Source organism: Paenibacillus sp. J22R67 (assembly GCF_059692175.1).
Map to the genome: position 1 here is coordinate 806,992 of NZ_JCAUAX010000003.1, position 57,671 is coordinate 864,662.

47 protein-coding genes and 2 pseudogenes (1 of these 49 running past the window's edge) are annotated in these 57,671 nt (G+C 43.5%); 45 read left to right on the forward strand and 4 right to left on the reverse strand.

Features of this window, described 5'->3' with window-relative positions:
- Nucleotides 1-104: 104 nt before the first annotated feature.
- A complete protein-coding gene (locus AC58VC_RS15610) occupies nucleotides 105-1,313 on the reverse strand; it encodes an MFS transporter (protein ID WP_497369642.1) in 1,209 nt (402 codons plus the stop codon).
- Nucleotides 1,314-1,432: 119 nt separating this feature from the next.
- Nucleotides 1,433-2,194, reverse strand: a complete 762-nt coding sequence (locus AC58VC_RS15615; protein ID WP_497369643.1) for an SDR family oxidoreductase — start codon at nucleotides 2,192-2,194, stop codon at nucleotides 1,433-1,435.
- Nucleotides 2,195-2,419: 225 nt separating this feature from the next.
- Between AC58VC_RS15615 and AC58VC_RS15620 the strand changes: the two genes are divergently transcribed.
- The 8 genes from AC58VC_RS15620 (at nucleotide 2,420) to AC58VC_RS15655 (ending at nucleotide 8,702) form a co-directional block, all read left to right on the forward strand.
- Nucleotides 2,420-3,292, forward strand: coding sequence for a helix-turn-helix transcriptional regulator (locus AC58VC_RS15620; RefSeq protein WP_497369644.1), 873 nt, complete (start codon nucleotides 2,420-2,422; stop codon nucleotides 3,290-3,292).
- 640 nt (nucleotides 3,293-3,932) lie between these two features.
- The gene (locus tag AC58VC_RS15625; protein WP_497369645.1) at nucleotides 3,933-4,598 is read left to right on the forward strand and encodes a DUF4309 domain-containing protein; all 666 of its coding nucleotides are present in this window, start codon (nucleotides 3,933-3,935) and stop codon (nucleotides 4,596-4,598) included.
- A 412-nt stretch (nucleotides 4,599-5,010) separates the two neighbouring features.
- On the forward strand, nucleotides 5,011-5,808 hold the full coding sequence (locus AC58VC_RS15630) for a lipid II flippase Amj family protein (RefSeq protein WP_497369646.1): 798 nt from the start codon (nucleotides 5,011-5,013) through the stop codon (nucleotides 5,806-5,808).
- Between the two features lie 116 nt (nucleotides 5,809-5,924).
- The gene (locus AC58VC_RS15635; protein WP_497369647.1) at nucleotides 5,925-6,221 is read left to right on the forward strand and encodes a histidine phosphatase family protein; all 297 of its coding nucleotides are present in this window, start codon (nucleotides 5,925-5,927) and stop codon (nucleotides 6,219-6,221) included.
- A 134-nt stretch (nucleotides 6,222-6,355) separates the two neighbouring features.
- Nucleotides 6,356-6,727, forward strand: a complete 372-nt coding sequence (locus AC58VC_RS15640) for an HIT family protein (protein WP_497369817.1) — start codon at nucleotides 6,356-6,358, stop codon at nucleotides 6,725-6,727.
- Between the two features lie 82 nt (nucleotides 6,728-6,809).
- On the forward strand, nucleotides 6,810-7,439 hold the full coding sequence (locus AC58VC_RS15645) for a DEAD/DEAH box helicase family protein (RefSeq protein WP_497369648.1): 630 nt from the start codon (nucleotides 6,810-6,812) through the stop codon (nucleotides 7,437-7,439).
- Between the two features lie 205 nt (nucleotides 7,440-7,644).
- A complete protein-coding gene (locus AC58VC_RS15650; protein WP_497369649.1) occupies nucleotides 7,645-7,953 on the forward strand; it encodes a YobA family protein in 309 nt (102 codons plus the stop codon).
- 167 nt (nucleotides 7,954-8,120) lie between these two features.
- Nucleotides 8,121-8,702, forward strand: a complete 582-nt coding sequence (locus AC58VC_RS15655) for a DUF1444 domain-containing protein (protein WP_497369650.1) — start codon at nucleotides 8,121-8,123, stop codon at nucleotides 8,700-8,702.
- Nucleotides 8,703-8,963: 261 nt separating this feature from the next.
- Here the strand turns inward: AC58VC_RS15655 and AC58VC_RS15660 are convergent, their stop codons facing one another.
- Nucleotides 8,964-9,884 carry a LysR family transcriptional regulator gene (locus AC58VC_RS15660; RefSeq protein WP_497369651.1) on the reverse strand — a complete coding sequence of 307 codons (921 nt, stop codon included), beginning with the start codon at nucleotides 9,882-9,884 and terminating at the stop codon, nucleotides 8,964-8,966.
- Nucleotides 9,885-10,012: 128 nt separating this feature from the next.
- Here AC58VC_RS15660 and garD point away from each other — a divergent pair, with 128 nt between their 5' ends.
- The 8 genes from garD to AC58VC_RS15700 all read left to right on the forward strand — a co-directional run bounded on the left by garD (nucleotide 10,013) and on the right by AC58VC_RS15700 (nucleotide 21,162).
- Nucleotides 10,013-11,548: a galactarate dehydratase gene (gene garD / locus AC58VC_RS15665; RefSeq protein WP_497369652.1), complete on the forward strand. Its 1,536-nt coding sequence runs from the start codon at nucleotides 10,013-10,015 to the stop codon at nucleotides 11,546-11,548.
- Nucleotides 11,549-12,181: 633 nt separating this feature from the next.
- Entirely contained in the window at nucleotides 12,182-12,526 is a 345-nt protein-coding gene (locus AC58VC_RS15670; protein WP_497369653.1) for a hypothetical protein, read from the forward strand.
- A gap of 771 nt (nucleotides 12,527-13,297) precedes the next feature.
- Nucleotides 13,298-14,863 (forward strand): spore germination protein, encoded by a 1,566-nt coding sequence (locus tag AC58VC_RS15675; protein WP_497369654.1) that lies wholly within the window; start codon nucleotides 13,298-13,300, stop codon nucleotides 14,861-14,863.
- A 43-nt stretch (nucleotides 14,864-14,906) separates the two neighbouring features.
- The gene (locus AC58VC_RS15680) at nucleotides 14,907-16,100 is read left to right on the forward strand and encodes a Ger(x)C family spore germination protein (protein WP_497369655.1); all 1,194 of its coding nucleotides are present in this window, start codon (nucleotides 14,907-14,909) and stop codon (nucleotides 16,098-16,100) included.
- Nucleotides 16,101-16,106: 6 nt separating this feature from the next.
- A complete protein-coding gene (locus AC58VC_RS15685; protein WP_497369656.1) occupies nucleotides 16,107-16,343 on the forward strand; it encodes a hypothetical protein in 237 nt (78 codons plus the stop codon).
- An 18-nt stretch (nucleotides 16,344-16,361) separates the two neighbouring features.
- On the forward strand, nucleotides 16,362-17,483 hold the full coding sequence (locus tag AC58VC_RS15690; protein ID WP_497369657.1) for a GerAB/ArcD/ProY family transporter: 1,122 nt from the start codon (nucleotides 16,362-16,364) through the stop codon (nucleotides 17,481-17,483).
- Nucleotides 17,484-17,818: 335 nt separating this feature from the next.
- A complete protein-coding gene (locus tag AC58VC_RS15695) occupies nucleotides 17,819-20,110 on the forward strand; it encodes a glycoside hydrolase family 95 protein (RefSeq protein WP_497369658.1) in 2,292 nt (763 codons plus the stop codon).
- A 29-nt stretch (nucleotides 20,111-20,139) separates the two neighbouring features.
- On the forward strand, nucleotides 20,140-21,162 hold the full coding sequence (locus AC58VC_RS15700; RefSeq protein ID WP_497369659.1) for a glycoside hydrolase family protein: 1,023 nt from the start codon (nucleotides 20,140-20,142) through the stop codon (nucleotides 21,160-21,162).
- Nucleotides 21,163-21,812: 650 nt separating this feature from the next.
- Here AC58VC_RS15700 and AC58VC_RS15705 read toward each other — a convergent pair.
- Complete coding sequence (locus AC58VC_RS15705) at nucleotides 21,813-21,950, reverse strand: transposase (RefSeq protein WP_497369660.1); 138 nt, start codon at nucleotides 21,948-21,950, stop codon at nucleotides 21,813-21,815.
- Nucleotides 21,951-22,146: 196 nt separating this feature from the next.
- On the opposite strand from AC58VC_RS15705, the gene AC58VC_RS15710 reads away from it, so the two are divergent.
- From AC58VC_RS15710 to AC58VC_RS15850, 29 genes and pseudogenes are all read left to right on the forward strand, one after another.
- Nucleotides 22,147-23,106 carry an ABC transporter permease gene (locus AC58VC_RS15710; RefSeq protein WP_497369661.1) on the forward strand — a complete coding sequence of 320 codons (960 nt, stop codon included), beginning with the start codon at nucleotides 22,147-22,149 and terminating at the stop codon, nucleotides 23,104-23,106.
- Nucleotides 23,107-23,118: 12 nt separating this feature from the next.
- Nucleotides 23,119-23,985 (forward strand): carbohydrate ABC transporter permease, encoded by an 867-nt coding sequence (locus tag AC58VC_RS15715; RefSeq protein ID WP_497369662.1) that lies wholly within the window; start codon nucleotides 23,119-23,121, stop codon nucleotides 23,983-23,985.
- 124 nt (nucleotides 23,986-24,109) lie between these two features.
- A complete protein-coding gene (locus AC58VC_RS15720; protein ID WP_497369663.1) occupies nucleotides 24,110-25,687 on the forward strand; it encodes an extracellular solute-binding protein in 1,578 nt (525 codons plus the stop codon).
- Nucleotides 25,688-25,856: 169 nt separating this feature from the next.
- A complete protein-coding gene (locus tag AC58VC_RS15725; protein ID WP_497369664.1) occupies nucleotides 25,857-27,581 on the forward strand; it encodes a sensor histidine kinase in 1,725 nt (574 codons plus the stop codon).
- Nucleotides 27,578-29,161: a response regulator transcription factor gene (locus AC58VC_RS15730; protein WP_497369665.1), complete on the forward strand. Its 1,584-nt coding sequence runs from the start codon at nucleotides 27,578-27,580 to the stop codon at nucleotides 29,159-29,161. Before AC58VC_RS15725 ends, AC58VC_RS15730 begins: the two co-directional genes overlap by 4 nt.
- A 180-nt stretch (nucleotides 29,162-29,341) precedes the next feature.
- Complete coding sequence (locus AC58VC_RS15735) at nucleotides 29,342-29,593, forward strand: hypothetical protein (RefSeq protein ID WP_497369666.1); 252 nt, start codon at nucleotides 29,342-29,344, stop codon at nucleotides 29,591-29,593.
- A gap of 278 nt (nucleotides 29,594-29,871) precedes the next feature.
- Nucleotides 29,872-30,693, forward strand: a complete 822-nt coding sequence (locus AC58VC_RS15740) for a hypothetical protein (protein WP_497369667.1) — start codon at nucleotides 29,872-29,874, stop codon at nucleotides 30,691-30,693.
- Nucleotides 30,645-31,409: a sensor histidine kinase gene (locus AC58VC_RS15745; RefSeq protein WP_497369668.1), complete on the forward strand. Its 765-nt coding sequence runs from the start codon at nucleotides 30,645-30,647 to the stop codon at nucleotides 31,407-31,409. Before AC58VC_RS15740 ends, AC58VC_RS15745 begins: the two co-directional genes overlap by 49 nt.
- Nucleotides 31,406-32,824 (forward strand): response regulator transcription factor, encoded by a 1,419-nt coding sequence (locus tag AC58VC_RS15750; RefSeq protein WP_497369669.1) that lies wholly within the window; start codon nucleotides 31,406-31,408, stop codon nucleotides 32,822-32,824. Before AC58VC_RS15745 ends, AC58VC_RS15750 begins: the two co-directional genes overlap by 4 nt.
- Nucleotides 32,825-33,021: 197 nt before the next feature.
- Nucleotides 33,022-33,951 carry an ABC transporter permease gene (locus AC58VC_RS15755; protein WP_497369670.1) on the forward strand — a complete coding sequence of 310 codons (930 nt, stop codon included), beginning with the start codon at nucleotides 33,022-33,024 and terminating at the stop codon, nucleotides 33,949-33,951.
- Entirely contained in the window at nucleotides 33,945-34,805 is an 861-nt protein-coding gene (locus AC58VC_RS15760) for a carbohydrate ABC transporter permease (protein WP_497369671.1), read from the forward strand. Before AC58VC_RS15755 ends, AC58VC_RS15760 begins: the two co-directional genes overlap by 7 nt.
- Before the next feature lie 101 nt (nucleotides 34,806-34,906).
- On the forward strand, nucleotides 34,907-36,442 hold the full coding sequence (locus tag AC58VC_RS15765) for a type 2 periplasmic-binding domain-containing protein (protein ID WP_497369672.1): 1,536 nt from the start codon (nucleotides 34,907-34,909) through the stop codon (nucleotides 36,440-36,442).
- 212 nt (nucleotides 36,443-36,654) lie between these two features.
- On the forward strand, nucleotides 36,655-38,433 hold the full coding sequence (locus AC58VC_RS15770) for an alpha-galactosidase (RefSeq protein WP_497369673.1): 1,779 nt from the start codon (nucleotides 36,655-36,657) through the stop codon (nucleotides 38,431-38,433).
- Nucleotides 38,434-38,972: 539 nt separating this feature from the next.
- On the forward strand, nucleotides 38,973-42,830 hold the full coding sequence (locus tag AC58VC_RS15775; protein ID WP_497369674.1) for a golvesin C-terminal-like domain-containing protein: 3,858 nt from the start codon (nucleotides 38,973-38,975) through the stop codon (nucleotides 42,828-42,830).
- Nucleotides 42,831-43,258: 428 nt separating this feature from the next.
- Nucleotides 43,259-43,743: pseudogene (locus AC58VC_RS15780) on the forward strand (glycosyl hydrolase family 95 catalytic domain-containing protein).
- Nucleotides 43,744-43,786: 43 nt separating this feature from the next.
- On the forward strand, nucleotides 43,787-44,041 hold the full coding sequence (locus tag AC58VC_RS15785) for a hypothetical protein (protein WP_497369675.1): 255 nt from the start codon (nucleotides 43,787-43,789) through the stop codon (nucleotides 44,039-44,041).
- A gap of 213 nt (nucleotides 44,042-44,254) precedes the next feature.
- Nucleotides 44,255-45,238 (forward strand): glycoside hydrolase family protein, encoded by a 984-nt coding sequence (locus tag AC58VC_RS15790; protein ID WP_497369676.1) that lies wholly within the window; start codon nucleotides 44,255-44,257, stop codon nucleotides 45,236-45,238.
- A 347-nt stretch (nucleotides 45,239-45,585) separates the two neighbouring features.
- Nucleotides 45,586-45,969 (forward strand): Ger(x)C family spore germination protein, encoded by a 384-nt coding sequence (locus tag AC58VC_RS15795; RefSeq protein WP_497369677.1) that lies wholly within the window; start codon nucleotides 45,586-45,588, stop codon nucleotides 45,967-45,969.
- Nucleotides 45,970-46,054: 85 nt separating this feature from the next.
- Nucleotides 46,055-46,423: a Ger(x)C family spore germination C-terminal domain-containing protein gene (locus tag AC58VC_RS15800; RefSeq protein WP_497369678.1), complete on the forward strand. Its 369-nt coding sequence runs from the start codon at nucleotides 46,055-46,057 to the stop codon at nucleotides 46,421-46,423.
- 213 nt (nucleotides 46,424-46,636) lie between these two features.
- Nucleotides 46,637-48,097, forward strand: a complete 1,461-nt coding sequence (locus tag AC58VC_RS15805) for a sulfatase-like hydrolase/transferase (RefSeq protein ID WP_497369679.1) — start codon at nucleotides 46,637-46,639, stop codon at nucleotides 48,095-48,097.
- 229 nt (nucleotides 48,098-48,326) lie between these two features.
- Entirely contained in the window at nucleotides 48,327-48,449 is a 123-nt protein-coding gene (locus AC58VC_RS15810; RefSeq protein ID WP_497369680.1) for a hypothetical protein, read from the forward strand.
- Nucleotides 48,450-49,027: 578 nt separating this feature from the next.
- On the forward strand, nucleotides 49,028-49,345 hold the full coding sequence (locus AC58VC_RS15815) for a metallophosphoesterase (protein WP_497369818.1): 318 nt from the start codon (nucleotides 49,028-49,030) through the stop codon (nucleotides 49,343-49,345).
- Between the two features lie 138 nt (nucleotides 49,346-49,483).
- Nucleotides 49,484-49,972: an AAA family ATPase gene (locus AC58VC_RS15820; RefSeq protein WP_497369681.1), complete on the forward strand. Its 489-nt coding sequence runs from the start codon at nucleotides 49,484-49,486 to the stop codon at nucleotides 49,970-49,972.
- A gap of 317 nt (nucleotides 49,973-50,289) precedes the next feature.
- Nucleotides 50,290-50,457 (forward strand): annotated as a pseudogene (locus AC58VC_RS15825) (adenosylhomocysteinase); the annotation flags it as partial.
- 861 nt (nucleotides 50,458-51,318) lie between these two features.
- Nucleotides 51,319-52,383, forward strand: coding sequence for a Delta(5) desaturase DesA (gene desA / locus AC58VC_RS15830; RefSeq protein WP_497369682.1), 1,065 nt, complete (start codon nucleotides 51,319-51,321; stop codon nucleotides 52,381-52,383).
- 72 nt (nucleotides 52,384-52,455) lie between these two features.
- Nucleotides 52,456-53,592, forward strand: coding sequence for a histidine kinase (locus AC58VC_RS15835; RefSeq protein ID WP_497369683.1), 1,137 nt, complete (start codon nucleotides 52,456-52,458; stop codon nucleotides 53,590-53,592).
- The gene (locus AC58VC_RS15840) at nucleotides 53,589-54,188 is read left to right on the forward strand and encodes a response regulator (protein WP_497369684.1); all 600 of its coding nucleotides are present in this window, start codon (nucleotides 53,589-53,591) and stop codon (nucleotides 54,186-54,188) included. Before AC58VC_RS15835 ends, AC58VC_RS15840 begins: the two co-directional genes overlap by 4 nt.
- Nucleotides 54,189-54,753: 565 nt before the next feature.
- Nucleotides 54,754-56,529: a Rieske (2Fe-2S) protein gene (locus AC58VC_RS15845; protein ID WP_497369685.1), complete on the forward strand. Its 1,776-nt coding sequence runs from the start codon at nucleotides 54,754-54,756 to the stop codon at nucleotides 56,527-56,529.
- 309 nt (nucleotides 56,530-56,838) lie between these two features.
- Nucleotides 56,839-57,671, forward strand: the 5' portion of a protein-coding gene (locus AC58VC_RS15850) for an eCIS core domain-containing protein (protein WP_497369686.1). It continues 535 nt past the right edge of the window; 833 of the gene's 1,368 nt are visible here — the first part of the coding sequence; the start codon lies at nucleotides 56,839-56,841; its stop codon lies beyond the right edge, outside the window.

A 57,671-nucleotide genomic window follows, 5' to 3' on the forward strand; every position in this document is an offset into this window, starting at 1 on the left:
AATTCTTTGTGGAATTTCTCTGAGTATTGGGACTTACAAATACTTTTGTCACTCAATAGCTGCCGGGATGAGTTGGCTATTGAAATCATCCCGGCATGAAACGGTTAAGCTGAAATACGCGATGCTTCTTCTGCCTGCTGGTTATCGTGGTGCGATTGAGGTTGAGATCTTATTCTGCCGAACATGACGGCAGTGGTCACAGCGGCTACTGCAATAGAAGAAGCAGCGATCCATGTGATGGCGTTCAACGAAATATTGTCGATGACAACGCCTCCGATCCCAGCCCCCGCCGCCATCGCAAGTTGCAGCACGGAGGTGTTGAGGCCAAGCATGATACCGGATGCCTTTGGAGACAATGTAATTAGATAATATTGTTGGGTTGGAGCGGACGACCAGGAGAAGAACGACCAGAGCATCAGCAATGAGAAAACAAGGAAGGTTCCGGTGCCCGAGGCCGCCGATAACAAGATTAGCATCACCATATTTAATATCATCCCGCCGGTTAATGTCCTAGCTACACCCCAGCGATCAGTGCTGAATCCCCCTGCCTTTGAGCCGATGAGACTAGCGATACCATATGCGAACAGGGCTGCACTAACCCATCGCTCGTTCATCCCGACAACTTTAAGCAGATAAGGCGACAAGTACGTGAAGGCAATGGCATAACCCAGTATCCAGAAGAACGTGATTCCTAGAGCCAGAGCAATTCGAGGTCTTTTCACCATTGCCAGTTGCTTGGATAAGGGTACAGGTTCATCCCCTTCCATCCGCGGGATCGACCGAGCTACAACGGGTAGACCGATAATGGAAAGCAGAGCAATGCCGACGAAGATCAGCTTCCAGTCGTACGAAGCTGCGATTATGCGGCCAATTGGCACACCTAAAATTAGTGATGCGCTTATTCCCATGAGCACGATCGCTATTGCACCACCCTGTTTATTTGGAGCAGCCAACTTAGAGGCTACAGTAAGGGATGTCACCACAAAAACACCTGTTCCAAGTGCCATAATTACCCTTGCCAGAAGCATAAATCCGTAACCCGGTAAAATCACCATAAGTACATTACCGACAATAATAAGACCAAGCGAGTAAAGGAGCAAGTCGCGTCGGTTGAGCCGGGTTGTGATTGCCATCATAATGGGGGTACCTAAGGCGTAAGCCAGCGAGAAGGCCGTTATTAATTGGCCAGCTGCGGATAACGACACTCCAACATCTTCAGCAACTTTATCTAAAATGCCCGCGATCATGTATTCGGATGTACCGATCAGAAAACTAACCGCGGCAAGCATATATATTTTCCAGTATTGTCCCATGGTTGATCATATCCCTCAGTTTAATTTGTTTTTATTGAGAATTAAGCGACTGCCATCGGGATGGCAGTCACCTACTCTTATCAATTTCCATTAACAAAATAAAATTTAATCTTTGCAGCTTACCAAGGTAGTTCAGTATCCAAATGAATGAATTTACCTGTTGGGCCATCTGCAGGCAAAGTAGCGAGCCGCACGCTTGTCCTAGCGCCATCTGTCACATCTGTGTCAGCGTATTTGCCGCCTAGCTCTGTTTTAACCCAACCCGGGTGGGCAGAATTCACTTTAATTGGCGTCTCCCTCAGTTCATGCGCAAGTTGGATGGTAAAGGAATTCACTGCTGCCTTCGAAGCGTTGTAAGCTAGTAGTTTTAAATCGTAAATAGGTGAAACTGGATCTGCTTGGAGCGTAAGAGAACCAAGTATACTTGATAAATTTACAATTCTGGCGGCAGGCGCTTTGCGAAGCAACGGAAGAAGAAGCTGTGTAAGCTCAACCTGTGCGAAGAAGTTGGCGTCGAACGTTTGGCGCAGAACCTCCGAAGAAATAGCGGTTGTATTGTTCATTGGAGCAAGATGCTCGATCTCGAGCTGAACACCTGCGTTATTAATGAGCATGTCGAGTTTCCCATAGTGCTGATCAAAGTAAGCATAAGCTCCCCGGCGGTCCTCTGTACTCGTAATATCTAGCGTTAGAACATCTGCTTGAATCCCTTCGGAGATAAGCTCTCCCTTCACTTCTTCACCTTTTATCCGATTACGAGTTCCGATGACCACTATTGCGCCAAGTCTTCCCAGTTCGCGCGCTGTCTCTAGGCCAATCCCACGGTTACCTCCCGTGATAAAAGCCACTTTGCCTTCAAGATATTTATCGTTTGTTGTCATTATCATTCTCCTCCTTGTTGTTTCGTGCAAGAACATCATAATACGATTATTCATAATGAGGCAGTACCGCGTTTATGGTGCAATTACGGATGCTACAACTCCTGAACCTAGTACTAGTACTACCACTCTAATGATCAGGATTCTGAGTTGAATCAGTCAAAGGTTGCTTTTTGCCGCAGAAAGAGGAAAATAGTAAAAAGACAACGACTCAGGAGGAATCAAGTCATGAGTGAAGATATGCGCCGCAAGGAACTTGCTGATTTTCTAAAAAACCGCCGTCAAAGATTAGCTCCAGAAGCGGTCGGCTTACCCGCACCAAGCGGTGTCCGTCGCCGCTCCAGAGGGCTACGCCGTGAAGAGGTGGCTACGCTTGCCGGAATTTCACTGCATTGGTATACCGCGCTGGAGCAAGGCCGAGATATTCGGGTGTCTGACAGCGTCCTGGAAAGCTTGGCACGAACCCTTCAGTTGCAGCAGGATGAACGGGTACATTTATATATGCTGGCCAACCGTAACGTGCCGCTGGAGACTTCGACAGAAGCTTCCCCGTCTCTGCAATCAGACCCCGAATTGGATCTAATCGTAAACCAATTCGGTCAAATTCCCGTTTACGCGATAGATGGGCAATGGAATCTGATGACTTGGAATAAGGCGGCAGAAGAATTGTTTGGCGGATTTCGTCATTCCTGCAAAAAGAGTGGAAAGAAAAATTTTATTTGGCTGCTATTTACTGATCCAGAATTACGGGGCAGATTTGTGGACTGGGAGACATCGGCCGCCAAGCTAGTCGCTGCATTTCGAACAGCTTATGCCCGACGAATGGAAAATCCCTGCGTGAGCTCGATCGTCGAAGATTTGGGAAATGCCAGCGCGGAATTTACGGAGATGTGGAAACGTCACGATGTCAGGTGTCTGCGCGAAAATCTATTTCCTCTAACTCACCCGACCGTAAGCGAAATTAATTTGCTGTCTAACGCCTTTTATGCTGCTGAGAGAGAGGATGTCACACTGGTCGTTTACACACCCGCGACTGCGATTGACGCAGAACGGCTGAATAAGCTTCAGGAGAAGATTGAAGTCCATGGTACCGTGCAGTAGGGCACATATTTGTCATTGATAAGGTGAGTATTTGTATGAAGTTATTCGAAAACCACAAACTATACTCTTCATACCATGCTCTTTCTTGTATTCAATTTGCACTGTCAAATAAACTAGGTTAACTCCTTTAATCGTAAGTGGTACCTGATCCCTACCATAGCTTTTTTACTTTGTGAATTTTCATTTATATCCCATTGTTCACCATGGCGAATGAAGATAAAATTACGTCATTATAATCCATCCATATATCCATTTTTTGCGTAGTTTATACGCCACTTTACTCCGCACTGCCTTAAGCGTGGTAAGTGAGATGATCAATGCAATTGCTCTTATACCGAACGTACCGTCAAATAGAGTGATACAAAAATGCGGGTTTATTTATCAAGGTGTTATCGAATTAGATAACGAGTATTACAAGCTTGTTAAAGCGAGTGGGCTAAGGGGTAGCTCGTTAAGCTAAAGAGAACTATATAGCTTAATACAACACGACGGCAGCTGGCTTGATGGTCAGTTGCCGTTCTTCGTTGAAGTAGAGGGCAGATTAGTGAAGCCTGTTTGTAAAAAAATGTTATAAAATGGAAACCATTAACTTGTTCCCTTCGTCTTATTTTAAAGAACTAAATGTTGGGAGTGATGAGTTTTGAAAAAGTTTGTTTTAGGTCTAATTTGCGGAATTGGTTTAACAGCGACAACTGCTGTATATGCCTCAGACACAATTCAAGCGTACTTGTTTCCTGCAAAATTTGAATTTAATGGTGTGACCAAAGAAGTGGATAATAAGGAATATGTAGTATTGAATCACCAAGGTCATGCATATGTACCAATTCGTTTCGTAGCTGAAAATATGGGTGCTCTCGTTAAATACGAAGATGAAACGAAAACCATTTTAATCGAAGACACTAATTTAAGTGAAAAGTTGACGTTAGATAAAGAATTTCTTACATTTGCTTCCGAAGGTAAAATCAAAGGTATTGAGTTCGGAATAGGGGCAAATAAAAATGACGTTATTCAAAACTGGGGAGAACCACATCAAATTGGTTCCTGGCAAACCCAATTTTATAGATGGCATAGTTACTATTTCTTTTTTTGGAAACCTGATGAAAATGCTGGAGCAATTAGAGTTAGCGGAAATGTGATACCATATCGTTTAAATGAAGTTAGAGATATTATCGGGAAACCACTCTCAGAAGGTGAAGATGTTGACGGCGGATGGGGTTATGTGTATCAAGCTGGTGAATATCAGGTTTTCTTTATTGCTGATTCAAAAGAGGGGCAAATAAGTTATTTAACATTAAAGAAGAAATAGATGAATTGGATGGAATATAAGGGTTCGGAAGTACCATCACCAACACACCTTGATTGCGATCCAGCATTAAACTAACGAAGGAACTATAGTTCAATCCCGCATGACGGCAGCCGCACACTATTGGCTACCTTTGTCCGTTGTGATAACAAAAGAAGTTTGTTTAATAAGATTATCAATGAGCAGGTGCCACGGCATCCTGCTTTTTTTATCGAAGTTTAAGATCTAATAAAAAGATGTGGAGACCTCATAATACAAGAGCCTGGATAACATAGTTGGTATTAAGATTAAAATAAGAAAAAAATATTAAGCGAGTTTCTCTTTTTTGGAAAAAATAGCTAAGTTATTATATGTATGGAAGGTTAAAGTTGAGAGAGATTTATAAAAAAAGCAACAAACTGGGAGGCTATTCTCAATGACTGAACGTATCATTTTAATATCGTTGCTTACGTTGATTATCCATTCAGCTGAAACACTCTCATACGCTGTGAGAATGGCGGGAATTCGATCAGGAAAGTTAGCAATTGCACTTTCTTTAACGGGTATGATTGTTCTTATTTCGAGAACGTCAAATATTGCTCAGGGAACGATGACCGGCAAAGTCGTTGATTTTGCAAAGATGCATTTAGAGTTTAACCTAGTTGGGAATTTTAGGCTTATATTAACTGCTGCTTCCCTTGGTACTCTATTTGCAATTGCATTATTTCCTACTTTTGTAGCATTATCTGGACGTATGGTAGCACATCTGGTGAAAGCTGGATCAGTCCCGAAAATGATTCAAAACGCACTCCGAGTTGACGTCATTCAACATTCTTTCTATCACTTTCGATTGCCGAAGTGGGAGATGGTTCAGCGTCTCCGTGCAGGTGGTCTCCCAAAACGTTTAATGATTATCAATTGTTTTGTGACTGCTATTTATACCGTAGGTGTATTGGCAGCTTTATATGCAACATTTTTGCCTGGGCAATATAGCATTGGGGCCTCTCAAGCCTCGGGATTAATAAACGGAGTGGCTACTATTTTATTGACTTTACTGATTGATCCGCAAGTTGCATTACTGACAGATAAAGCTTTGAGTAAAAAAGCAAAGTTATCATCAATTAATAAAGTTTTTGGTGCTCTTATGTTCTCAAGATTTTGTGGTACGTTATTAGCACAAGTAATATTTATACCTGCAGCATATTGGATAAAAACTATTGTCCCGTACTTATAGAACTTGTAGTGAGGCTAATTGTTGGCCGAGCACTTAAATTTACATATTAATGTATTTGAAGATCTTAGAGAAGGTCATTTTTTTTTTCATCTAATATTATTGAAAATGCAGAGTTAATGTCTAGTATTAGAGAGAGCTTTAATGACCTTGATCATACCTTGCCGGGTGGAGAGTCTAATGCTGATTGTCAGAAAAGAGCAATCTCAGTTCTAAAACCCATAATAAAAGAGCACAGAGGGAAGAAAATAGCAATCGGGACTCATGGTCTTGTAATGACTTTGATGATGAATTATTTTGATCCAGCTATTGGTTTGGATTTTTTGAACCAATTAAAGAAACCAGATATCTATAAAATGCAATTCGAGGAATTCGGAATTACGCTAACGAAAAACTATATCTCAATCACTACATGACGGCAGCCGGCACATGAATCGGCTGCCGTTGTTCATTGAACGGGAGGATAATGCGAAAAGGGAAAATATAAAGATAAAGCGAATAAAGATCCTTGATTAGTATTGTAAGTAATCGAATCTGTGAGGTGTGGAGTTTGGTTAACTGTCCTTATTGCAAAATTTCCAATGATAACAGTCATGAAGTCATAATCAGCAATGACTCTTGCATTTATACTTTGCTCAAAGAACAAGAGATTAAAGGGGCTGGAATTATTGTCCCAAAAGTACATAGGGAAACAGTTTTTGACTTAACTCAAGATGAATGGAATGCGACATATCAATTATTGCACGAAGTTAAGTTGTATTTGGATCGAAATTACAAACCCGATGGCTATAATGTCGGATGGAATTGTGGTCACGTAGGGGGGCAACATGTTTTTCATTCTCATCTACATGTGATTCCTAGATATGCGAATGAGAAAATGGCGGGAAAAGGAATTCGGTACTTGTTTAAAAATAATCAATAAATAGACTAAGCTAAGAACGCTAGTTTAACGAAAATCGGGAGATATCGGCAAACTTTATATTTTGAATTTTGGAGGTAAAGCATTGATAAAGGGATTAATTATTGAGGGTTTACCTACAGTAGGAAAAACATCCCTATTAAAAGCTTTAAAGAGAATACATAGTGATTCAACTAATGTAGCAAGAACGATGATAGCTATTAGTGAACACTATTTGCAAATTTTGTATTCTGATCATGGCGTCCTTCGGACCTTGGAACAAAATGAACATATTAGACTCTTATCGTATCATGTTGATTATCTCGAGCATCTTAATAATTGGATAAGCCCTCTCGGCCATACGAAAGAAGCCCATGGCATATTTTTTATTTTCGAGCGATTCCATCTAGGACACCGTGCTGCATTTGCAGATCATAAAGAAATTGAGATATTAGAACAACGTTTATTAAACTTGAATGCACATTGTGTATTCTTAACTTTGTCTCCGGATATCGTTGAATCAAGGTATGTTGAAAGTCGCGGCGAAGAATGGAAATCATTTGTTATGCAATATCATTCCGCAACAAGCGAAGCAGAGGCATGTAACAGTTTTTTAGAGAGTCAAGAAAAGTTGCGTAATTGTGCAAGAAAGTCGCGGATCCCAACTTTGGAAATAAACACGGATCATGTAGACTGGGACTTTTATGCAAAGAGAATTTTAGAATCGTTAAGTTAGTAGGTAATGTTAAGATCATTCGGCAATGGGGATTAAACAAACGTAGGAAAATTAGCTTAATAAAAACACCAAGAAGGCAGTCGACATCAAGCGGCTGCCTTTTCACCGAGGGACGGGTTGATTTGTTAAACTCTGGAACATAAATATCACCGCGTACGTTCAGATTATGGAGGTGATTTGAATTTTAAATTTTATAAAAATTGTGATGATAGCAGCAGTCGTATTTACGTTGTTGGGATGTCAAGGGAAATTAAGTACGGAACCTACTGGGCAAGGGTATATCTTTGAAGTAAGTGACAGCGGAGTATTAGTTCTGGATAATATTCAAGACACCGATTTGGGTAAAAAATGGCGAGATATATCAGGGAGCTATTCAGGAAACGCTATTTGGCTAAACACTTCTACCTCAAAACATTCAGTAGGACAAAAAGTAAGATATTGGGTCGATGGTGGAATTAATGAATCTTTTCCAGCACAGGCGAGTGCCAAAAAGATAGAATTAATTAATGATTGAACTATTGGAAAACGATAGCAGAATAATAAAGTCGGGCTGCCGATATACTAGGAGACCTATTCAAGTAACGGGAGGATAGTTCAAGTACTTCAGAATAAATCAGGCATGGAGAATTTGCGAAGTTCGCAGATCGGACTTTAGCTAAAACATTCGAAAGGACGATATAGATGAGCATCTCGACAACTTATATAAACTCAATAGCATATATAAAAGCAATAATTCATAAAGAAGATAATAGTCCTATTGTTGAAGTATCAGATGAAGACTTCATTGCTAATGTTACTTTAATGGATAACTTACTAATAAGCTTCGTATGTGATTCCGATCAAGATGAACATTTTACTTATATTCAGAACAGAGCGGTGATAGATGAAGGCATTTCAATCGAAGATTTGAAGAGAATTGGTATTTCAAATTTGAACGAACGAATAAATAATCAAGAACTAAAATTATATGACCTTAATAATGGTTGTTTTTCATTAGTGCTTGATGGAAATTTTGAAGCAAGTTTAATATTAGTTGAAGACTTGTGGAATGACTTGCTGACTCAATATATTAATAACAAGTATATTGTTGCCATACCATCTAGAGATGTTCTTGTTTTTTGTGATTCACAAGATTTGAATGCGATTAATGAACTCTATAAAGTAATTGAAAGAGTCTGGGAGAGCGGTGATCATCTGATTATCAATAATTTAATAGAAAGAGTTAACAACACTTGGGAACGATTTGTAAGCAATTCAGAGTAGTGGGATGTATCAGCTATCAACATATTCACGCTTCGAGTTATTAGTCCCTCAGCCCACCCGAGGGATTTCGGGGAAGATGCCATTCCGCTAACGGATACTTTAGTTCAGCAATTTGGGAAATCGCGCTTTAAAGTTCCCATGTGGGCCATGCTCCTGCAATAGGAAGTCACTATTTTAGGTATGTGGAATGCTTGTGCTGGAAATAGTTACCCACAAGGTACATGAAAACGGCCTACACAATATAGTGTGTAGGCCGGTAATTTATCTAAGCCCGCTCATCTTTCTCTCCCAATATTCTTTACAAAGGGCGATCAATTCTTTCGCTGCTTGATTCAGATAGCTGTCTTTTTTATAGCTGGCGGCAATTTCCCACACCGGATGCTGACGTAGAGAGAAATAGGAGACATTCGACCAGGAGCTGGCATAACTGATTGGAAGGACTGAACAACAAATGCCCTCGGCGACCAGTTCGAACAAAGTTTGACAGCTTCGCGTTTCCAATAATATTGGAGGTGAAATATCATCTTCGGCCAAGAGATCGTCATAAATTTCCCGTAATGTGGAGCCTTTCCGCATGACGGCGAATGAATCCTCTACAAAGTGGTTAAGGCTGATTTCAGGAAGTGGTTCCCCGAGGCGGCCTCCTAAATGCGCGAGTGGGTGGGAGCTGGGAATACACAAGATCATCTCCTCAGAACAGATCGGAATATAGGCATCTTTCGTTTTCTGAGTCTGCTGAAGCGTGACAAAGCCGATATCCAGATTACCTTGAGATATGGCATATTGCTGCTCTTTGACGGTCATTTCAAGGGGCTCGATCTTGACTTTGGGATATTTATTATAAAAACCCGGATAAATGGCTGCAAACATGTCGGTACCTCTTTCAGGAGTTAAACCGATCTTTAGTGTTCCTTCTTTGATCTCAAGCAGGTCATTGATTTTGTTGTAGGTCTCTTTCTTGATCAGCAGGATACTTTTGGCGTTTTCAACATAGATGGCCCCTGCCTGAGTCAGATGCCAATTATTTCTGGAGCGAACGAAGAGCTGCGTACCCAGCTCATTCTCAAGCTTCAGGAGCTGCTGATTGAGAGCGGATTGCGTAATGAATAGTTTTTCCGCAGCCCTGGTAATGTTGTTGTCTTCGGCAATTTGAATGATGTATTCCAACTGCTTCAACTCCATATACAGTCGCTCCTCAACTCTTAAATTAATTTAGGGAAAACGTATTTTAATCACTTTTACTTTTCGATAATTCTAGATTACTATAAGTTCAATTCAGGAACAAGTGCTTATGAGAGGGGACTATCCATGTGACTGTTCAACGTGTTGAAAGTGAAAAGCCGCTGTATATTCAGGTAAATCCGAAGGATAATATGGCGATTGTTGCCAATGCTGGCGGACTGCCGGAAGGAACGGTATTTCCCTGCGGCCTTAAGCTCCTGCAAAATGTTCCACAGGGTCATAAGGTGGCACTTGCTGATTTAAATCCAGATGAGGCGATTATCCGTTATGGAGAGATAATCGGGTATGCGATGAGAGGGATAGCGAGGGGGAGCCAGATCGATGAATCATTGGTGAGAATGCCGACACCGCCTCAATTGTTAGAGCTCTCAATAGCAAGCAACTTACAACAAACCATTCCTCCGTTGGAAGGCTATACGTTCGAGGGGTACTTGAATGAGGACGGAAGTGTTGGAAGTAAAAATATTTTAGGCATTACGACCAGTGTGCAATGCGTAGCCGGCGTGTTGAACTTCGCAGTGAAGAAAATTAAAGAAGAGCTCCTTCCTCGATTTCCGAACGTCGAAGACGTGATCGCACTAACCCATACCTACGGCTGCGGGGTGGCGATTAACGCGCCTGACGCCATTATTCCGATACGCACAATTCAGAATCTCGCGCAAAATCCGAACTTCGGCGGGGAGCTCATGGTCGTCGGACTGGGGTGTGAAAAGCTGCTTCCCGAACGGATCGTCCCTGGAGGCGCCACCGATCAGATCGTAACCCTGCAGGAGAGCCACGGGTTTATGCCAATGGTCAGATCGATTATGGCGATGGCGGAGAAGCGCCTTGACAGATTGAACAGCCGGAAACGCATGACTTGTCCTGCATCGGCGCTAGTAGTTGGTTTGCAATGCGGGGGAAGCGATGCATTCTCGGGAGTTACAGCGAATCCGGCTGTCGGATACGCTGCTGATTTGCTGGTACGTGCCGGAGCTACGGTGTTGTTCTCCGAAGTTACGGAGGTCAGGGATGCCATTCACTTATTAACACCTCGTGCAGTGAATGAGGATGTTGGGCGAGCTTTAATCCGTGAGATGGATTGGTATGATGATTACCTGCATCGTGGCAGCGCGGATCGCAGCGCGAATACGACACCTGGGAATAAAAGAGGCGGCTTAGTCAACATCGTCGAGAAGTCGCTCGGATCTATCGTCAAATCGGGTACGAGTCCGATTGCCGGTGTCCTATCTCCTGGTGAAAGAGCAACCCAGAAGGGGCTGCTGTTCGCAGCGACGCCTGCCAGCGATTTTGTATGCGGTACGTTGCAACTAGCTTCCGGCATCAATGTACAGGTGTTTACAACTGGAAGAGGCACGCCTTACGGATTGGCTGCCGCTCCGGTCATCAAAGTATCGACGAGAAATGCGTTAGCAGAGCAATGGCATGATCTGATAGATCTAAACGCGGGAACCATTGCGACGGGGGATGCGACGATTGAAGAAGTGGGCTGGGAGCTGTTCCATCTCATTTTGGATGTTGCGAGCGGGAACAAGCGAACTTGGGCAGACCATTGGGGGCTGCACAATGACCTCGCTTTATTTAACCCTGCACCCGTCACCTGATCGAAATTTGAAAGAGGAGGAGTGAAGTCATGGATACAGGTTGGATTCGCCGGGTTATACCGCCAATCGTTACTCCGGGGATGCGGAAGAATGTGTTGAGGAGCAAGGCTTGCGCCGGGTTGTAGAGCGTTGTATATAATTTAAAGGCATCTTAGAAAAAATATTCAAAAAAACACGAGCCAAACTGGCATCGTGTTTTTTTGTGCAGAATCGATCATTTTGCGACAAATCATCTTACAATATCCACTAGAAACGACAAATCATAATACAGAAAGTGTCAAAACCTAAATACGAAAACATCATTCTTACTGCTCGGAAAACGACAAAACAAGGTACAATTCACAATTTATGCAATGTTTATAACCTTATGCTTGTAGATCAATGCCCACAGTGCGGACACTTGATTAGTATGGCAACTTTTATAAATCGAAGGTGCGAGATATGTTCGTTCAATTACAAGGACAGGGAGTCGGCTATTAACGACAACTTAATTCTTATGAAGTCTCAGCTGCAATTAATAAATTGTGTATGGGATAATGAACGTTATGTATACCGAATTGTAATTTTGGCCAGTATTTTAGACTAGCAAATAGTAGTTATCACTTACTTATTGATGGAATTGATTATACCGCGATGACGACTGAAAAATTATCGTTTTTTTATAATCGTTCCAAGGGTGAAAAGAGTGGAATAAAGCTAGCAAATGCACTAGCAAATGTTTATTGGATGTATTTAGATTTCCCAAGAAATTTTTATATTGTATTGGGGGATTTCTTAAATTGTAACGAAGGAAAGCAACGGTATGAACGTCTGAAGAACTTTGAAATGATTTTTGATGATCAAGAATTTACTTGGGTTCAGAAAGCCTATAATGCCTATTTTCTTGAACAAATTGATGAAGGATACGTACGGAAAGATTTCTCTGTGTTTAAAAAGAACCCGGATTTACTAGCGGATAGATGTAAAGTTCGAAGGTAGGAAGTAAGGCAAGTAACAGGTATTGCCTATGAAAAACTTCATGAATTAAGTGATTATAATGAGCTGCATATTGAAAAGAAATATTTACATTCTCGCGTACACTCTAATTTTAGGATAGCTTTCTTGATTCGTCTTGTTCCTTGGAGATGTGGAAGTGAATGGTGCCGTTACTCGAAGAAAGGATCAGGCTTAATAACTTGTCCCCATTCCATTGCGACATCAGTTGAGACTGCATATGAAAATTTATTATCATAAGTCGTTTTTTCGTAGGAACGTGAACTCGCGAATCGAGTTAAACAAACCTCTTCATTACGGTAACCTCTGTGAGGCTTACCCATATAAAATCCTTTAACGTGCAGGTCTGTGGGCCTTTCAACTATAATGAATTGCATTTCCAATTATGGGGATACTTAACTTTGATCAATTTACATCAACAGGGGTATTCATTATCTTGGAAGCCGGTACAACCACCGTTAGGTAACGAAAAATTTGCATAATTCCTTATGATAAATTGACGGCACGTGGGATACCGGCTATATTCTTTCTCTATTTTTTTGTACTGTCAGCTCAACTGCTATGCGATGTCGGAGATTTTACTGTTCGTTCAGGACTTGGGACGATTGCCCGGTCTGTTTTATTTTTACACGCCCGTTCGTATCCATTCTGACCTGCCATTCCACTAAAATTCGTAAAGATCTCCTTCGCCTATTTCATGCCAATTGGCTTTATCATTCCGCTGTTTCTATTGAGGATCGCAGAAGGGGGACCAACATGAACTTCTTTAGAAAAATACTTTCGGAGCAACTAGGAGGACAAGGCACTCAAGCTGCTGGTCAAACGGATAAACCACAAGCCAGGATGCCTGTATCAACTAACTTATCGCAGAATGTATCCAAAATGAAAGAGATGACCGGCCATAGTCCTGACCTTGTCATTAAAGAGTTCCTCATTGCAGACGGCTCAATCCGAATGGCTGTTGCGTTCACGGAAGGGTTGGTAGATAAGCAAGTATTAGATGAGTCCATACTGGGGCCTTTGATGACGGGAACACGACGTTCAGCTGAATTAGGTGTAGAGCTGTTGGGGCATCCTGACCCCATGTGCTTGTTAAAGGAGACCGTACTGACGGTTGAAAGAGTATCCGAAACGGCTGATTACGAAACGCTTCTGCTGGCAGTCCTATCAGGGGATAGTGTCATTTTCATGGAAAACACGAGTCGAGCTATCATCGCCTCTACGGGAGGTGGGGAACATCGTGGCGTTGAAGAACCGTCTGCGCAATCGCTGATCCGGGGTCCTCGCGAGGGTTTTACGGAATCACTTACAACGAACACGGCCATGATCCGGCGTAAAATCAAGGATTACAGACTATGGATGGAGTCCAGGGAGATCGGCAGCGTAACTCGCACACGGGTTACGGTCATGTATTTGAAAGGTGTAGCAGATGACAGTGTGGTTGCCGAATTGCGTAGGCGCCTAGATAGAATTGATATCAATGGGATCTTGGAGAGCGGCTACATTGAAGAATATATCCAGGATGAGACCTGGACGCCTTTTCCAACCGTTGCAAATTCCGAACGTCCGGATAGCATTGCTTCCGGTTTACTGGAGGGACGCGTAGCAATTCTGGTGGATGGCACGCCGTTTGTTCTCATGGTCCCTGCACTTTTCGTGCAATATTTCCAATCGGCCGAGGATTACTACCAACGTTGGGATATTAGCACGTTAATCAGGCTGATTCGGTACCTATGCTTCTTTATTGCATTAAGCGGGCCCTCACTCTATGTGGCGATTACCACATTTCATCAAGAAATGATTCCGACCAACTTGCTGATCAGTTTGGTGTCCCAGCGTGAGGGTGTGCCGTTTCCAGCCTTTTTCGAGGCAGTAATGATGGAGGTTACCTTTGAAATTTTAAGGGAGGCCGGCATTCGGATGCCGAGGGCAGTAGGTTCAGCTATTTCAATTGTTGGTACGTTAGTTATCGGGCAAGCTGCTGTGGAGGCGGGAATTGTTTCGGCAGCCATGGTAATTGTCGTATCGATCACGGCAATGGCCAGTTTTGTATTTCCAGCCTACAATATGTCCATCTCGATCCGGATTCTTCGCTTCCCTTTGATGGTACTAGGAGGGACGTTCGGATTATTCGGCATTATCGTTGGTTTCATTACAATCGTTCTTCATCTATGCCACTTGAAATCATTCGGTGTCCCTTATATGAGTTCTCTTGCACCGTTTCATCTACCTGAGCAGAAGGATACGCTCTTCAGACTACCACGATGGATGAAGGGTGCCCGCCCCTATCTGATCAGCCGCAACCAACGTACAAGCAGATAAGCTCAGTAAATTAGAAGAACCTTTTAATGAGGGAGGAGGTTTCGTGATAAGAAAATTAGCCGGCATCTTGCTGTCGACCTTGCTGTTGATGCTTGTAAGCGGCTGTTGGAATAGTAGGGAGCTGAACAGTATTGCTTTGGCAGTGGCGCTAGGGATTGATAAAGTTGGGGATCAGTATATGGTATCCGCACAAATTGTTGTACCGAGTAATGTAGCAAGCACTGGCAAATCGGAAGGCATGGCGGTAACCATGTTTAAATCGGAAGGGAAGTCGGTTTTCGAAGCATTGAGGCGAATGACGACAACAGCACCGCGGAAAATCTATCTAGCCCATTTGCGTGTAGTGGTTTTGGGAGAGGGTTTGGCTCGCGAAGGAATAGCCTCCTCATTGGATTTCCTAAGTCGCGATCACGAGCCAAGGTTCGATTACTTCATCGTCGTTGCCAAACACTTGTCCGCAGAGGATGTCCTTAAGGTGATAACACCGCTCGAAAAGGTTCCAGCCAGCCGAATGTTTTTGTCTTTACTTACCTCTGAGCGTGTATGGGCGCCAACTCGAGTGGTTACACTCGATGAGGTTATTCTGGACCTTGTCACAGAGGGGAGAAGTCCTGTATTGACCACGATTGAGGTGACGAAACCTGAGGAGATTGAAAGCAAAGCAAATACGGAGCAAATTGATCCGCCCACGAAATTAAAGTATTCGGGATTGGCTTATTTCAAAAAAGATAAACTGGCCGGTTGGTTGAACGAGAATGACAGCAAAGCGTATAACTATTTGATTGATAACGTGAATAATACAGTTGGAGTCGTAAGTTGTCCGGGAGGCGGACAGATGTCGCTAGAGATTATTCGTTCAAAAACCGAATTAAAGGGGAACATCGTGAGCGGAAAACCGTTGATTGAAGCGAGTATTCATAGCGAAGCGAATGTGGGCACTGTAGAGTGCCAAATTGATTTATTGGATGCAGGAACGATGGATAAGCTTGAGAAATCGATTAACGAGCAAGTGGAAGATTTAATTCAAACTTCTGTCCACAAGGTACAGAAGCAGATTAAGTATGATATCTACGGATTCGGTAGTCTGATTCATCGTGATGATCCGAAGGGGTGGAAAGTGATTAAAGATCATTGGGAAAATGCCTTTGTAGATCTTGAAGTGAATGTCAAGGTAGATTTGAAAATAAGACGTTTGGGGACAGTAGGAAACTCTTTCTTAAATGACATTAAGGAGTAAATCGATATGAAGTGGGCGATAGCAGCCGTGGCTGCCGTTTCGATCGTTTTTTTTGTGGTTGATTTCCTTCCGTTATGGCGAAAAAAGATGCTGAAGGAGGCATGGAGCTTCAGTTTATTGTTGGTTTGCGGAGCGGGTCTGAACATCGCGCATTTCCTATACCTCCCGATCCCGAATCCGCTTCAAGCAATGGTTTTCATCTTTAAACCCGTTAGTGAGGCCATGGAAAGTTTAATGAAATAAGTGCACAGGAGGACAACTATGCTGCAGTTGGACAAAGGATCGATAAGCATTCGCCAGATTACTGTCATCGTCATCCTGATGACACTTGGTGATTCCATCCTGATCTTGCCTTCGGGGGTAGCTGGTATCTCACACCAGGATGCCTGGTTATCAGGATGGATTGGATTGGCTTTTGGGCTGATGGTTGTCTGGTTTTTCTCTTATATGGCCGGACTCTTTCCTAACCTTTCCCTTATTCAATATACGACACTTCTTGCAGGGAAATGGCTTGGATTTATCATCAACCTTACCTTCCTGATCTATTTTAGCTTTACAGCGTTGTGTGTCACCTGGCAAATCGGCGACTTTATTACAACGGATATTATGCCGGAAACCCCCATTGAGTCTATCGAAATTATTTTGTTCGGGTTGATGATTTTTGCAGTTCGATTGGGAATCGAGTCCATTATTCGAGCGGCAGAAATCTTTTTTCCTTGGGTGATCCTGATGCTTATCGTATTGATAATACTATTAACCACTCAAATGGACATGAGCCGTATGCAACCCATGTTGGAGAATGGGATGAAGCAAGTGATCTGGGGGTCAGTGAATGCGGGGAGTTTTCCGTATATGGAAATCTTTTGTCTGCTCGTCATCATGCCTCATGTGAAAGAACATAAGAAAATGAAGAAAAATTTTGTAGTGAGTGCTTTGCTGGGGGGCGTAGCAATAAATATTATTCTGACTCAAAGCATTCTTGTTCTCGGCGAATATAAAACAGCTACTACGTACTATTCCAGTTTTGCATTAGCGCAACACATAAGTATCCGTAATTTTGTCGAAAGAATGGAAGCTATTATTGGCATTTCATGGATTATTACGACATACATCAAGTCCACGCTATACTTCTACGCTTTAAATATCGGGCTCGCCCAAATGTTGAAGCTGAAAGATTATAAAATGCTTACTTTGCCTACGGGGGTGATATGTTTTGCTTTAATTTTTATCGCGATACCGAGTGCACAGTATTTTTCGAACATAGCCATACACTACTGGGCTTTATACAACTTCACGATGAGTGTGGTCATCCCCTTATGTCTGTTAGGTATCTATGCTATACGAAAAAGGAAGTTACAGGCACAACGCAACCAATCGTCATAGGGAGAATGCTGGTAAAATATATATTGAGGTTAGCTCTTTTGGTGCATCCGCATCGAAAGAGCTTTTTTATTACTTTTGTCCAGATCCTCTCCGAAAATGATTTTGTATCTGTAACCGTTTTTCAGGCCATGGCTTGAAAAACGGTTTTTTGCCGGGATTTTCTCCAAAATCGTAAAATAGTGAAATGATTTGAAAAGATCTCAAACCATCTAAGCTTGGGAGAGGAATAAAATGAAGCTATAGGGCTTGGTTTAGACCGCTTGCCGTATGTTTCATGATCAGGCATCAATCTGTAATGGCATTATATCGAGTATCAAATTTAGGAGGAAAAGCAGATGAGTAACGCAAGAAAGCAATGGAATCTCTGGTACGACCGTCCAGCGGAGCAATGGACAGAAGCGCTTCCTGTCGGGAATGGCCAAATCGGAGGCATGATTTACGGAGGCATTAATGAGGAACGAATAGGCTTGAACGAGGAGACGGTCTGGTCTGGTAAGCCGCACTACGACGCCAGTCCAGGCGTTCTTCAAACAATCGGACAGGTGAGAAGCTTACTTTTCGATGGAAACTACCGTGCGGCCCATGAGCTGGCCGAGCAATACATGAAAACGCCGCTTAATCCGCATTATGGCAACTATCAGCCACTGGGAGACTTATATATTAAGCTGGACTTGCCCTCTGGGGAAGCAACCAATTATCGAAGAGAACTGGATCTCAATCAGGCAGTTTGTATGACCTCCTACTCCATAGGGGACACGCTGTATTCTCGTGAAGTTATTTGCAGCAACCCCGATCAAGTTATGGCTATTCGACTTAAGGCCGAAGGTACGCATGGTCTCAGCGGCTCTATTTGCCTTGAACGAGAAAGAGATGCAACCGCTCAACCGAATGGCCCGAGGGGATTGACGCTGCGCGGCGTTTGCGATCATGAAGGCGTAACCTTTGAAGCGATGGTGGAAGTTCGGACTGAGGGAGGAGAATGCTGCATATCGGGCGCTTCCGTCGCCTTCAGCGGGTGTAAGACAGTTACGTTGTTGGTAGCCGCCAATACGTCATATCGCCATCGGGAGCCGCACGAAGCGAATGAAACTGTGCTTCGCTCAGCAGTTTCAAAGTCGTGGGACGCCTTGCGGGAGGCGCATGTGAACGATCACCAATCCTTGTTTCAGCGCATGGATCTCGATTTGGGCGGGGATCGGCACAACAATCTCCCTACGGATGCGCGTCTTGCGCAAGTCAAAGCGGGTCAGGATGACCCTTATTTGGCTGCACTTTATTTGCAATACGGCCGTTATTTGTTAATCGCCAGTTCACGTAAGGGATACTTGCCCGCTAATTTGCAAGGGATTTGGAACGATAGTTTCACCCCCCCTTGGTTTTCAGATTTCACAATCAATATTAATACGCAAATGAACTATTGGCATGCGGAAACGTGCAACTTATCGGAATTGCACGAGCCTTTGTTTGACTTGATGGATGAGCTGATCGAACCTGGACGCAAGACGGCAGAAGAGCGCTATGGCTGCGGCGGCATGGTGCTGAGCACGCGGACGAACCCTTGGCTGAATACATCGCTGCGGGCAACGCCTTCCCTGTTGTGGCAGGAAGGAGCGGCATGGCTCGGCAGGCATTACTGGGATCATTATTTGTTTACAGGTGATATCAAGCTGCTAGAGCAAAGAGGTTATCCATTTATGAAGGAAGCGGCCTTGTTTTACCTTGATTTCATGGTAGAGCATCCGCAATACGGTTGGCTTGTCACTGGCCCGACGACATCACCTGAGAATACGTTCCAAGCAGCAGACGGGACAAAAACAGCGGTGGATATGAGTCCAACGATGGCCGTTCAAATCATTGACGATCTGTTTGAGAATTGTATCCGGGCAAGCGAGGAGCTTGGGATGGATCAAGCGTTCAGGGAATTGCTTAAACGCAAACGGGCTCAATTGCCGCCGATGAAGGTTGGTCGTTACGGTCAACTGCAGGAATGGATGGAAGATCATGAGGAGACAGAGCTGGGGCATCGACATATCTCACACCTGTTCGGCTTGTACCCTGGGCACAGCCTTAACCGCAACACGCCGGAGCTCTTGACCGCAGCACGAACAACACTGGAACGAAGACTTCAGCACGGAGGCGGACATACGGGCTGGAGCTGCGCCTGGATCATGAATTTGTGGGCGCATTTGGGAGACGGCGAACTGGCGCATCAATATCTCAACACGCTGTTTACTCACTCTACGCATAACAATCTCTTCGATAATCATCCGCCATTTCAAATTGATGGAAACTTCGGGGGCGCTGCAGGAATTGTAGAAATGCTTATACAGAGCGATGAAGATGAAATCAGACTGCTTCCCGCTCTGCCAACTGCTTGGTCGAACGGAAGCATCCGTGGCGTTTGTGCCAAAAACGGTTTTGAACTAGAACTGCACTGGCAAGGTGGATTGCTCAACGAGGCAGTCATTCTTTCCAAGTTAGGTCGGCGTTGCCGTCTTCAGTTTAATGCCAATGTGACAGAAGCCGAAGTTATAACCGGTAACACGCGAATACCAATCGTAACCGGCAGCGGGATGCTAGAGTTTGACACGCAGCCAGGCGAGCAATATCGAATTATATTCTCGTAAAGCGCTTAAGAATAAGGAGGAGATCTAAGATGGATTTGGATTTATTTTCGAAAGTTAAGCAAGTTCCGCTTGGAGCTAAAATGATGGATGAAGATTATTTTATTTGGTGCACCAGTGTTGTTGAAGGAGATGACGGGAAGTACCATATGCTGTATTCACGGTGGCCGAGGCACTTAGGACACTATGGATGGGTAACAGATTCAGAAGTTGCTTATGCTGTTGCCAATCATGCGCTGGGGCCTTATAAGTTCCAAAATATTGCCTTGCCGAGAAGAGGGGCAGGCTACTGGGATGGCAGCTGCACCCATAATCCGACGATAACGAAAATTGGGGATTTATACTATCTGTATTATACGGGGAATGCAGGAACGGCGGAAGTTCCGCGACCTGCCTCGATGTCCGATCCGGAATGGTGGGATTATCGCAACAAGCAAAGAATCGGTGTTGCCGTGGCTGAACATCCCGCCGGCCCTTGGAAACGTTTCGATGATCCGGCTATCGATATCAGTACAGAAGCTTCGGACTTTGATTCTTTAGCGGTAGCCAATCCTAGCGTAACGGCTCGTCCTGATGGAAGTGTTCTGTTAATTTATAAGGGCATTACTCGTAGTGATCGCTTACAGGGCGGCAGAGTGCTTTATGGAGCAGCTATTGCAGATAAACCTGAGGGCCCCTTCGTGAAACAAAATGGCAGAGTTTTCGAAAGTGATGGAACGGGAGATCACTGGATGGTTGCTGAGGATCCGTTTATTTGGTTTGACAATGACCGACATTATGCCGTAACAAGGGATGTTGTGGGGATCTTCACCGGTGAAGAAGGTGGAATAGCGTTATTTGAGTCGCAAGACGGAATTATGTGGCGTGCAGCTCCTAAATCGAAAGTTTTGGGAGGGGAATTCCAGTGGGAAGATGGCACTTTCAGCGGAACCAAGCTGGAGAGACCGCAGCTATTGCTCAAAGACGGTGTCCCTCAAGTATTATTCGGAGCCGTTGATGTGAACGAGCCGAAGCAACGGTCACATTCTTTCAGCGTGTTTATTCCCCTTGATTAAGTAAGAAGGATAACACGTTGGAAATTACGAAATGAGCGAGCATTTCAATGGCAAAGATCCAATGCGGTTCGAAGATATGCGAAAAACCCCGTTTGGCGCCAAGAGGATGGTACCGTTGCGGAGTGGTAGAAGGGCAATTTTCTATATGGAAATAAACAGAGTTCCTCAGATTGTCAAGTAAAGCGTTTTCATTGTACCTCAAACAACCTATGACCCGTTCAGATTGCATATTTATCTGTTAATAAAAAAGATGGCTCCTTAACTTGCATGCTTTGCAAGCTGACGGGCGATCTTTCTTATGTTTTGTGCTACTGCCTTCATAAGTGCTTTCTCCTGCACATTCGCCTTGTTTGGCAAGTTGTGCAGGTGAAAAGCAAGGACATTTGATGCACTATTTCGGATCAGATGTTTACTCGCGGTAACCTTGTCGGTTCGTGGTGCTATGGCCTAGTTCCTGATCTTTTGCGCAGATATACACATTATTCACGGTAAGAAAAACAAACCGTTCCTTCGACATTCCCTCGGAAGTCGAACTGGCTCTGCGTCCGCCGATTTTCCAAGTTGTTTCCGATCTTCGTCCACGGCTTTATCCAATTCCAATTTGTGTATTCGTAAGGCGTTTGCTCCACGGTTGTATCACGTATTTATTTTTATTGGCCTTTGCGTAAAATAGGATCAATCGACGGCCGCCTATGATTGTCACTGTAAAAAGGACGAACGATATCTAAAATAAACGAAAAATCAATATGATCAGCGATTTGGCAAAGTAAATGATTTTGCAGGACCATCAAATCAATGCATACAAGTTCATAGTCTCTCTACAGTCTGAGACCCTGCTATCCGATCATCGGTATGAACAATTGGAATCTGCAACCTTGGCCCAATTAACGTAAAATAGTGTAACGATTCGCAAAGATATTAAACAATCAACATGCAGAAAGGGAGTAAACTTAAGATACAAAATGATAGAAAGGTGGTAAGAAGATGAAAATGAATGCATCCGCAGAGCACAAAGCATATTCGGTATATGCTGCGAAAGGCATCTCCTCCCTCCTGCGCAGACTAGTAAGATATAAATACATTTATTTACTGCTGCTGCCAGGAATCGTGTATTTTACGATTTTTAAATATGTACCGATGCTCGGTATCGTCCTTGCTTTTAAAGAGTACAATCTGGTATTAGGATTTTGGGATAGTCCATGGGTTGGCTTGCAAAATTTCGAAAAATTCATCAATGGCGTTTACTTTTATGACATCATGGGCAATACGATTTTGATCTCGTTTTACAAGCTGATATTCGGTTTTTCGGCGCCAATCATTTTAGCGCTTCTGCTTAATGAAGTGAGTGTATCGTGGTTCAAGAACACCGTACAAACGCTTACCTATTTACCTCACTTTATCTCCTGGGTTATCGTTTACGGGCTTATGGTGGCCTTGTTATCGCCTGGAGAAGGATTAGTTAATTTGCTATTGAAGGGACAGGGGTTTACTCCAATCGCTTTTCTTGCAGAGCCCGGGTGGATAAGAACGCTTATTGTATCCTCCGATATTTGGAAAGAGATAGGTTGGGGAGCGATTTTGTACTTGGCCGCTCTAGCTGGAATCGACCCGAGTCTGTATGAGGCAGCCAAAATTGACGGCGCGTCCAAGTGGAGGCAGCTCTGGCATGTTACATTGCCGGGTATTCGAAACGTCATCATTTTATTACTAATTATTAAGCTGAGTCATATTCTGGATGCGGGTTTCGATCAAATCTTTATGTTGTCCAACACATTCAATCAGGAAAAAGCGGATATCATTGATACTTGGGTATACCGCGAGGGTGTTGAGCGCATGCAAGTCGGGCTGGCTACCGCTGTAGGTTTGTTCAAATCTGTGATAGGCTTTATTCTGGTCGTCTCCGCCAACCAATTGGCCAAAAAATTCGATGGACAAATATGGTAAGGGGGACTGGCGATGCGTAAATCGATTTCGGAACGATTTGGAATAGGAATTGTTTATTTGATGCTGGCGGTTGCAGCGCTGGTTTGTTTATTTCCTTTTATTTATGTGCTCAGCGTTTCCTTTACGCCTTCGGAAGAGGTCATGAGGAGGGGAATTGTCCTGATTCCCGAGACGTTCACATGGACCGCTTATAAGACCGTATTTCAATCCTTCGGCATTGGTCAAGCTTACAAGATTACTTTATTCCGGACGATCGTCGGGACAGCCTTAAATCTTTTCTTTACCGTCATAACGGCTTACGCACTTTCCAAAAAGTATTTGCCGGGGAGAAGCGGGTTTCTCATGTATGTGGTGTTTACGATGTTGTTTGGCGGAGGATTAATACCCACCTACATTTTGGTGAAATCGCTCGGATTAATCAATAACATTTGGGTGCTCATCGTTCCAGGATTAATCAGCGCTTTCAATTTGGTTATCGTGAAAGGCTTCTTCGAGCAAATGCCCGTGGAGATCGAAGAATCCGCCAAGGTTGACGGGGCCGGAGAGATGGTTCTTTTATGGAAAATTATTATCCCCCTCTCTCTTCCTATTATGGCTACAATTGGTTTGTATTATGCCGTGGGTCATTGGAACAGTTATTTTGACGCCGTCATGTACTTGAATAATAATCAATTAATGCCGCTTCAAGTCGTCTTGCGCAATATATTGCTTAGTATTGAAGCTATACAAAATGACCCGTTTTCTTCGGATCCGCCTGTCAGCACAGTTGCCGTCCAAATGGCTGCCGTAGTCGTATCCACGTTGCCTATACTCTGCGTATATCCGTTTATTCAAAGGCATTTCACCAAGGGAGTGCTGCTTGGTTCAATCAAAGGATAAACGGAGTTATCGTAAAATCGCAGAACAAGTGCATAATTTTTTGAACATTTGCAAGTAATAGAATCGTTAAGATGGGTATGTTCAGGTAAATTGCTTTAATAATATGATTTAGGGGGCAGTCGCTATGAAGCAAAAGAGAAATGCAATAAAGATGATATGCGGCACTATTGCTATTGGATTGTTGTTATCAGCTTGCAGTTCAGGGAAACCCGCAACATCTACACCAACACCTGATGGAGGTAAAGTGGCATCTGCGGATCGCTTTGCCAAGCAAATGAAGATTACGGTTTTCAATTCGGGGGCGTTCAACCCTGGAGCGGCTATGCCTGCACGTGAAGATGATCCGGTTCGTCAAATGATGGAGAAGGCCGTGAATATTGATTTGCAGTTGCAAATTGTTCCAGCCGATCAGAGAGCGGCGAAATTGAACGCGTTGATCTCCTCCGGAGACATTCCAGATCTCATGTTCATGCCCTCTCGAGCCGATGCCATTCAGTATTACAATCAAGGGATTGCTCTTGATTTGGACGAATCCTTGAAAGCGTATCCGGAATTACTGAAGCGATTCACATCTTCCCAATGGGATGCCGTGAAATATAAAGGAAAAACATTCGGCATTCCAAGTTACGATGGAGTTGCTGGTTTCCCAGCATGGATGATTCGCAATGATTGGCTCAAAAAGCTTGGTTTAAAGCAGCCAACAACTCCGGACGAACTGCTCGAAGTCATGAAGGCCTTTACATTCAAAGATCCGGACGGCAACGGAAAGGATGATACGTATGGTTTAATTGCAGGTGTAGGTAAAGACGGCAGCCTTGGATCCCAAGGTTGGGACTCCATCATGCTAATGTTTGGTTTAATGCCTGGTGATATTCAATATTCGGATGGCAAGCTTCGATTTAGCTACGATGATCCGAGAATGAAAGAAGCGTTAACTTTTATGAATAAAATAATTGAGGCTAAAGTTGTTGATCCGGACTGGGTAGCTGGAATCGATAGAGATACCAAAATGTACAAAGGCAAAGGTGGAATCTTAGTTACCGATCTGCGGCGCGTGGAACCCAATTACCAAGCCAAGATGAAGGAAGTAGGCGGCGAAGTGCCAGATTGGGGTTTGATGGTTCCGCCGAAAGGGCCTCGTGGAGATCAAGCCATCGGATATGAGGCATTCCAAACCAATTCGTGGCTCATTTCAAAAGCTGCTGCCAAAGATCCTGCCAAACTGACGCGTATTCTTGATTTTCTAAACTACTGGTATACAGATAAAGATTTGTATCCTTATGTTTCTTATGGTTTGAAAGGTGTGCAATGGGATATCGTAGATGGTAAAGTGAAAAGGCTTGTTGAGAGTTCGGATGATTCGAATAGAACGAAGTGGGTAACCAACTACTTCATGCCTCGGCGGGGGGATGATGCTTTATACTTCAACTTTCAGAATCCGCAAACAGCAGAGTTTCGAGCAACAAATTTGAAGTATATCAAACCTCAACCAGTCACACCATATGTAGTGCCGGATAAAACAGATACTCTTTATAATGACCGTCAGAAATATATTAACGAGACAGTACTGAAGTTTATGACGGGTAAAGAGCCTTTAAGCAATTGGGATGCCTATGTGAATACCCTGAACACCAAGTTCGATTATGCCAAATACAAAGAACTTACAACTAAGCAATTGCAAGATGAGGGAATTATCAAATAAAATAGATATGCCAGAACAAACGATTTAACGATTGGAAAAGAAGCTAAGCGGCTTGAATAGCTTAGCTTCATTTTTTATATAGTTCATACTGCTGAATTGAGATTTTAACTGGTATGATTGTAATAAATTATTGTGTGGGATGAGGATGCCGATGTTCCGGTTTAGCAGCATGACCGCAAAGTTGTTCTTCCTTTGTTTTATTTTTGTATTGTGCAGCGTCTTACTCATCAGCCAACTTGCCTATCAATTTATTAAGAGCGAAATCCGAAATAACGATTATTACTATATCAGTCAAATGTTGTCCAAAGTTGATCAGTACGTATCCCTTACTTCTACAGCACTCCATACAATTCTGTACTCCATAAACGCCCCCGGTCAAAATGAAACGGATGAGGAATCGCTCTCCTCACGGGTGAGTCAGCTTTATGAAATCAACAGTAACTATGTATCCGATGTTTACGTAATTAAAGAAGATTTGACTATTGTAGGGGGGAGTATCCCTTCCAAAGTGATGAGGGAAACACCTCCGGACAGGAATCACATCTATGAATTGGCTGCGGCATCCCCCTACAGTATGATTTTATCAGGTCCTTATCACTCCAAATTTTCAGGCTGGACGATTACGATGGCCAAGTATGTACCGAATAGTAAACCTGCTATCGTGACAGCGCTGGATATAGACTTGAGTGCGTTTGAACAAACGTTATTGAAAATAAATCGTGAAGAATCCATCAATATCGTCATTTTGGACGAAAATGGAAAGATTATTGCCGGCAAGCCAGGGTCAGAAGGCATCCTGAATTCAGAAACAAACACGTTTACAGTTGGGGGCGTCACTTCAGAGGAAATAGCCCAATCGAATGAAAGTACGATAGTAGTAAGCGGTTCATTGGAGCATCCGATTACATTCATCAAAAGACCGACCTCGCGGTTTAATTGGACGATCGTTTCAATGAATTCGGAACAGTTTCTGACACGCTCGTTAGGGAAAATTACCTTTTATCTATACTTATTGATCGGAATAGGACTTGTTCTAAGCCTGGTCATTTCTTTCGTCATCATGAGGTTTATCAGAAGGCCAATGAGCCAACTGCTAACCAAAATCAATTTGATCAAGCATGGAAATTTGCAGGAAAGAGTCCATATGGTCAGAAAAGATGAATTTGGCATCTTGTCCAGTTCCTTTGACGAAATGGTTGATCAGATTTCGACCTTGATTGAGAATTTGAAAGAGAATAAAGAGCTTCAGCGGTTGCTTGAAATTCAAATGCTTCAATCCCAAATTAATCCCCATTTTTTGTATAATACGTTAGGTTCGATTAGCAATGTAGTGAGATTGGGACGTTATGAGAAAGTAGATCCGGTCATTCGTTCTCTGATCAGTATTCTGGAATATGGCGTTGCTGACGCTACGGCTAAGGTTACGTTAAGAGATGAATTAACCAATATCCGTGACTATATTGAGATTCAGAATGTGCGTAACAATCAGTACTTTGAACTTATCGAGCAAGTCGAAGGACAGTTGATGGACCAACACGTTTTCCGTATGCTGTTGCAGCCGATCGTGGAGAATAGCCTTTTTCATGGTTATAGAGGAGGCCGAATCTCTGGCGAGGTCATCGTTCAAGCTTACAAAGAAGGAGACAATGCCGTAATTGAAGTAATTGACCATGGAGTGGGAATGACGGAGAAGCAGGTTAACAGCCTCTTGCTTCCAGGCGTAAGCCGCAGCGGTGATAAACGGAAACGAATCGGGCTGATTAACATCCACCAGCGAATCCAACTTCATTACGGATCAGCATATGGATTAACGATTTGCAGTAATCTTGATAAGGGAACATCTGTCAGAGCTGTTTTCCCATACTTGGTGAAAGAAGGAGAAGTTCATCCATGAGGAAGATTCGATGCATCATTGTGGAAGATGAAGAATTGATTGTGGAGCGGCTAAAGCTTTTCTTCTCCAAACTTGCAGGCCGTTTCGATCTGATCGGACATGCCTATTCGGGTGAAGAAGGAATCCAGCTCGCTTTGCAATTGCAGCCGGATGTTATTGTTACGGACATTGTCATGCCAGGCATGGATGGGATTATGATGATTCAATCGCTGAAAGAAAGACTGCCATCGACGTTCTATATTATACTTACGGCTTACGCTAAATTTGAATATGCGAAGAGCGCTCTGCGTCTTGACGTACAGGAGTATGTAAATAAGGTTCCGATGGATGAAGATGAGATCGTAAAGGCTCTGGAGAAGACGTCTTATCGTATTGTGGAGCTGGAGATAAAGCGGCGGTTGCAGCAGACTCAAAATGAGCATATGTACCGTATCAGAAAACAAATCTTGAAGGAAATCATTGGTGGCGAATTAAATCCATCGCGAATGGAGGTGCTGGCAGGTGACCTTCATTTTCATTTCACCCCGAGTTTCTATAACGGTTTTGTGATAGAACTGGATTCTCCGGATAATGATTCGCTTTTGAACGAAGTTGACAGGAGCTTGATCAAATATGCGATGATAAACATTGTCGAGGAAACCATCCATGGTCATTCATATGGCTTTTGCAGTGAGGTTATTGATGATCGGCTGTTTGGCATCGCCACATGGCCCCATATGTACAGCTCCAGCGAGAACAATCAGCGTTGTTTGACTTTGGGCAACGAACTTATTGTGAACATTCGGAATTATTTAAAACTCTCCGTCATCATCGGCTTTAGCGGTGTAGCTAAGGGGTGGGCGCAGCTGCGGGAAGCCTACAATGAAGCCGTGGAAGTTTTTGAAGATGCCTATTATAAAGAAAATAGTGCTGTGATTACGCCTGTTCAGCGGATTTCCTATTCCGTGAAGAACCAGGAAGAATTACAAGCTAAAATTCAGGGGTTTGTTTACCATCTGCAAACGGGGATGAAATATGCACAATTAGCGCTGATGTTGCAAGAGATGAAGGACTGGTTGGACCAAAACAGAATACCCAAAAAACAGATGGTCCCTCTTATCCTGAATCTGCTTGAAGCGATTCGGCAAAGATTACAGGAACAAAACTTGACAGCCTTAACCATTCCAATTCAGTCGTTAAGATCTCAGAGTTTCAATAAACAGTGGGAATTTTTGTTGAACTATTTGGAGAATGGTTTGGCAACAAGGAGAAGCTCAAGAAGAGCTGAAATTGTGAAGGCGAAGGAGTTCATTGAGCTTCATCTTACGGAACGTATATCATTGAACGAGGTCGCCGAGCATGTGAACTTGACCGCTGCGTATTTTAGCGGAATGTTCAAGAAAGAGGAGTCCGTCAGCTTAATCGACTATATCAATCAACGCAAAGTCGAACGTGCGGCAGAGATGCTGAAGAAGAAAGATTACTCCAATCAGGAGCTGGGAGACGCAGTCGGCATCTTCAATGAACGATATTTTATTACTTTGTTTAGACAGATTATGGGTGAAACCCCACAAAAGTATAGGAAAAAATGGAGTATGTAGTTGTGCAGCCCAAACTTTGAAATAAGGTATGGGCTGTTTGACATTACTTTACTATGAAATCGATTTTATTACCAAATTCGAAAAATATTAAAATAATACAATAAAATTTTGAACCATGAGAATTGCAATTATTAATAAAATGGAATCAGTGCATCTAGAATGGATGGAGGGGGATATCGTTTGAAGTTTTGCTTATACGATACAATAGATAGACAGATCATTCAAATCGAGAAGGATTTTATGTCAGCTTTAAATTTGAAAGTGAAACTCGGCAGCGCCAATCATATTTCTGTGCTACCTATTATGTCCAAGGCTGATTATTTGTTATTTCCCGCATCCTTTCGTGGGGAAATTGGCGGCCATTCTTATTTACTATATGAGGTTCCAAATGTATTTGAGTCAAAGTTTGATAAAGTTATTGTTCAAGAATAAGACGAATATCGGCTGTCAAATGCTAGAGAAAATGCCCGGTGAAATGGACGGATTCAGTTCCAGAGCATCAAGGCATTTTTTACTATATGATTTGATGCACCTTCTAGCAGAGAAGCTAAAAAAGAAAGAATTGGAGTTTGCAACGGTGTGATCGAATTTTTGCGAAACGGAGGCAAAGCAAGCTTGGTTGGCCTCCTCATTCATGGACTTAACCTGCAATTTCAATGAATGAAATCATAAGCAAGGAGGGAGCTGTTATCCAGTGTATTCGACGTTGGATGCCTAAGCAATTAATGTATCGAATGTTTATTGCTTTCCTGCTGCTGATTATTATTCCCTTTATTGGCTTGCAAATTTATAACTACAATAATGTAGAAAATTTGATTGTAAATCGTCTCCAGAAACAAAATGAATCTCAGGTTAGCTTGATTAGAGCCAATTTGGAGAGCTTACGGGTTGCTATGCTTCAACGCTATCTACAGATGGAAAAGGATCTTGAACTAACAGCTATGCTAACCGAAGGGAGAGACGATCCTGACCATGAGAACGCTATAATAGATCGGATAAAGGCCAGCAGCAGCAAGTTATTTCCTCAAAACGAGTTTGTCAGCTACACAATTCAAGATAGGACGGGACACACCTATAAGTATCTGGAGACAGAAGCGTTACAGGAACCATTCATGAGCGCCGTATTCGAGAACATGGAACAAGCGGGTATCCTTTCAAAATGGTCCTTTGAAGCGTCAAACGGGGGAGCGCAAGACCTGGTGCTTTATGCCATTCTCCAGTCACAGCCTGATCATTCCTATGCCAATCTTCGGCTAACCTTTCACATGGATAGCTGGCTTCGGCGCTCCGTGAGAGACGTACTTATCCAAGGTGATTATGCCATAATCGATTCCACCGGCAAACTGCTGGTGCAAACGAATCCGAATATGGAAATTCCAGCAATTGCTCTAAGCGGTATCCAATCCTACAATACCTTTGCCCTTACAACGAAAAACTTACAAATTGTGAATTCCTCAGCCAACCCATCTTTGCACTGGGCGAGATGGTTCGCAAAAATTTTAATACCCTGCTGCCTGAACACAATTATGTAGGCGAGGCACTTGGTTTAGTGCAAACGTATAATAATCTAGTGAAAGATATTCGATCATTGATTCAGCGTCTTAGTATCGAGGAAAGACAGAAGGAGGCGCTTCGCTTTCAAATGCTCATGTCGCAAATGAATCCTCATTTTTTGTTGAATACGCTAAACATGATTAAATTTCAAGCTATGGATAAGAATCAGCAGGAGATCGCGGAAATTTGTATGTCGCTTGGCAAGCTTCTCGAGCAAAGTCTCAGTTCTGAAATAGAACTTATCTTTTTAAAGGATGAACTGGAACTTCTATATGCTTACACATATATTCAATCGGTTCGCTATGAAGATTTATTCTCTATTCAGATCGAAGTTGAAGAGGGGCTGGATTATGTGCTTGTCCCTCAGTTGACCCTGCAGCCGCTAGTAGAAAACTCGATTATGCATGGCATGATGCATCGCAGCAGCGGAGGGCAAATTAAAATTGCCGTTTTTCGCAGGGGCGGCCGACTTGTGATGGAAGTCACCGACAACGGGGAAGGGCAGTATGCCGGGCAAGAGTCGCTGCAGCGGAAACGTAAAGGTATTGGGCTTTCCAATGTGAAAGAACGGCTGGAATTGTTATTTCGTGAAGAAGGGAAGCTAGAAATAGTCCCGCTGATACCAGGTATGCTCGTTAGACTGGAGTTTCCTTTGCTAATATCCAATCCTTATGAAGGAGATGAGGATAAATGAGGAGAGTTCTACTGGTTGAAGACGAGCCATTTGTACGACGAACGCTCCTAAAGCAAGTTGCTTGGTATGACCTTGGATATAAAGTCATCGGAGAATGCGGAAATGGAAGAGAAGCCCTTGATGTCATAGTTAATCAGAGGCCTGACGTGATTATTACGGATATCATGATGCCGGAGATGAGTGGGACGGAGCTGTTAAAGCGTGCTCGCGAAGCTGGCGTCGAATCCAAATTTATTATGCTTACCTGCATGAACGATTTCGATTTTGCGCGTCAAGCGCTTGAATATGGGGCATCCAGCTACATCCTGAAGCTGTCTATGAGCATACCCGAATTAGAGCAAAAACTGACCAAGCTGCGGGCAGAACTCGATGAGAAGGATCGCTTGATGCAAGTGCAAGAGCAGCAAGAAACTGCAAGGATTCAACTCGCCTATCAAGAGGTATGGTCCGCGATCGTTGAAGGAAATGATTCGATAACGAAATATTCACATCTAGGTATTGAGGAACGATATCCCATCGTACAAATCGTTGCAAGTGCTTCCCTTCAAGCAGCTTTTCCCGCTGAGCCAGAGGGCGTTCTCCTGCATCGAGTTAGAGATGATTACCAGGAGGCCCGATTGTATTGGTTCACGGAGCAAAGCGAGCCAATGGATGTTTCGATGTTCCCATCGTTGGTTAGTAGTGGATGTGTACCTTCAAACGAATGGGTAGACGCTTGGAAAAAGATTCGACGATCTCTACAGCAAGCCTGGTATGAAGAGATATTGACTAGAGAGGAACCAATGGCATCTCGCTTGCCGTTTCGCTGGGAGGAAGAGAAAACGCTAATGCTTAATCTTGATCATGGCAAATGGGACGACTTCCGCAAAACACTTCAGGAAAGATGGGAGCTCTTCGCCAAGAGAGGAACCGATTACCGCTATGTCAAAGACGTCGGACTTGAGTTGTTGGGCATGTTTCGTAAAATATTCGTTAAAGCTTCAATCGATCAGCAAGCGCTGTATGCAGTAGCAACTCATCGCGATCTCTTTCGTTTTTTGGAGGAGACCTTGAATCATTACTTGCGTATTAAACGGGAGGATCCTGAGGAATATACGTCACACCAAGATGTGAACAGCATTATCGATTACGTGCATCGGCACTACAGCGAGGAGATTACGGTCAATAGCCTAGCCGAACATGTTTCTCTAGATCCCCATTATGTCAGCGCCTTATTCAAGAAAAAGAAAGGGATGAATGTCACTTATTTTATTCAGAGTTATCGGGTGCAGAAGGCCAGGCTGCTGCTGAAGGATACCGAATTGTCCGTTAGCGAGATAGGGAGAAGAGTAGGCTTTGAAAATGATAACTATTTTATTAAAATCTTTAAGAGATTTGCTCATATGACGCCTAGCCAGTATCGTAAAGAAGGATAAAAGAAGCTGCGAGGTAGTAATTTTTAAAGGTAAATCAGTTACACTGGTTGGCCTTTTTTTGTTACGATGTATTCATTTAATTTTCCATGGACAATTGTGTGAATTTGTTCTATGAAATGCACCTTTTCGTTAATTGTAGCCTCCATGCAAACAGGGTAAAGTTAAAAAGTAATCAAATGAAGAAAGGATGTTAAAGGATGCTTCAGAAAAAAAGCCGCCTCGTAAAGTGGGTACAGGAAGTATGGCAAACAAGATCGTGGTATGTGATGTTGCTACCAGGGGTGGTCTGGTTTTTTATTTTTAAATACATTCCTATGTACGGCGCCAGCATTGCTTTTAAAGACTTTAATATATTGAAAGGGATTTCAGATAGTCCGTGGGCAAACCCGTGGTACAAGCATTTTGTTTATTTTTACGAATCGCCTTATTTTTCGCAATTGCTAGCCAACACCTTCCTGATCAGCATATATAAGCTGTTGTTTGGCATGGCGCCAGCCATTATTTTTGCGATCCTCTTATATGAGTGCCGCAATATTGTATTAAAGCGATGGGTGCAGACCATCAGTTATATGCCGCATTTTTTGTCGTGGGTCATTATCTATGGCATTTGTACAGCGCTTCTGTCGGAAAGCTCTGGTCTGATCAACGACTGGCTGCAATCCGCTTTCAACCACAAAATACCGTTTATGTCGTCGACCGAATGGTTCCGAACCGTACTTGTCGGATCGGATATCTGGAAGGATTTGGGCTGGGGAGCGATTATTTATTTGGCCGCCATGTCCGGCATTGATCCTACGCTCTATGAAGCTGCCAAAATCGATGGCGCCGGCAGGATGAAGCTCATTTGGCATGTGACGTTGCCTTGCATTCGCAATATCATTATCCTGATGCTGGTACTCAAGCTGGGAACGATCATGGATGCCGGCTTTGAACAAATTTATGTCATGTACAATGTCAAAGTGTTTCAAGTAGCAGATATTATTGATACGTGGGTATACCGCGTAGGACTGGAGCAAATGAATTTTAGTGTTGCGACCGCAGTGGGGTTGTTTAAATCGGTCATTGGACTAGCGCTCGTATTAATTGCCAACAAAGCGGCAAAAAGGTGGGAGGGGAGTGTATGGTAAGGGGGAAGAGAGATATTCTTTTCGATCTATTCATTTATTTTATTTTAATTCTGGTTTGTATAATAACCATATTCCCTCTTCTGTTTGTCATTTCCGTATCTCTAACGCCTTACACTGAGGTTCTTAAACATGGCGGTTATTTGATATTTCCTAGATCGGTTGACTTTGAAGCGTATAAGAAGCTGTTTAGCGACAGCGCCATTCCAAGATCCTTTCAAATCAGTCTGATCATCACCTGCGGCGGGACTCTCATCTCTACGCTGCTAACCGTCTTAACAGCGTACCCGCTAAGTCGCAAGAAATTGAAGCTTCGCTCCTTTTTCTTGCTATACATCGTATTCACGATGCTGTTCAACGGGGGGCTGATTCCGACCTATCTCGTCGTCAAGGATGTCGGACTATTGAATTCAATATGGGCAATGATGATTCCGAACGCGATGACGGCTTTCAATATTATGTTAATGAAAAGCTTCATGGAAAACATTCCGGAAGAGTTGTTTGAATCGGTTAGAATGGACGGTGCTAAGGAAACTCGCGTTTTGTGGCAGTTAGTGCTCCCGCTGTCCATCCCTTCTCTCCTGACGATTGGTTTGTTCTATGCCGTCACCCAATGGAATTTATTTTTTAGCGCTATTATGTATGTGACGGATACCAAATTGTATCCGCTGCAAGTCATTGTTCGCAATATCATATCTGCCTCTTCGCTGGTGAATGTAAATGTGGAAGTTACAGTGCCTACCATGACGTTGAATATGGCTGCTGTTGTTGTCTCGAGCGTTCCTATTATAGCGGTATACCCGTTTATCCAAAAGCATTTTTCCAAAGGCATGCTAATGGGCTCATTGAAAGGATAGCCATTTTGTTCTATTGGAAACACAGTTTCGTTCATTACCAGATTGTTTGAATTAAGTTAATTTATAAGAGTAATAACAATTATATGAAAGAAGGGGTACATTTGAAAAGAAAAACGGCACTATCTATCCTCTCCGTCGTCGTGGCAAGTACCATTCTCGCTGGCTGTGGAAATGTGACAACTTCAACGGGTACATCACCTGCTGCGACCGACAATGCTGCGAAATCAACAGCGCCAATTCCTATTGAAGCTTCAATTAACGGGTGGGGCACTAAACTTCCAGATGATGATTTTGTAAAGAAAGCGCTGGATGAGAAACTCGGAATTAACTTAAAAGCGACGATTGGTGCTAACGCGGATGACTATAAGGCACAATTGAACGTCAGAGCGGCTTCCCAATCGCTTCCCGATTTGATGTATCTGGAAAAAGTGCAATATCAAGAGTTTGCAAGAAATGGATTGCTTCTTGACTTAGCCCCATACCTGGATAAGCTTCAGGATGTTAAATCGGTGCTAGGTGAAGAAGGCTTTAAGAAAAGTGTGGTGAACGGAAAACAATATGGTTTTGCCCTCAAAGCGAATTTGAGTGCGGATGCCTATTGGATACGCAAGGATTGGCTTGACAAGCTGGGACTCAAACAGCCGACAAATCTGGATGAATTTATGAATGTTGCAAAAGCGTTTACAGATAATGATCCAGACGGGAATGGCAAGAAGGACACTTACGGAATTACGGGGGAGGCAAGCAGTTTATTTAACGGAATCTTTACCGCATATGGAACGACTCATCCGAATGCGGCGGGCGGGGTTCCGGGCACGTTCTATCAGAAGGACGGCAAGCTGATCAACTCCTTGTATGATCCAAATATGAAAGGCGCGCTTGTCTATATTCAAAAACTGCTTGACGCGAATGTCGTAGACCCAGACGCTACCAGCGCTAAAACGGCCAATGCCAATGCGAAGGCGTTTGAGGGTAAAGCGGGTATCTATTATAGCAACTGGGGCACTCTTACTAAAGCTGAGAACGTAGCCAAGATTAAGGCGGCTAATCCGAACGCGGAGTGGGTATTGATTGATAATCTTAAAGGTCCGGTAAGCAACCAAGTAGGGGTCGTGGATGCTGGTGCAGCTTCCCAGTATGTGACCATTCCTGCAACGCTCGCGAAGAATCCGGACAAATTGAACGCCATTTTCAAGCTTTTAAATTATACTGCCAAAGGGGAAGGCTCTCTGCTTGTGCAATTCGGTATGAAAGATCGGAATTACAAGCAGGAAGGCGACAAAATTACGCTTACCGATAAAATCAACGAGGCTGCCTACAGTTGGTTGTATCAATTTGTCGGACGTCCGGAATTACAGTACTTGTCTACAAAATTCCCAGCTAATGCAGATGTGATCAAGAAAAGCGTCGATCTTCCACGCATCACGCTCTATAACGGGTTTGTAGATTTGCCAGAAGGTTTCAATGCGGCGGATGCCAAACGATTCATCGAAGAGGAGTTCCTGAAATTCGAGTACGGCAAATCGAGCTTGAACGATTATGACAAATTCCTTCAGACATTGGAGGGCACCTTCAAGTACAAGCTGCTGCTGGACCAAGCCAACAAACAATTGAAGGAGAACGGTACGATTAAATAATCACTTTTGGAAGAAAGCGATGCTTTCTGTCCTCTGTATCTTATGTGGCAGGAAGCATTTCCTATCTGTACGAGGAATTATCCAATTTAAGTGTTGGGATCGTAATATATTAGAACATGTTAGTAAAATATCTAAATATAGACACAAGTAATAGTGATACAATACAGCATGAAAATAAAATATGCTTCAGCGAATTTGGAGGGGAAATCATCTTGTCATTCAATGCAACGAAATTAAAAGCGTCGAAGTGGTCGGTAAGACTGAAAGATAGCGAGGATCGGGAGCAAGTCGAATTCGTGCTGGAAAGGAACTGGTCTGGCAACGAATGCGATTTCAAACTCATTCATAAAGGAACTCAGCCATATGAGGTCAAAGAGATCGTGCTTTTTCAGGGCAACCATGAGCTTGACATTCATACCCCCGTTTACGGGGAAGGGTATAGCATGTTGTCCCAATATGATGGAACTATCGCTCACATCAAGCATTTAACGTTTCGCTGTGATCGTGATCATTATAAAATTCCTTCAGCGGAAGGCTTTCAGACGCTTTACAATATGGCTCTGCTTTCACCGGACGGACCGGATTCGGTTCTTGCAGCTTTCGCATCCTGCGTTCGGTTTAATGGTGAAATTCGATTTAATGAGGAAGAGTTCGAAATTGTGCTTGTGACAGATGGTATTACAATCATGCCTGGTGAAGTGTGGGAGCTGGAGCATTTTGTTATTCTTGAAGGAAGCGGTCAAGCTGAACTGCTTGAACAATTAGCCCTCATCATTGAACGATATCATCCACGATTAGAGGTGCCGGAGACGCCGGCGGGATGGTGTTCTTGGTATTCTTACGGTTCGAAGGTGACAGAAGAAGATATTCTCACCAATATGAAGGAGATCGCCAATCACTACCCGGAGTTAACGTATATTCAAATTGATGATGGCTATCAGGCCGCTATGGGGGATTGGCTAATTCCCAAACCAGGCTTTCAGGATATGAAAGAGCTGTGTCATACCATCATAGATATGGGGTTGAAGCCTGCAATCTGGGTCGCACCGTTTATTGCAGAGAAGAATTCTAAATTATTTTGCGAACATCCAGACTGGTTTATTCAAGATGAGCAAGGCAACCCCCTGTCATCCGATGTTCACTCCTTCGGCGGATGGCGCTGTGGCCCATGGTACATGCTGGATGGCACTCATCCGGGAGCACAACAATATCTTACCCATGTCTTTCGGACGATGAGAGAAGAATGGGACTGCACCTATTTTAAGCTGGATGCCAACATGTGGGGAGCTCTTCACGGAGGTGTCTATTATCGACCGAATGCCACGAGAGTCGAGGCATACCGTGAAGGTATGCAGGCTGTACTTCGGGGGGCAGGACTCGATAGTTTTCTGCTAGGCTGCAACGCGCCTATGTGGCCTTCTCTGGGTGTCGTCCATGGGATGAGGATCACAGATGACATCTATCGAAAATGGAAGACTTTCAAACAATTGGCCCTTGAGTGTTTCCGGAGAAACTGGCAGCATAATACGCTGTGGGTCAATGATCCGGATTGCCTCCTTCTCCATAATTGGCAAATTAGTCTGATTGGTCCGGATGGGAAACGATATACGGCGGACAGTGAGTTAACCGACGATGAGTTCCTCTTTCATGCGACGCATATTTTTTGTTCGGGAGGGATGATACTTTCAAGCGACGTTTTGACAGAACTGAATGATACATCCAAGAAGTGGTTAAGAAAGCTGATCAAACCTACGGATGTGCCAGCTGTATTTGATTCAACCGAATTTATAGTTGGCAGAATGGTGATTGGCGACCGTCAAATGATCGCCGTATTTAATTGGAAAGATGAACCGGTTGTACATGAGGTTGAGATACAGGGTTCGTATGAAATCTATGACTTCTGGACGGACGAATATGTAGGTCGCAAATCGGGCTTGATTAAAGTAGAACTGAACCCGCATAGCGCTAGACTATATAAGCTTAAACGCTAAAAAAGATTTGAAAAACCCGCGATATGATTTATTCTTATAGCGGGTTTTCTTATAGAATTGTAACAATATATGGAGAGACATGGAGTTTTATGATCTTTCATTCGTTGCTGCTTCTGGTACCTAGAAGTCTGGTATTTCAACTGGAAGGCCACCACGTCTGGTTCCCTACAGTAGTTAAAGGCAGGAATAAACCTTGCTAAATTATCCCAATATTTTAGAGGAATTCCGTAATATTTTAGAATCTAGGCTCGAACCAAGATGTTACAATTGTACCGAATTGAAGCGCTTTCAAAAATAATGAGGGATTTTAAACGTTATGTCGTCTTCAGTCTATTGTTAAGTTTGTACATTCCGCTGGGAGCGGCTAAGAAAGCAGAGTAATACGATGTAAACCTGCTCTGTGGAAGATAATGGAAGGATGGCAATTTTTAAATCAACCTAATGAAAGCGCTTTATTTCCTCGAGCAAACAGCGGTGTTTACTGGTTAAACTACTTGAAAAAACGTTAACCAGACAATAATGAATTATAGGAGGATTATATGAAGTCTGGACATTATGGGTTTAAACTATTGCTTATTGTCGCAGTTCTCTTAATTAGTATGCCGATTAGCCTGAGTACGAATGTTTCGCATGCCAGCAGCCCAGTAGTCGAGATCGTTGTTGATAATGGCACGACGGGCTATTCAGAAACAGGTACATGGTCAGCAAGCAATCTTACCGGGTATAACAATTCGTCCACAAGAGCTGCAGGAAGCGCAATAGGACCTTCTGCGCAATGGAAACCGAACCTTACATTTTCTGGTGATTATGATGTTTATATTTACAAAGTAGTGTATCCAAGCAATAGTGATCCTAACGCCAAAATAGACATCGTCTATAATGGGGGAATAACGACTACATATTTGGATTATACGACAGGTACCTCGGGATGGGTTCACCTTGGCAAGTATGCCTTTGCATCCGGTACTAGCGGCTCTATTAAGCTGTCTTTGAATACAGCCGGCAAGTATGTGAGAGCGGATGCCGTCAAATTTGTACCCGAGCTACCCGATCTGCAAACGACCATTTCACGAGCAGAAGCGCTAATGGTTGGCACAGTTGAGGGAACAGCTAGCGGACAATATGCGATTGGCTCAAAGAAAAGGCTTCAAGAGAATATCGATAACGCCACGAGGGTACTGAATAGTACAAGTGCGTCTTTAGATCAGGTTGATGCAGCAATGGCTGATCTCAATGCGGCTGTAACGTTTTTCAAAGCTGCTCTGAACGCACAACTTGCAGGTGATGTGTACAACTTGAGCAATCCTAATCAAAGTAGTATTCCACCGGCTACATTACTAGGCCAGCCTGGATTAAAAACGACGCTTTCGCGATATGTATATAGTGTGAACGATTACGTATACGGCGTCCCTGAAGACGCTCCTTTTTCCATAAGCTACAATACAGACTCGAATTGGGCAAGCTATGTGTATCCGAATTTAGATCCGAATATTTTTCAGGGGAACAAATCGACGATTGTACCGGGTGAATATTATCAGTACAAGGCTCAAACGCCAAAGGGAATGACGAAGATAAGCCTATACAAGAATACCGGGATTTCAGTCGATGATCAAGCTGTGGTGTCCATTTATCATAACGGAAAAGTTGAAACGCTTACCGTAGACATGAATACGAACAGGGACGGTTGGGAAGAGCTCGGCACCTACTATTTTAATGGAAGCGGCGATGAATATGTTCGGATTACAAGGGGCTCAACGGATTCGAACAAACCGACTGTAACCCTAGCAATTCGCTACGAGGTTATACTGGAACGAACGACTAGAAATCAAACTGCGGCTGAACAATCGGCTGTGAACCCGATCGGCTATAGTGAAACCGGCACTTGGCAGAATAGTGCGCTGGTTTCAGATAATACGTATTCGGTTCCAAGAATCTCGTACGAGAAAGATGCGGCAGCCGTGTATAATCCTGGGCCGCTCGACGCAGGAGAGTACGAAGTATTTGCTTATGTTCCTACTCGCGTTCAAATGGGGGATAACAGCTTTTCAATTGAAATTCTCCATGATGGCAAAGTGGAGACGATGGCCTTGAATCAAACCGTCATGGAAAACGGCTGGTTCCGGTTAGGGAAGTTCAATTTTTCAGGAACGGGCAAAGAACTCGTCAAGCTGACCAAATTATCTTCCGGCGGGGGGACCATCGCCTCCAGCGTGAAGTTTTCACAGCCGAAGCTGGAAGGTGTGTCTATTTATAACACCATCGTAACAACGAATGCAGCGCCAACAACCATAGATCCTCCTAATATTACAATGACGAATAAAGTAAGATCTGCTCAAGTGCCACCGGGCATATCGCCGAATGATGTATCCATCCAGGGGTCCAGTTCATTTGCCGTGGAACTTCCCTACGGAAAATACATTTATAAACCGAACGCTGCTCCAATTAAATGGAGCCCTATGATTACCGTGCCGGGGTCATACAAAGTATCTTATTATGTAGTCGATCCTGCGCATTACAGCACCAATCCCATCCTGGACATCTACCATAATGGGGTGAAAGATACGGTAACGATGCCCAAAGCAAACTTTGCTGCGAGAAGTTGGTATACGATCGGGACTTATGATTTTGCGGCAGGGACGGCGGACGAATATATCGGTACCTCCAACTTGACGAGATTAAGCGCTTTCAAATTTGAAAAGGTTACTCCCGGCAATGCGATCATTAAAGAAATTATTGCAACGACGAAAAAGTATTTCAATGAACAGCAAGTGGATGATGTAGACGATGAGACAACGGCACATATCGTCAATGCAATGGTGAGTAAAGGGACGCTAAACGGCATCGTCGCCAACTACCATTTTAGTCCAAGTCAAACCATGACCCGTTCGGAATTTATTGCCGTATTGACCCGATTGATGAATCTGCAGGATGCTCCGGCGGAAGCGACTTATACGGATACAACAGGTACCGTGCCTTACAAGGGAAACATTGGAGCAGCCAAGAAGGCAGGTCTCTTGTACGGGATTTCTACATCAAACGGCGCTCTGGGTATCAATGCGCCAGTGGACCGGGAATTTGCCGCACGCCTTATGTCAAACGGAATTGACTATACGGGCAGATACTTGAACGTTGATAATTACTTTACAGATAACCCGGCGCAGTATTTATCGGCAACAATCAGCAATGCGGGTTCCATTAGCTCCTATACGCTGCAGGATGCCTTCTATCGGGTGTTGAAAGCAGAGATCATGCCGAAAGACGTGAATAATGCTATTGTGCCTGGCCAACTGGTAACAAGAGCGGATGCCATTGTCATGCTTGATCAGTTTAGGGGACAGATTTTATCTTCGGGTCCTGATCTCGGTTATGATTGGCACATGACCTTCTTTGATGATTTCAATGGTCCGAACGTAGACTGGAGTAAATGGCGCAGCGTTAACTACACACGAATTGCAGGCTTGTCCGGGAAATGGGCCGACAGTATTGAACAAGAGAATGGTGTTGTGAAATTGAAAAATCAGGTTACAAATCGGAAGGGCGTCCCATATTCAGCAGGCAATCTGGAGTCTTATTATCAACAAAAGTATGGTTACTTCGAGGCTCGCTACAAATATCCGAATGCATATGGCGGCCATACTTCTTATTGGACGAGTAATGCTTCATCAATGAGTAATGGCGGTGCGACAGATTATAATTGGAATGAAGGCACAGGAATGGATGAAGTTTCAAATAATGTGTGGTTTATCCTTGGTGGTCAGGCAGTCCCTAGAGAGGTTAAATGGTCCACTAACGAGAATAATACCAAGGAGTTCCATACGTTTGCGGGGTACATGTCGCCGCCAGGGTTCTATATGGCTTACGACAACAGGGTGACCTATAGTGTTCCGGATTATACGAACTATAAAGACCCGAGATCTAACATTGATGTCCCTTATCCCAACTTTTTAAGTACGGTTATCACGTATTTTGACGGTAATATTAATCCCAATCAGATCGATGGCAAGGACGCGGAATTCGATTGGGTCAGGAATTATTCCAAAACTCTAAGCTCGGATCCTACGTCTTCGTATCCAGCATACAGACCTGTGCTAATTCCACAGGACAGTGTGGTTGAGGTAACGTATGCCAATCAGCCGAATCAAGCCAATTTCATTCTACGATTCAACAAACAGATGGATGCGGCAACATTGACAAACAGTTCGATCATTGTTTCTAAAGTAGGAGGAGGAACGGTGCCTGCCTACACCATTACGAAGATCAGTCCGTTAAGATTTAAAGTTGAATTCAGCGGGGCTCTGGCTACCAACTCGGATTACACAGTGAATGTTACAACCGGGGCTAAAGATAGTTTGGGCAACAATCTAGCTGCAGCACAACAGGTGTCGTTCCATAACTAGAACATGTAGGTTATGGAAAGGAACCGCATTTAGTGATACAAAGGCAGCAGGCTCTGCTATTCTGAGCATATTATAATTTGGTATGTAGATGGCACAGGCAAAATGAGACTGCAAGTAATGTGACCCGGTTTGAAGCCGCTGTACTGCTTTATAAAGTGTATGACAGATACTAAATGGAGTTCGAAAATTATTGAAGTTAGACCAATAACCGTTTTTCAGGCTACAGCTTGAAAAACGGTTTTTTGGTTCAACTCTGGTACCGGGATTTATCCGGATTACCCCCCAAAAAAACGTAAAATCTTGAAATGATTCGAAAAGATATTAAACCATCAAATCTCGGGAGAAAAATAAATAAAGCTATAGGGCTTGATCTAGACCTTTTGCCGTTTGTTTAGATATTTGGTAAGAGGTCGATAGAAACTGGTTACATGAACATACGGACGAATCCTTGGCTGAATACGTCTCTACGGGCAACGCTTTCCCTGCTGTGGCAGGAAGGAGCAGCGTGGCGCGGCAGGCATTACTGGGATCATTATCTGTTTACGGGCGATATCAAACTGCTAGAGCAAAGAGGTTATCCATTTATGAAGGAAGTGGCCTTGTTTTCCTTGCTTTCATGGTAGAGCATCCGCAATACGGATGGCTTGTCACCGGCCCGACGATATCACCCGAAAATACGTTCCAAGCGGCAGACGGGACAAAAACGGCGGTGGATATGAGTCCAACGATGGCCTTTCAAATTATTGACGATCTGTTTGAGAATCGTATCCGGGCAAGCGAGGAGCTTGGGATGGATCAAGCGTTCAGGGAACTGCTTAAACACAAACGGGCTCAATTGACCTTTCTAACGGTTCAGCTTAACCGTGTACCAGGTGGCGATAACTCGCATAATGCGGTGTGGGGTGGTACGTGAAGCTCAGCGACAAGCGGAGCTTCAAATCCCCTTTGTATAGGTTGTGCTGACGCTGAATTGTCCGTTGTCCGATCATATTCATAACAATCCTGCTGGCAATAAGGTGATTGGCGAACGTCTGGCAAAGGCGGCTCTTGGGGCTGTTTATCATAAGGAAGTACCGTACCGTGCGCCGGAGCTTAAGCTAGCTCATCTAAGTCCAAATGGTCATGCCGCATCGATTCGGTTGACTTTCGAGCATGTTCAAGGGTATCTGCTAGCCATTGATACGACGGAAAAAGTCTTGGTTATCAACTAAGCAGGAGGAACCTATCCATGGAACTTGCGCAAACAGCATATAGCAATCCAGTTATCCCGGGATTTCATCCCGATCCACCTTTCGTGAGGGTAGGGGATTAATCTTCAGCAAAATCCGAAAATTTTGGAAGAAAGCCATAAAATAATTGAAGTTAACGCCAAAATCTCTTCGTACAATAGAAGAACAACATATATGGAGAGGTGTGGAGTTTGAATGGATTTTCAATCAATGCTGCTTCCGGTACCTAGCAGCGCAATTTTTCTACTGAAAGGCTACCATGTTTGGTGCCCGACTGTTGTAAAAGGAAAAGACGGACTTTATCATATGCTGTTCTCATGCTGGCCTGTTGAAAGTAAACACGACGGCTGGGTATCCAAATCGCTTGTCGGTTACGCCGTCTCTGATCATCCGCTGGGACCTTTTCAATTTCAGCGTTTCGTGCTGGAAGGCAGCGGAGAAGGCTGGGATGCCGATGTCATTCATAATCCGACAATGATTGCCTATGACGACAAGTACTATTTATTCTATATGGGCAACTACGGGAGCGGCGAATACTGGGATCACCGCAATCATCAGCGGATCGGTGTCGCCGAAGCCGATCATCCCGGCGGGCCTTGGCGGCGTGTTCCCCAGCCTGTCATCGACGTGACGCCGGGTGCATGGGATCATTTAATGGTGAGCAATCCGACAGTAACCGTAACGCCGCAAGGCAAGATCTTGATGGTCTATAAAGGCGTTGGGGAAGGGCAGTTACCCAAAGGCGGTGCGGTCGTGTGCGGTGTCGCCGAAGCCGATCACCCGCTGGGGCCGTTCCGTAAAGTTGCCGGGCCCATTATGGTGAATCCCGGTAACGACTGGTCTGTGGAGGATCCTTTTATCTGGTCACAGGACGATCGCTTTTATGCACTGGTTAAGGATTTTCAAGGATATTTTACCAAGACCGGGGTGAGTTCTGTTGCGCTTTTCGAGTCGGAAAATGGTATCGATTGGGGTCCTGCCGATCATCCGCTGGCTTTTCTGCGCCAGATCGTCTGGGAGGACGGTGTCGTCCAGCCCGTAGAAGCGCTGGAAAGGCCGCAACTGCTGTTCGAAAACGGCCAGCCGGCCGTATTGTACTGTGCTGTAGCGGTAGACCCAAACAGGGAAATCGCCTTTAATGTCGCAATTCCTTTGACTGAACAAATTTATAGTCGATGAGCTGAACAATTCTATAAAATCAATCTTGAGTGCGTATTCAAAAGGAATGTCTGCTGCAGCATGGTTGAGCTTATTTTACATAATCAAAGCTGATGAGTAAATGAAAGGGAGTTAGCATGACAATGAGACCTAACATTTTAATTTTTATGACCGATCAGCAAAGAGCGGATACGAGAGAAAGCCTTAGATGGAATACTTTAAAGGGGAATGTTGTGTGACAAACACAATGTTTCATGCACTGTGGATTTTCTTGCTGCCGCTCCTTTTGACGGGCTGTTGGAACAGTCGTAAACTGAACACGCTTGCTGTAGCTGTGGGATGGGGTCGATAAGGTCGGCAGTCAGTATTTGGTATCGGTACAAGTTGTCGTGCCAAGTAATGTAGCCAACGTCGGAAAATCACAGGGGCTGGCTGTCACATTGTATAAATCCGAACGTAAAACGATTTTTGAAGCGCTTCGGCGAATGACAACGGAAGCACCTCGGAAAATTTATTTAGCTCACTTGCGTGTGCTAGTGCTTGGTGAGGAGCGCTCACGTGAAAGCATCGCCCCGCCATTGGAGTTTCTGACTCGTGATCACGAGTACAGAACTGATTTTTTTGTTGTTGCCAAACATCGAACTGCAGAAAGTATTCTCAGGATTGTAACGCCGTTGGAGAAAATCCCGGCCAACCGTATGTACTTTTCTCTGCTTACGTCTGACATGCTTGGGCGCCTACTAAAGTGGTGACCTTGGATGAAGTGATCCAAGATTTAGTGACGGAAGGAAGAATCCGGTTTTAACGGCAATTGAATTGCTAGGAAACGACGAAAAAATGCCAAGCAAAACCAATATGGAATACATTAATCCTCCAACAAAATTAAAATATGCAGGTTTGGCCTACTTCAGAGGAGATAATATGCTCGGTTGGCTGAATGAGCAGGAGAGCAAAGCCTACAATTATTTAATTAACAATGTGAATAATACAGTGGGGGTATTAAGTTGCTTGAAGCCATTGAAATTCTCTTTTTCGTCATTCTGGTTCTTGCTGTGCGCATGGGTATTGAAACTATTTTTCGAGCAGTTAAAATTTTTTTCATGGGTAGTTGTGACATTGCTTGTGTTATTCATTATGCTCGCTTCGCAGATGGAGCTAAGTCGCATTCATCCGCTTCTGGACAATGGGTTCAAACCCGTGTTGTAGGACTCCATTAATACAGGCATTTTCCCTTATATGGAAACTTTTTGTCTCCTTGTTGTTTTACCTCATGTAAAAGAAAAGAGCCGAAATTCGATGGAATATCAATAATATTTTGAAACATTATCAAAAGATATTGGAAATGCACAAATAAAATTTTTAGTATAATTTTTAAAAATAGAATGTTGCTATAGGAGCATAATTCTTAGGAGGAATGTTATGGGGAAGCAATATCCTCCCATTGTCATCATTATGACAGATCAACAGCGTTTCGATATGCTTGGAGTAAACGGAAATGAAGTTTTACAAACTCCACACCTGGATCGCTTGGCACGAGAGGGAATCAATTTCTCAAATGCGTATACACCTGCTCCGGTATGCGGTCCATCTAGGTGTTCGTTAATGACGAGGATGTATCCTCATTCTACCGGGGTGCTGCGAAATCAGGACACAAAGCTGGCACAATATGAAACACATTTACCTGCTGCACTGAATGCTCTTGGGTATCGAACCGCACTCTGCGGCAAAAACCATACGTTTCTGAATGCTGGCGACTTTGATTATTGGAGAGTATATGGCCATACGAGCGGACCTGTGGACGATCCAGAGCATGTTGAGGAATACAAGGCCTATAATCAATACCTTAGCGAGGAAGTTGTTCGATTGGCAGAAGAGTCAGCTCCCTTCCCTGTGGAAACAACATTTTCCTATCGCATCACCTCGGATGCCATAAAGTTCCTGAAGGAACATAAGGAGCAGGAGCACAATATGGATCAGCCATTTTTCTTGTTCGTATCTTATACAGATCCGCACACGCCATATCAGGTACCTGAACCGTATCACAGCATGTACAAGGGGAAAGTGATGCCGCCCCATAAGGTTCAAGACGAACTGCTTCACAAGCCTTATCGTCACTGGCTGCATCAGAAGATGAACGATGCGGTAATTCCGTTCACGGAGAAGCAAACGACAAAGATGAAGGAAGTTTACTACGGCATGATGACGTTGATTGACGATCAAATTGGAAGGCTTGTCGAGTCGATTGTATCGCTAGGATACGATGATGATCTCTTGCTGCTCTTTATCACGGATCATGGTGACTATATGGGAGATTACGGATTATATACGAAAAGCCCGAGTATGTACGACTGCTTGACGCATATTCCCATGTTTATTCGCTGGCCGGCATCGATTACTGGAGGTGTTTCGACTAATGCGTTTGTATCTTTGGTTGATATCATGCCGACGCTGCTCGCAGTGACAGGAGGAGATTCAAGCCGGTATGATGGACGTAGTCTTGTGCCAATCTTACTGGGTGAGAAGGGGAAGGTGAGGGAGTGCGCCTTTGCGGAATATGGCGTATCGGGTCGCCCTTACTCTTGGAAAGAACCTGCAACGGAATTCTCCGCAGCACGCAATCCGTCCAATCCGAATTTACCCTATGAGGGAAACAAGCTTTCTTTGCAGGGAACAATGCGCATGATCCGGTGGGACCGATGGAAGTTGGTATATCATGAACTTGGGGATGAACACGAGTTGTATGACCTTGAGCATGATCCCCATGAGCATGTTAATCTCTATGGAGATCCTGCAATGCAAGATGTAACGCTGCAGATGTATCAGAGGTTGGCTGACACTATACTTGAATTCATACCCATGAGGGTAGGTGAGAATGGTTGAGGAAATGATCGACCGGATATAACGCCGAACATTGGAGGGAATATCTGCAAGGCCCTTCATATGATATGCTGGATCCCTCGTACTATACAAGACCGAGGCAGATTTCAAGCAATATATCGAATTTAGGCAGGAGCAGCTGCATGAGTTGCTGACTAGGTACTAATCTCGGCTTTTAGGGACTTCAAATCGTACTGGTGTTGTTAACCATACAAAAGTTGGAGGATGAGTAATGAGCAAACGACCCAATATTTTGTTTCTGATGAGTGACGAGCATAGGCCGGATGTGACCGGATATGAAGGAAACCAGGTGATACGCACAGCTGCAATAGCTGGCTGGCTACAGAAGGAGTAACATTTCGAAATGCTTATACCCCTTCTCCTGTCTGTATTCCGGCTCGTCAATGGCCATACATGATAACCGACCTGCCCCGTAAGTGAGCGGCGGGTTCTTGTCACCGATGTCACGGTGGGAAATGAAAAGGCGACTTACCAAGATGTTGCGCCCAAGGATGATCTAATCCAAACCGGGAATAACTACTAGAGGCGTCAAGCGACAAGTGGATGCGCGGACAAGCATGGGCGCTGAAATAGCAGACTATCAGAATAAAAAGCTGATTAGGGGCAATGAACGACAAAGAAGACAAGAGACATATGCTCTTGTCTTCTTTGTTTGCGCGCCTAACTTTAAGCAGACAGCGAGCTTGGGTCGAGACGTTCATATGAGATTTAGTTGATTGCGCTAAATTTCTTGCTTACATTCAAAGGTTATGAGGTAATACATATCGGATATCATAATGAATGGAAATGGAGTGTAGTAGGAGTGAAAATAGGTTTTATTGAGATTGGGATTGTCGTTTGCTTTACTCAATGTTCCTTTCGATGCAAAGGAAGAGGAGAAGCCCCAGCTGATCCTTCCCTGTTATTAGCGATATTCATGTGCAGTCTTTGGACAAGCAGTCACATCAAAAATTTGCTGCTGCACTGCGTGACTTAAACGATCTGAATCCAAATTCTGATGTTCTCATCATCAATGGTGATTTAACAAATGGAATGTCATCTGACTATGACAAATTAGATGAATTGCTGAAGTTAAATCCGCGTACGAAGAACATTGCGTTGACGTTTGGAAATCATGAGTTTTATCAAGCATGGTTCGACGAAAACGACGTGAGGAATGCCGATACATTCCCAAACAAGGAATCGGAGCAACCCTCCATAAAACATGTATACTATTCAAAAATAGTATAAGTGAAAATAGATAGACTGTAATCACTTATTCTGTGATTGCAGTCTATTGTAATTTTTATTTGATCGAAATATGTTTATAATCTCTAAAGTTTGGGAATAATTATATAAGAACTGGTACTTTAGTTGGAAGCGAGAAGAATGTTTAATAATCTAAAATCAGAAATTGAGAGTTTTTACACTTCCCCAGCTGATTTTATGTTTGTTGATGGATATTCTAGAGTTGACAAGTCATTCTTTGCAAAGCAAATTTGTGAAGATATCAATAGAATAACTATTGTTAATTCAGCAGTACTAACTAATGTTCCTAGTAGTGGTAGTGAGAAAGAGTTTATCATTTCATTATTACGAAAGATGGATCTTAATCCGCTACGAAATGCTACATTAGAATTGGAAAATCATCTATTAATAACATTATCTCGATACTTGATTCTAGTGATCGATGACTCACAAAATCTATTAATATCAAATAAAATGATGCTGAAGCATTCTTCATTATTGTCTCGGGTTGTGGATCAGACAAATATAAAAGTTCTGTACATTGGGACTTTACCGTTACAATCTCGCATAGAATCTCTAAATATAGCACACATTAATAGGAGAAGTTTACATTATAGTCTGATTGCTTGATTAAATGTAAATTCAAAAAAGGAACACGAGCCCAATTTGGGCTAAACGTGTTCCTTTTTTTGTTATAAGAAAAGACTGCAGACGCAGGAATCTAATCCAAAAACGGGATCTATTCCAGTTATGCATTAGGGTGAATAAATATACAAATTTACATGTGCGGATAGTCTCATCAATTATGAAAATTACCGCATCTTTAGGATGTGGCAAATAAATCGATTCTCAATAATTGTGAAACTAGATCATGATAAATCAGGTTTTTTGACATCCATATTATCAATAATTATGACACCACACATTTTTTTTGATATCATGCGTTAGTGAACAAAATCGAGCTTCAGGCAATATCAGTTTCGAATAGATCCGTGCGTCGCAATATCGAGGAGTATCAAATGGCGGATGGTCGCAAATTATACGTTTTAGCGGAAGGTCGCCTCGTGAACTTGGCGGCAGGCGACGGTCATCCGGCAGAAATCATGGATATGACGATTCACTAACACAAGAGCAGAAAGATTATCTGGACAGTTGGGTTGAACATTAATATGTGGCAGAAAAGCTTAAGCGAACGTCGTTGTTCCTTGAGCTGTTTTTCTTAGATAACGAATAATTTAATTTTAAGGTTTACCAAAATGTTGCTTGGAATGATGTTTATGGATCAACGACAAATAGGGTAGACAACATACCTATCACTATATATCGAGAAATATCGATTGAAGGCAAATAATGGTTCAGAGTCTAGAAGCTACTTTCTTCCAGATGCTGAAGCTGTGTATCAATGACTGTGACCAGTATCCGTTCTACGATGAAGTCATGGCAACTTGACACAAGTACACGGATTCAAAGGTGCATGCTGTGAAGCATTTGAGGATCCAATAATTGCTTTGTATAATTCTGAAGCAACAGAAACGGAGCCACGCGGGTTTGCGGGCTCCGTTTCTAATTATTTATGGAATACCACATTTTTTTCATGCTTTATCTTTTTTTTTGCTTTATTATATCTTTGTAGAGACTTCATATTTTTATTGGGGTTAGAAATTAATAGGGAGCATTTTCAAGCTACTTATTATGGGAAAAAGAGGTTCATGGCAGGTCGGATTGTAATCCAGCGAAAAGCTGTCCCGAATCCTCCCTTTGAATTGCGGAGAAATGAACAATATATCATTACCGCCCACCATAGTGTGACAAGCAAACTTATATCGTTCAACTTTAGAGGGTATGACATTTATCATACTCTCTATATGATGTTTATGACTGCAAAGAATGGAAAGGAGGACCTATAATGGAGTTAGGATGCTGCTACTAATGTTCGTTCATTAGTCCTGCGGATCATATCGAGGAGGAACTAAACGATGACACAATCTACACTAACCAATTTGAAAAAACAAGTTGCCCCTTACGAAAAATCAAATACGAGGGCTAGCATCAAACAGCTAATCAACACTTTAGGACCGTTAGCGCTACTATGGTTTGCTGCATATCTAAGCCTATCTATCTCATATTGGATTACATTCCCCATCACGATCCTTGCATCCGGTTTCGTTATACGCACATTTATCATTTTCCATGATTGTTGTCATCATTCGTTTTTCAAGAACCGCAAGGCTAATGAAATAATTGGTACAATTACAGGTATCCTTACACTTTTTCCCTATCAACAGTGGAAGAACAGTCATTCCATCCATCATGCAACAAGCAGTAACCTCGAAAAACGTGGTGTAGGTGATATGTGGGTGCTAACTGTCGACGAGTATGCGGCATCTTCTCTATGGGTGCGAATTGCGTATCGGTTATATCGAAATCCTTTTATTATGTTCGGATTTGGTCCTATTTTTTTGTTCCTATTTACGAACCGCTTTAACACGAAAGGTGCAAAACGTAAGGAAAGAATTAGTACTTACTTGACGAATGTTTCCATTCTTGCATTATATTCATTACTGATCTGGGCAATTGGTTGGCAGTCGTTTCTTCTAATCCAAGGTCCAATAATGTTTGTTGCCGGCTTGCTTGGAATCTGGCTGTTTTATGTGCAGCATCAGTTTGAAGATTCCTATTTTGAGAACGAAGATGAGTGGAGTTATGTGAAAGCCGCGGTAGATGGAAGTTCATACTACAAGCTGCCCAAGCTTTTGCAATGGATAACAGGAAATATTGGGTTTCATCATGTACATCATTTGAGTCCAAAAGTGCCAAATTATAATTTGGAGAAAGCGCATAATGCGACTCCACCGCTTCAACAGGCAACGACCATCACAATTGGAACAAGTCTGAAATCGCTGCGCTTCCGTCTTTGGGATGAACATAACAAAACGTTTGTTGGTTATAAAAATAAACCTGATCTTTCTAAGCGTAATGAGCAAGTTGCTTTGGCGAACAAAATAATCATTGAAGCTCGTAAGTCGAGCTTACAAAGGTAGTAAATACATGGTTTCGTGTTTATGCTAAGATAATATTAAATCTAAGTTGAAGAAATAGAGGATAAACGGACTATGCAAAAGTGGTATCAAATTTTTCACAAAAACACCGGTCTTAGTCCGTATATATGGGTTGTCTTTTACATTCTTCCTTTTTATTTCATATTCCGTTCTTCTGACATGCACCATATTGTATTAGGCTCAATTATGATTATTGTATTTTTTAGTTGCTATGTGCTTTCTTTCGTTTCTAAAGGATGGATTGTGTATTTTTGGACGAGTGTACAAATTATAATTTCAATTATCATGACTTTAGTATTCAGCTATGTATACTTTTCATTGTTTTTAGCATTTTTTATAGGCACGATGAAAAGTCGAGCAGGATTTATCACGCTCTACTGTATTCATTTGATAACCACGATTGTAGCGATAAACTATGGATTCGTATCTCAAAATCCTGTGTTTTTAACGCAGTTACCTTTTATCATTATATGTGTAATTGGTGTTATTCTACTTCCTGTCACTACGTACAACCGAAATAAGAGTGAAAAATTGCAAGTACAACTAGAGGATGCCAATAAACGGATTTCTGAGCTGGTAAAGCTTGAGGAACGTCAAAGGATCGCTCGAGACTTACACGATACACTTGGCCAAAAGCTCTCATTAATTGGTTTGAAGAGTGATCTAGCTGGGAAATTAATAACCAAAAATCCGACGCAAGCACTAAACGAAATTAATGATGTGCGGCAGACCGCTAGAATTGCGTTAAAGGAAGTAAGGGAAATCGTTACTCAAATGCGCGGTGCAAAACTAGTGGATGAGATGTTTCGGATCAAGCAGATTCTGAAAGCCGCAGAGATCGACCTCATAGTAGAGGGCGACACGAAGTTAACAAATACATCCCTGATAAACGAAAATGTGTTGAGCATGTGTTTGAAGGAAGCGATCACGAATATTATCAAACATAGCAATGCTACTTCGTGTTTAATCTCTATAGAACCTTCATTAAGTGATCTCGTTATCAAGGTAGGTGACAATGGGATCGGTATGACGAAAGATTGCCTTATTTTACTTGGTAATGGATTGCGTGGCATGAAAGAGCGACTGGAGTTTATTAATGGATCTATGGAAATTTTTTCAGATCAAGGTACGGTAATTGTTATAAAAGTACCTAATGCTATCATTCCACCGGAAAGGGAGGTGAGGATATGATTCGAATTGTAATTGCCGAGGACCAACGGATGCTACTTGGTGCCCTTGCTTCCTTACTCGACTTGGAAGAAGATATGCAGGTCGTAGGCAAAGCAAGCAATGGGGAGGATGCTGTAAAACTTGTTCAACTGCATAAGCCGGATATTTGTGTGATGGACATCGAGATGCCGATAATGAACGGGTTAGATGCCGCGGAGGAACTTAAGGGAGTAGGCTGCAAGGTCATCATATTGACCACGTTTGCCCGGTACGGGTATTTTGAAAGAGCAGTGAAGGCAGGTGCTAACGGTTATTTGTTGAAAGACAGCCCGAGCGAGGAACTGGCTACTTCGATTCGCAGTATTATGGCTGGAAGGCGAATCTATGCCTCAGAGCTTGTAGACGAAACTTATAATGAGGAAAATCCATTGACCGAGAGGGAAAAGGAAGTTCTAACCCTTATCGCCGATGGTAAGAATACGAAGGAAATCGCTGATCACATGTATATTACACGTGGTACGGTTCGTAACTATATTTCTGTTATCCTTGATAAGCTCAATGTCAGTAACCGAATTGAGGCTATTATGCGTTTCAAAGAGAAGGGGTGGTTCAAATGAGTGAATCTGCTTATTTTTCAATTATTGTTTTTACAATAGATCAACTAAGTTCAACTCCTCCTGTTTAACGGGAACGAGATTTATTTACACGATAAAAGGGTTCGAAGATTTTCAGCAGCTCGTCTGCCGGAATGCACTCTTGAAAGTCGTATAGAAGTTAGACGTTTTAGAAGCAATATTGTTATTGATGTGCCGAACGAAGAAGATTTATTGAAAACAGTTGGGTTGGTAAAACGATTCGAATAGGGGATGAAGCTCAGGGAGATCTACCTAAAGATTCCGAGGTCCTAGGTGCAGCTGTTAAGCACAATAATGGAGCTTTTGGGGTAGGTATATGCTAAGGTTATCCAAGTAGGCAGACCTTTTATGTGCCTGATGAAGGTTTCTTCATAACAAATCCTTCTACAGGTGGACAAATAAAGATATGAAATATTTATGTTCAAAAATGGGAAGCAAAAGAATATTTCTGCATTAAAAGCAGCTCTTTCAGGATTTATTGTGCCGAGTTCTGACCGAATACAAATGTTGTTTGAAGTACAGCTTGAAAAAAAAGGAGGCTGTATCGATGAATGTCAATTTAAACTGGATTTCAGCTGGCGAATTGGAAGCGCTTAAACAAGTGGGTAAAAAGGTTATACGTGGTGGCATCGCTGTTTTTTATCATGAAGACCAAGTATACGCGGTGGACAACCGATGCCCGCATTTAGGTTTTCCACTCCAAATGGGGAGCTTATGCGACGGAATTTTGACATGCCACTGGCATCATGCCCGGTTTGATGTCTGCAGCGGCGGTACGCTTGATCCGTGGGCGGATGATGTTCCATCATACGAAGTGCGGGTCGACGGCGGCGAAGTATGGATAAATCCTGTTTCCAGAAGAGTGGAAGGCGCGGAAAAATATACGTATAGACTGAAAGAAGGACTCGAGCAAAATATCGGCATCGTCATCGCAAAAGCGGTCGTCGGACTGATCGAAGCGGGGGTGCCGGAGCAGGACATCGCCCGTATCGGCATCGAATTCGGCACGACATATGGAACCGGTTGGAACGCCGGACTTACGATACTTACAGCGATGGCACAAAGCATTGACAAGCTGGACAAGAACGGCAAGATACTGGCTTTATACCAAGGCCTTGTTCATGTCGCTCGGGGAAGTTCGGGTAGAGGAACCCGCCACTTACTGTCAACACTGCCGTCTGCGGACGTACCGTTCGAACGGTTGACCGAATGGTATCGCAAATGTATAGAGGTAAGGGATACTCAGGGTGCTGAGAAAGTGTTGCTTACCGCTATTTTGAAGGGTATTGATACAAAGCGACTGTCGGAAATGATGCTTATCGCCGCAACAGATCACTTCTACTTGGACGGCGGCCATGTGTTCGATTTCCACAGCAAAGCTTTTGAAGCACTAGAGTGGGCGGAGGAGTCGCAAAAGGAGCGGATTTTAACTTCGCTCTTACCAATGATGGGTCGTCCGACAAGGAGCGAGGAGCTGCACCAATGGCAGGCGCCCCTAAATCTTGTACAACCGATTAAGCAAGCGGTCAACGAGCTTGAGCACTATGCAGCGCAGGCTAAGCCCACTGGTGGGTCAACGGATTCGCGGCAGCAGACATCTCTGTCTGCACATACGGAAGAGCAATTGCTGCAGCAACTGCTGAGTGATTCGCCGGAGCAGACGATCGCTTTGCTGCGCGACCTGCTTATCTCGGGAACGACTCCGGCGCAATTGGCGCAGATCGTTGCTTTGGCAGCCGCGGAACGGATCGTTCGTTTCCATACGCAGAATGATTTCGGTGATTGGATTGCAGTCCTCCATACGTTCACTTATGCTCACGCCGTACATGAAAGACTTCTGCAATCGGATGAGCCGCTGTTGCAACGGGCGATTTTTCACGGAGCCGTCAGCGTGTATCTGGACCGTTTCTTAAATGTGCCGACAACCGCGCGGCCGAAGCCTTCCGGCTCCGCCACGACAACCGATCATCAGGTACTGCTCGATTTGCTCGATCAGCGCCAGCAGGTCGGACCAGCCGCGCAATGGGTTGTGAACTACTTACATGGCGGTGGGGAGCCGGGAGCTCTGATTAACACGCTTGGCCATGCGCTGCTGCGGGAGGATGCAGAATTCCATTCTTTCCAAATGTATGAGGCTGCCGTGGCCGAATACGACCGCTGGCAAGCGATTGCAAGCTCTTTTGCGGAGAAGGCCAAAGAAACGATGCTGCTCGCCTGCACCCGATATTTGGCTGCACACGCGCCAACAGCGCGTGAGCTCCCGCATACAGCTAAAATTGCCTGGAGGCTGCATAAAGGAGAACGGTTGTTTGAAGAGGAATAGCAGACAGTTTACTGGAGCGTCGTTTCCTATATCGTGTAGGCAATGATAGGATATGATGATCAACGCCATCACACAGAGCTCTCCCTATATGGGTTTCCAGAGAAGGCTGAAACCTACATAACTTATTCAGTAAAAGCTTGAGAAATCAGGCTTTTTTATTTTTATGTAGGACTGCAATTTTTACATAGAACCCCAGTTGTTAGAGGAATTTATTTACTTCAGTCTTATCAATAGGAGGTTAATTTATTTAGGGGTCAATGTGTTATAATGATAGGGATGGTAAAATTTGGTAGAAGGAGAGGTGGAATTATGAAAGAGCAACTCCCTCGAAAAACCGGCTCAGAAATTTCAACAGCGAATCTTCCTAACAAAGAAGCTAAAGAGACAGCAGGCTATCCGTCTATTTTGGAGGGAAAGTCTCTCTCCACGGGCCGTGCCCCAATAAGCTTTGGCCAAGCTATTCAATTGCAAAGGCTTATTGGCAACCAAGCAGTGGCCCAGCTCATTCAAAGAAAGAAGAATGAAACCGGCATGCCTGACCGGCTGAAATCGGGAGTTGAGCAGTTGTCGGGTCAATCGTTAGACGATGTGAAGGTCCATTATAATTCGGATAAGCCTGCGCAATTACAGGCCCAAGCTTATGCAGAAGGTACGGATATTCATGTTGCACCGGGACAAGAGCGAAATTTGGCGCATGAGGCTTGGCATGTTGTCCAGCAGCGGCAAGGAAGAGTAAAGCCCACCATGCAGATGGGGGATGCCATGGTCAATGATGATGCGGCACTGGAACTGGAAGCGGATGTAATGGGAGCAAAGGCTGTGAGTAAAGATTCGGCCCTTCAGAGAAAGGTTGCCGAAGCGTCGCATACCGTTGCACAAGAAACTCCGCTTGCATCCGAATCAGCCTTGTATGCCGCAGGACATCTGAAACATCTTCCCGCATCTCCAAGGCTAGAGGTTCCATCTGGAGCTGCAACCGGAAAGACGATGCAGCTAAGACATATCCTGCAGGACTTTGGTGCTCCCATCCTCACACATGCTGGCACCGCAGCGGCACATAAATTGCTATTAGAAACTTATGCTTCAGGTCCTATTGCCAAGAGAGGCACCAAAACGATTGCCCAGCTGTTTGGCGACTTCGC

Excerpts from the sequence above, each read along its gene's own strand:
- AC58VC_RS15610 (WP_497369642.1), bottom strand. The coding sequence starts at position 1,313 with ATGGGACAATACTGGAAAATATATATGCTTGCCGCGGTTAGTTTTCTG.
- AC58VC_RS15615 (WP_497369643.1), bottom strand. The coding sequence starts at position 2,194 with ATGACAACAAACGATAAATATCTTGAAGGCAAAGTGGCTTTTATCACG.
- AC58VC_RS15620 (WP_497369644.1), top strand. The coding sequence starts at position 2,420 with ATGAGTGAAGATATGCGCCGCAAGGAACTTGCTGATTTTCTAAAAAAC.
- AC58VC_RS15630 (WP_497369646.1), top strand. The coding sequence starts at position 5,011 with ATGACTGAACGTATCATTTTAATATCGTTGCTTACGTTGATTATCCAT.
- AC58VC_RS15635 (WP_497369647.1), top strand. The coding sequence starts at position 5,925 with ATGTCTAGTATTAGAGAGAGCTTTAATGACCTTGATCATACCTTGCCG.
- AC58VC_RS15650 (WP_497369649.1), top strand. The coding sequence starts at position 7,645 with ATGATAGCAGCAGTCGTATTTACGTTGTTGGGATGTCAAGGGAAATTA.
- AC58VC_RS15655 (WP_497369650.1), top strand. The coding sequence starts at position 8,121 with ATGAGCATCTCGACAACTTATATAAACTCAATAGCATATATAAAAGCA.
- AC58VC_RS15660 (WP_497369651.1), bottom strand. The coding sequence starts at position 9,884 with ATGGAGTTGAAGCAGTTGGAATACATCATTCAAATTGCCGAAGACAAC.
- AC58VC_RS15670 (WP_497369653.1), top strand. The coding sequence starts at position 12,182 with ATGACGACTGAAAAATTATCGTTTTTTTATAATCGTTCCAAGGGTGAA.
- AC58VC_RS15675 (WP_497369654.1), top strand. The coding sequence starts at position 13,298 with ATGAACTTCTTTAGAAAAATACTTTCGGAGCAACTAGGAGGACAAGGC.
- AC58VC_RS15685 (WP_497369656.1), top strand. The coding sequence starts at position 16,107 with ATGAAGTGGGCGATAGCAGCCGTGGCTGCCGTTTCGATCGTTTTTTTT.
- AC58VC_RS15690 (WP_497369657.1), top strand. The coding sequence starts at position 16,362 with ATGCTGCAGTTGGACAAAGGATCGATAAGCATTCGCCAGATTACTGTC.
- AC58VC_RS15695 (WP_497369658.1), top strand. The coding sequence starts at position 17,819 with ATGAGTAACGCAAGAAAGCAATGGAATCTCTGGTACGACCGTCCAGCG.
- AC58VC_RS15700 (WP_497369659.1), top strand. The coding sequence starts at position 20,140 with ATGGATTTGGATTTATTTTCGAAAGTTAAGCAAGTTCCGCTTGGAGCT.
- AC58VC_RS15705 (WP_497369660.1), bottom strand. The coding sequence starts at position 21,950 with ATGGTCCTGCAAAATCATTTACTTTGCCAAATCGCTGATCATATTGAT.
- AC58VC_RS15710 (WP_497369661.1), top strand. The coding sequence starts at position 22,147 with ATGAAAATGAATGCATCCGCAGAGCACAAAGCATATTCGGTATATGCT.
- AC58VC_RS15715 (WP_497369662.1), top strand. The coding sequence starts at position 23,119 with ATGCGTAAATCGATTTCGGAACGATTTGGAATAGGAATTGTTTATTTG.
- AC58VC_RS15720 (WP_497369663.1), top strand. The coding sequence starts at position 24,110 with ATGAAGCAAAAGAGAAATGCAATAAAGATGATATGCGGCACTATTGCT.
- AC58VC_RS15725 (WP_497369664.1), top strand. The coding sequence starts at position 25,857 with ATGACCGCAAAGTTGTTCTTCCTTTGTTTTATTTTTGTATTGTGCAGC.
- AC58VC_RS15730 (WP_497369665.1), top strand. The coding sequence starts at position 27,578 with ATGAGGAAGATTCGATGCATCATTGTGGAAGATGAAGAATTGATTGTG.
- AC58VC_RS15740 (WP_497369667.1), top strand. The coding sequence starts at position 29,872 with ATGCCTAAGCAATTAATGTATCGAATGTTTATTGCTTTCCTGCTGCTG.
- AC58VC_RS15745 (WP_497369668.1), top strand. The coding sequence starts at position 30,645 with ATGGTTCGCAAAAATTTTAATACCCTGCTGCCTGAACACAATTATGTA.
- AC58VC_RS15750 (WP_497369669.1), top strand. The coding sequence starts at position 31,406 with ATGAGGAGAGTTCTACTGGTTGAAGACGAGCCATTTGTACGACGAACG.
- AC58VC_RS15755 (WP_497369670.1), top strand. The coding sequence starts at position 33,022 with ATGCTTCAGAAAAAAAGCCGCCTCGTAAAGTGGGTACAGGAAGTATGG.
- AC58VC_RS15760 (WP_497369671.1), top strand. The coding sequence starts at position 33,945 with ATGGTAAGGGGGAAGAGAGATATTCTTTTCGATCTATTCATTTATTTT.
- AC58VC_RS15775 (WP_497369674.1), top strand. The coding sequence starts at position 38,973 with ATGAAGTCTGGACATTATGGGTTTAAACTATTGCTTATTGTCGCAGTT.
- AC58VC_RS15790 (WP_497369676.1), top strand. The coding sequence starts at position 44,255 with ATGGATTTTCAATCAATGCTGCTTCCGGTACCTAGCAGCGCAATTTTT.
- AC58VC_RS15800 (WP_497369678.1), top strand. The coding sequence starts at position 46,055 with ATGCCAAGCAAAACCAATATGGAATACATTAATCCTCCAACAAAATTA.
- AC58VC_RS15805 (WP_497369679.1), top strand. The coding sequence starts at position 46,637 with ATGGGGAAGCAATATCCTCCCATTGTCATCATTATGACAGATCAACAG.
- AC58VC_RS15810 (WP_497369680.1), top strand. The coding sequence starts at position 48,327 with ATGAGCAAACGACCCAATATTTTGTTTCTGATGAGTGACGAGCATAGG.
- AC58VC_RS15820 (WP_497369681.1), top strand. The coding sequence starts at position 49,484 with ATGTTTAATAATCTAAAATCAGAAATTGAGAGTTTTTACACTTCCCCA.
- desA (WP_497369682.1), top strand. The coding sequence starts at position 51,319 with ATGACACAATCTACACTAACCAATTTGAAAAAACAAGTTGCCCCTTAC.
- AC58VC_RS15835 (WP_497369683.1), top strand. The coding sequence starts at position 52,456 with ATGCAAAAGTGGTATCAAATTTTTCACAAAAACACCGGTCTTAGTCCG.
- AC58VC_RS15840 (WP_497369684.1), top strand. The coding sequence starts at position 53,589 with ATGATTCGAATTGTAATTGCCGAGGACCAACGGATGCTACTTGGTGCC.
- AC58VC_RS15845 (WP_497369685.1), top strand. The coding sequence starts at position 54,754 with ATGAATGTCAATTTAAACTGGATTTCAGCTGGCGAATTGGAAGCGCTT.